General features: G+C 44.5%; 53 protein-coding genes and 1 riboswitch. Of the genes, 33 read left to right on the top strand and 20 right to left on the bottom strand.

All coding sequences use genetic code 11. The features are described from left to right. Positions 1–99: 99 nt before the first annotated feature. Positions 100–522, bottom strand: a complete 423-nt coding sequence (locus JC606_RS13525; protein ID WP_198778757.1) for an organic hydroperoxide resistance protein — start codon at positions 520–522, stop codon at positions 100–102. A 127-nt stretch (positions 523–649) separates the two neighbouring features. On the opposite strand from JC606_RS13525, the gene JC606_RS13520 reads away from it, so the two are divergent. After that, positions 650–1,087 carry a MarR family winged helix-turn-helix transcriptional regulator gene (locus JC606_RS13520; RefSeq protein WP_102425014.1) on the top strand — a complete coding sequence of 146 codons (438 nt, stop codon included), beginning with the start codon at positions 650–652 and terminating at the stop codon, positions 1,085–1,087. A 179-nt stretch (positions 1,088–1,266) separates the two neighbouring features. Here the strand turns inward: JC606_RS13520 and JC606_RS13515 are convergent, their stop codons facing one another. Next, positions 1,267–2,430, bottom strand: a complete 1,164-nt coding sequence (locus JC606_RS13515; protein WP_198778759.1) for an amino acid permease — start codon at positions 2,428–2,430, stop codon at positions 1,267–1,269. Positions 2,431–2,866: 436 nt separating this feature from the next. Here JC606_RS13515 and JC606_RS13510 point away from each other — a divergent pair, with 436 nt between their 5' ends. The 5 genes from JC606_RS13510 (at position 2,867) to JC606_RS13490 (ending at position 7,689) form a co-directional block, all read left to right on the top strand. Then, positions 2,867–4,069: an MFS transporter gene (locus JC606_RS13510; protein ID WP_198778756.1), complete on the top strand. Its 1,203-nt coding sequence runs from the start codon at positions 2,867–2,869 to the stop codon at positions 4,067–4,069. Further along, positions 4,044–5,030, top strand: a complete 987-nt coding sequence (gene yidZ, locus JC606_RS13505) for an HTH-type transcriptional regulator YidZ (protein WP_198778755.1) — start codon at positions 4,044–4,046, stop codon at positions 5,028–5,030. Before JC606_RS13510 ends, yidZ begins: the two co-directional genes overlap by 26 nt. Positions 5,031–5,094: 64 nt before the next feature. Beyond that, positions 5,095–6,315: a MerR family transcriptional regulator gene (locus JC606_RS13500; protein WP_198778754.1), complete on the top strand. Its 1,221-nt coding sequence runs from the start codon at positions 5,095–5,097 to the stop codon at positions 6,313–6,315. Beyond that, on the top strand, positions 6,316–6,885 hold the full coding sequence (locus tag JC606_RS13495) for a GNAT family N-acetyltransferase (protein WP_198778753.1): 570 nt from the start codon (positions 6,316–6,318) through the stop codon (positions 6,883–6,885). A gap of 255 nt (positions 6,886–7,140) precedes the next feature. Next, positions 7,141–7,689: a carboxymuconolactone decarboxylase family protein gene (locus tag JC606_RS13490; RefSeq protein WP_198778752.1), complete on the top strand. Its 549-nt coding sequence runs from the start codon at positions 7,141–7,143 to the stop codon at positions 7,687–7,689. A gap of 97 nt (positions 7,690–7,786) precedes the next feature. Here JC606_RS13490 and JC606_RS13485 read toward each other — a convergent pair whose 3' ends face one another. Further along, positions 7,787–9,214 (bottom strand): aminotransferase-like domain-containing protein, encoded by a 1,428-nt coding sequence (locus JC606_RS13485; protein WP_198778751.1) that lies wholly within the window; start codon positions 9,212–9,214, stop codon positions 7,787–7,789. 123 nt (positions 9,215–9,337) lie between these two features. Between JC606_RS13485 and JC606_RS13480 the strand changes: the two genes are divergently transcribed. After that, positions 9,338–10,237 (top strand): DMT family transporter, encoded by a 900-nt coding sequence (locus tag JC606_RS13480; RefSeq protein WP_102425236.1) that lies wholly within the window; start codon positions 9,338–9,340, stop codon positions 10,235–10,237. Between the two features lie 62 nt (positions 10,238–10,299). Here JC606_RS13480 and JC606_RS13475 read toward each other — a convergent pair whose 3' ends face one another. Beyond that, positions 10,300–10,725, bottom strand: coding sequence for a DUF3010 family protein (locus JC606_RS13475; RefSeq protein WP_004741147.1), 426 nt, complete (start codon positions 10,723–10,725; stop codon positions 10,300–10,302). Positions 10,726–10,972: 247 nt separating this feature from the next. Between JC606_RS13475 and JC606_RS13470 the strand changes: the two genes are divergently transcribed. Further along, positions 10,973–11,842 carry a LysR family transcriptional regulator gene (locus tag JC606_RS13470; RefSeq protein WP_137408814.1) on the top strand — a complete coding sequence of 290 codons (870 nt, stop codon included), beginning with the start codon at positions 10,973–10,975 and terminating at the stop codon, positions 11,840–11,842. 95 nt (positions 11,843–11,937) lie between these two features. Here JC606_RS13470 and JC606_RS13465 read toward each other — a convergent pair whose 3' ends face one another. Further along, positions 11,938–13,599: a methyl-accepting chemotaxis protein gene (locus JC606_RS13465; RefSeq protein WP_105024194.1), complete on the bottom strand. Its 1,662-nt coding sequence runs from the start codon at positions 13,597–13,599 to the stop codon at positions 11,938–11,940. A gap of 288 nt (positions 13,600–13,887) precedes the next feature. On the opposite strand from JC606_RS13465, the gene JC606_RS13460 reads away from it, so the two are divergent. Continuing rightward, the gene (locus JC606_RS13460) at positions 13,888–14,403 is read left to right on the top strand and encodes an RNA methyltransferase (protein WP_137408812.1); all 516 of its coding nucleotides are present in this window, start codon (positions 13,888–13,890) and stop codon (positions 14,401–14,403) included. 220 nt (positions 14,404–14,623) lie between these two features. Here the strand turns inward: JC606_RS13460 and JC606_RS13455 are convergent, their stop codons facing one another. Then, the gene (locus JC606_RS13455) at positions 14,624–15,775 is read right to left on the bottom strand and encodes an MFS transporter (RefSeq protein ID WP_198778750.1); all 1,152 of its coding nucleotides are present in this window, start codon (positions 15,773–15,775) and stop codon (positions 14,624–14,626) included. 162 nt (positions 15,776–15,937) lie between these two features. On the opposite strand from JC606_RS13455, the gene JC606_RS13450 reads away from it, so the two are divergent. From JC606_RS13450 to phnE (JC606_RS13400), 11 genes are all read left to right on the top strand, one after another. Continuing rightward, positions 15,938–16,729, top strand: a complete 792-nt coding sequence (locus JC606_RS13450) for an AraC family transcriptional regulator (RefSeq protein WP_198778749.1) — start codon at positions 15,938–15,940, stop codon at positions 16,727–16,729. Positions 16,730–16,812: 83 nt separating this feature from the next. After that, positions 16,813–17,694, top strand: a complete 882-nt coding sequence (locus JC606_RS13445) for a LysR family transcriptional regulator (RefSeq protein ID WP_198778748.1) — start codon at positions 16,813–16,815, stop codon at positions 17,692–17,694. Positions 17,695–17,838: 144 nt separating this feature from the next. Continuing rightward, a complete protein-coding gene (gene dgcN / locus JC606_RS13440; protein ID WP_137408809.1) occupies positions 17,839–18,846 on the top strand; it encodes an N-acetyltransferase DgcN in 1,008 nt (335 codons plus the stop codon). Positions 18,847–18,903: 57 nt separating this feature from the next. Further along, positions 18,904–19,890: an N-acetyl-D-Glu racemase DgcA gene (gene dgcA, locus JC606_RS13435; protein ID WP_137408808.1), complete on the top strand. Its 987-nt coding sequence runs from the start codon at positions 18,904–18,906 to the stop codon at positions 19,888–19,890. A 299-nt stretch (positions 19,891–20,189) separates the two neighbouring features. Beyond that, complete coding sequence (locus tag JC606_RS13430; RefSeq protein ID WP_137408807.1) at positions 20,190–22,163, top strand: ATP-binding protein; 1,974 nt, start codon at positions 20,190–20,192, stop codon at positions 22,161–22,163. Further along, a complete protein-coding gene (locus tag JC606_RS13425; RefSeq protein WP_198778747.1) occupies positions 22,160–23,512 on the top strand; it encodes a sigma-54-dependent transcriptional regulator in 1,353 nt (450 codons plus the stop codon). Before JC606_RS13430 ends, JC606_RS13425 begins: the two co-directional genes overlap by 4 nt. Before the next feature lie 269 nt (positions 23,513–23,781). Beyond that, on the top strand, positions 23,782–25,002 hold the full coding sequence (locus JC606_RS13420) for a glycerophosphodiester phosphodiesterase family protein (RefSeq protein ID WP_137408805.1): 1,221 nt from the start codon (positions 23,782–23,784) through the stop codon (positions 25,000–25,002). Between the two features lie 255 nt (positions 25,003–25,257). After that, positions 25,258–26,298, top strand: coding sequence for a phosphate/phosphite/phosphonate ABC transporter substrate-binding protein (phnD, locus tag JC606_RS13415; protein ID WP_102425933.1), 1,041 nt, complete (start codon positions 25,258–25,260; stop codon positions 26,296–26,298). 121 nt (positions 26,299–26,419) lie between these two features. Beyond that, positions 26,420–27,190 carry a phosphonate ABC transporter ATP-binding protein gene (gene phnC, locus JC606_RS13410; protein ID WP_017631561.1) on the top strand — a complete coding sequence of 257 codons (771 nt, stop codon included), beginning with the start codon at positions 26,420–26,422 and terminating at the stop codon, positions 27,188–27,190. After that, complete coding sequence (gene phnE, locus JC606_RS13405; protein ID WP_061033843.1) at positions 27,178–27,990, top strand: phosphonate ABC transporter, permease protein PhnE; 813 nt, start codon at positions 27,178–27,180, stop codon at positions 27,988–27,990. The genes phnC and phnE (JC606_RS13405) overlap by 13 nt, the downstream gene beginning before the upstream one ends. After that, a complete protein-coding gene (gene phnE, locus JC606_RS13400) occupies positions 27,990–28,793 on the top strand; it encodes a phosphonate ABC transporter, permease protein PhnE (protein ID WP_198778746.1) in 804 nt (267 codons plus the stop codon). Before phnE (JC606_RS13405) ends, phnE (JC606_RS13400) begins: the two co-directional genes overlap by 1 nt. A 183-nt stretch (positions 28,794–28,976) precedes the next feature. Here the strand turns inward: phnE (JC606_RS13400) and JC606_RS13395 are convergent, their stop codons facing one another. Together JC606_RS13395 and hpf are read right to left on the bottom strand one after the other, a co-directional pair. Next, positions 28,977–29,132 (bottom strand): DUF3012 domain-containing protein, encoded by a 156-nt coding sequence (locus JC606_RS13395; RefSeq protein ID WP_081090369.1) that lies wholly within the window; start codon positions 29,130–29,132, stop codon positions 28,977–28,979. Positions 29,133–29,352: 220 nt separating this feature from the next. Then, on the bottom strand, positions 29,353–29,709 hold the full coding sequence (gene hpf / locus JC606_RS13390) for a ribosome hibernation-promoting factor, HPF/YfiA family (protein WP_128163573.1): 357 nt from the start codon (positions 29,707–29,709) through the stop codon (positions 29,353–29,355). 507 nt (positions 29,710–30,216) lie between these two features. On the opposite strand from hpf, the gene JC606_RS13385 reads away from it, so the two are divergent. Both JC606_RS13385 and JC606_RS13380 read left to right on the top strand, forming a co-directional pair. Continuing rightward, positions 30,217–30,801, top strand: coding sequence for a hypothetical protein (locus JC606_RS13385; protein ID WP_198778745.1), 585 nt, complete (start codon positions 30,217–30,219; stop codon positions 30,799–30,801). Positions 30,802–31,211: 410 nt separating this feature from the next. Beyond that, positions 31,212–32,642, top strand: a complete 1,431-nt coding sequence (locus JC606_RS13380; protein WP_198778744.1) for a YfcC family protein — start codon at positions 31,212–31,214, stop codon at positions 32,640–32,642. 107 nt (positions 32,643–32,749) lie between these two features. On the opposite strand, the gene glgC is transcribed toward JC606_RS13380, so the two are convergent. Beyond that, complete coding sequence (glgC, locus tag JC606_RS13375; RefSeq protein WP_198778758.1) at positions 32,750–33,970, bottom strand: glucose-1-phosphate adenylyltransferase; 1,221 nt, start codon at positions 33,968–33,970, stop codon at positions 32,750–32,752. Between the two features lie 397 nt (positions 33,971–34,367). Between glgC and ompW the strand changes: the two genes are divergently transcribed. After that, the gene (gene ompW / locus JC606_RS13370) at positions 34,368–35,009 is read left to right on the top strand and encodes an outer membrane protein OmpW (protein ID WP_198778743.1); all 642 of its coding nucleotides are present in this window, start codon (positions 34,368–34,370) and stop codon (positions 35,007–35,009) included. Between the two features lie 194 nt (positions 35,010–35,203). Then, positions 35,204–37,015: a choice-of-anchor I family protein gene (locus JC606_RS13365; RefSeq protein ID WP_198778742.1), complete on the top strand. Its 1,812-nt coding sequence runs from the start codon at positions 35,204–35,206 to the stop codon at positions 37,013–37,015. A gap of 118 nt (positions 37,016–37,133) precedes the next feature. Here JC606_RS13365 and JC606_RS13360 read toward each other — a convergent pair whose 3' ends face one another. Next, complete coding sequence (locus JC606_RS13360) at positions 37,134–37,853, bottom strand: SDR family oxidoreductase (protein ID WP_008216572.1); 720 nt, start codon at positions 37,851–37,853, stop codon at positions 37,134–37,136. A gap of 209 nt (positions 37,854–38,062) precedes the next feature. On the opposite strand from JC606_RS13360, the gene JC606_RS13355 reads away from it, so the two are divergent. Continuing rightward, on the top strand, positions 38,063–38,968 hold the full coding sequence (locus JC606_RS13355) for a LysR family transcriptional regulator (RefSeq protein WP_137408973.1): 906 nt from the start codon (positions 38,063–38,065) through the stop codon (positions 38,966–38,968). Between the two features lie 56 nt (positions 38,969–39,024). Here the strand turns inward: JC606_RS13355 and JC606_RS13350 are convergent, their stop codons facing one another. Continuing rightward, complete coding sequence (locus JC606_RS13350) at positions 39,025–39,363, bottom strand: winged helix-turn-helix transcriptional regulator (protein ID WP_004741127.1); 339 nt, start codon at positions 39,361–39,363, stop codon at positions 39,025–39,027. A gap of 105 nt (positions 39,364–39,468) precedes the next feature. Here JC606_RS13350 and JC606_RS13345 point away from each other — a divergent pair, with 105 nt between their 5' ends. Next, positions 39,469–40,236 carry an SDR family NAD(P)-dependent oxidoreductase gene (locus JC606_RS13345; RefSeq protein ID WP_198778741.1) on the top strand — a complete coding sequence of 256 codons (768 nt, stop codon included), beginning with the start codon at positions 39,469–39,471 and terminating at the stop codon, positions 40,234–40,236. A 164-nt stretch (positions 40,237–40,400) separates the two neighbouring features. Then, positions 40,401–41,054, top strand: a complete 654-nt coding sequence (locus JC606_RS13340; RefSeq protein WP_137408971.1) for a cupin domain-containing protein — start codon at positions 40,401–40,403, stop codon at positions 41,052–41,054. 98 nt (positions 41,055–41,152) lie between these two features. Here the strand turns inward: JC606_RS13340 and JC606_RS13335 are convergent, their stop codons facing one another. Next, the gene (locus JC606_RS13335; protein WP_137408970.1) at positions 41,153–41,791 is read right to left on the bottom strand and encodes an NAD(P)-dependent oxidoreductase; all 639 of its coding nucleotides are present in this window, start codon (positions 41,789–41,791) and stop codon (positions 41,153–41,155) included. Positions 41,792–41,953: 162 nt separating this feature from the next. Between JC606_RS13335 and JC606_RS13330 the strand changes: the two genes are divergently transcribed. Further along, a complete protein-coding gene (locus JC606_RS13330) occupies positions 41,954–42,850 on the top strand; it encodes a LysR family transcriptional regulator (protein WP_105057930.1) in 897 nt (298 codons plus the stop codon). 131 nt (positions 42,851–42,981) lie between these two features. Here the strand turns inward: JC606_RS13330 and JC606_RS13325 are convergent, their stop codons facing one another. Beyond that, positions 42,982–43,845, bottom strand: a complete 864-nt coding sequence (locus JC606_RS13325; RefSeq protein WP_137408969.1) for a hypothetical protein — start codon at positions 43,843–43,845, stop codon at positions 42,982–42,984. Between the two features lie 355 nt (positions 43,846–44,200). Continuing rightward, positions 44,201–44,857 carry a 3,4-dihydroxy-2-butanone-4-phosphate synthase gene (gene ribB / locus JC606_RS13320; protein WP_063521737.1) on the bottom strand — a complete coding sequence of 219 codons (657 nt, stop codon included), beginning with the start codon at positions 44,855–44,857 and terminating at the stop codon, positions 44,201–44,203. Positions 44,858–45,036: 179 nt separating this feature from the next. Next, positions 45,037–45,187: riboswitch (FMN riboswitch) on the bottom strand. Between the two features lie 371 nt (positions 45,188–45,558). Between ribB and JC606_RS13315 the strand changes: the two genes are divergently transcribed. Continuing rightward, complete coding sequence (locus JC606_RS13315) at positions 45,559–46,302, top strand: phosphatase PAP2 family protein (protein ID WP_137408968.1); 744 nt, start codon at positions 45,559–45,561, stop codon at positions 46,300–46,302. A gap of 119 nt (positions 46,303–46,421) precedes the next feature. Here JC606_RS13315 and JC606_RS13310 read toward each other — a convergent pair whose 3' ends face one another. The 3 genes from JC606_RS13310 to JC606_RS13300 form a co-directional block, all read right to left on the bottom strand. Next, complete coding sequence (locus tag JC606_RS13310) at positions 46,422–46,784, bottom strand: MmcQ/YjbR family DNA-binding protein (protein WP_137408967.1); 363 nt, start codon at positions 46,782–46,784, stop codon at positions 46,422–46,424. Positions 46,785–46,844: 60 nt separating this feature from the next. Then, entirely contained in the window at positions 46,845–47,570 is a 726-nt protein-coding gene (locus tag JC606_RS13305; protein ID WP_137408966.1) for a sulfite exporter TauE/SafE family protein, read from the bottom strand. Positions 47,571–47,794: 224 nt separating this feature from the next. Further along, positions 47,795–49,006 carry an MFS transporter gene (locus JC606_RS13300; protein ID WP_137408965.1) on the bottom strand — a complete coding sequence of 404 codons (1,212 nt, stop codon included), beginning with the start codon at positions 49,004–49,006 and terminating at the stop codon, positions 47,795–47,797. Positions 49,007–49,035: 29 nt separating this feature from the next. Here JC606_RS13300 and JC606_RS23675 point away from each other — a divergent pair, with 29 nt between their 5' ends. Further along, positions 49,036–49,185, top strand: a complete 150-nt coding sequence (locus tag JC606_RS23675) for a hypothetical protein (RefSeq protein ID WP_198778740.1) — start codon at positions 49,036–49,038, stop codon at positions 49,183–49,185. A gap of 461 nt (positions 49,186–49,646) precedes the next feature. After that, positions 49,647–50,261: a YitT family protein gene (locus tag JC606_RS13290; protein ID WP_198778739.1), complete on the top strand. Its 615-nt coding sequence runs from the start codon at positions 49,647–49,649 to the stop codon at positions 50,259–50,261. 94 nt (positions 50,262–50,355) lie between these two features. On the opposite strand, the gene sigZ is transcribed toward JC606_RS13290, so the two are convergent. Both sigZ and JC606_RS13280 read right to left on the bottom strand, forming a co-directional pair. Continuing rightward, positions 50,356–50,940, bottom strand: coding sequence for an RNA polymerase sigma factor SigZ (sigZ, locus tag JC606_RS13285; RefSeq protein ID WP_137408963.1), 585 nt, complete (start codon positions 50,938–50,940; stop codon positions 50,356–50,358). Then, a complete protein-coding gene (locus JC606_RS13280) occupies positions 50,924–51,220 on the bottom strand; it encodes an ArsR/SmtB family transcription factor (RefSeq protein ID WP_004741113.1) in 297 nt (98 codons plus the stop codon). The genes sigZ and JC606_RS13280 overlap by 17 nt, the downstream gene beginning before the upstream one ends. 233 nt (positions 51,221–51,453) lie before the next feature. On the opposite strand from JC606_RS13280, the gene JC606_RS13275 reads away from it, so the two are divergent. Continuing rightward, a complete protein-coding gene (locus JC606_RS13275; protein WP_198778738.1) occupies positions 51,454–52,554 on the top strand; it encodes a permease in 1,101 nt (366 codons plus the stop codon). 96 nt (positions 52,555–52,650) lie between these two features. Here JC606_RS13275 and JC606_RS13270 read toward each other — a convergent pair whose 3' ends face one another. Next, a complete protein-coding gene (locus JC606_RS13270) occupies positions 52,651–53,853 on the bottom strand; it encodes a hypothetical protein (protein WP_198778737.1) in 1,203 nt (400 codons plus the stop codon). A 381-nt stretch (positions 53,854–54,234) separates the two neighbouring features. Here JC606_RS13270 and JC606_RS13265 point away from each other — a divergent pair, with 381 nt between their 5' ends. Next, the gene (locus JC606_RS13265; protein WP_198778736.1) at positions 54,235–54,525 is read left to right on the top strand and encodes a hypothetical protein; all 291 of its coding nucleotides are present in this window, start codon (positions 54,235–54,237) and stop codon (positions 54,523–54,525) included. Positions 54,526–54,656 lie beyond the last annotated feature (131 nt).

Here is a 54,656-nt window from a genome sequence, read left to right as displayed (position 1 = left end):
TTATCTCTCAGAAGAAGGATCGGTCAACCGATCCTTATCTGATCTACATTGCGCCTAATGCGGGACATTTTTTTAGTGGGACATTTTTGGGTAAAGCGACTAAAGCGCTTGCCCGTTAACCGACAATTTCACATCAATGTTGCCACGAACCGCATTTGAATATGGGCAAACTTGGTGAGCGGTTTTTACAAGCGTAACAGCCTCTTCTTGAGCCAAGTCGAGCTCAATCGCTAATGAAACGGTTAAAGCAAAACCACCATTTTCATTTGGGCCGATACCAACCGTTGCAGTTGTTGGCGCCGGTGCAATCTTGATTTTCATTTCTTTCGCTACGTGAAGTAGATCATTTGAGAAACACGCAGAGTAGCCCGCAGCAAACAGTTGCTCAGGGTTCGTTGCTTCACCTGAACCGCCCATTTCCTTCGGGTAGCTTAATGCAACAGAAAGCAAATTATCGTCAGTAGAAACTTGGCCGTTACGACCAGCAATTGCAGTAGCAGAAGTAGTGTAGAGTGTTGTCATTGTCTTAATTCTTAAAATGGTTGTGTAAAATTAAATTGCGCGCAACTTTATTTTGAGGTGAGCTTAATTGATAAAACTTATGTGTGCAAGTATATTTTGTGCAATTTAATTTATTGATGAGGTTATCGTGAGCGACCAAGATGAATATCTAAAGTTAGATAATCAGGTGTGCTTTGCACTTTACAGTGCTTCAAATGCAATGAGTCGAGCTTATCAACCTCTGCTGAAAGCACTTGATCTGACTTATTTACAGTACATTGTGATGATGGTGCTTTGGGAGCAACAAGAGATAAATGTCAAAGCGTTAGGCGCTAAAACACATTTAGATTCAGGAACCTTGACTCCATTACTTAAGCGTTTAGAAGCAAAAGGTTATGTGCTTCGTCAACGTAGTGCTGAAGATGAACGAGTGCGAGTAATTACGCTAACTCTTGTAGGGACTGAACTCAAAGAGCGCGCGCAAACTGTCCCAGAAGAGATATTTTGTTTGTCTAAGATGAATGAAAACGAACTTAAATCGCTCAAAGCGCAATGTGAGCAGTTACTTGACAACTTAACTCAATAAGAACGTCTCTTTAATTCTCAGTAATAACGTTCAAATACTGAAAAAGCCAGTGAGTATCTACTGTTAATAGCAGAGACTCCTGGCTTTTTGTGTTTTGATGTGAGTGTGAGGTACTTGTTTAATCTTCACTCACAAAAACATACATATCACCACGGCAGCGGTTGATACTGTGCTTCTATCTAACCCATAAACCAAGACACGAAAATCAACGCGCCAAAACCGAATGTCGCCATTAGTGCGGTGTCGCCACCCGCAGCTGTGTAGCTGCCCTCGGTTTGTAGGTGAGGGAAGTCAGGTCTACGAACTTTAACTACCATTGCGAGTGGTCCCCAGATAGCTAGGAATACTAATACCATACCTGCATAGTCGAGCATGCTGACGAATTGGCTAGCAAACAATTCAGCCAATACCAAAGGCAGTACAAAGGTCAGAACGTAAGCCATTAGCTTATTGTTGGTTACCGCGTCTTTGTTTTGGTCATACAGCGCCATGGACACGCCGAGGAAAGAAGTCACCAATGCCAGTGCAGAGAACAGAGCAATCACTACTTTTAACCAAGCAGATTGTCCGCTAAACGCAGAGATCAGTTCTGAAATGTTGTGGAACTGGCTGATCGCGTCTGTACCAAGGTTACCGATAATCGCGAACAACCAAGTGAGGTAGCACACGAGCGGAATCACTGAACCTAACAGAATCATATTTCGGATCTGCTTTTGAGTCGCTTCACGGTTGTAGATAACCAGTGACGGGATCACCACCATAGAGGCAAAGCTGGTAAAGATAACCGCGCTGTATTGCACCACATCATTGGCCGTGTATTGGCTAGTTTGAGTGAGGTAATCAAGACGGATATTGCTAAACAGAGAAGCGATAACAATAAATAGCATCACCACCATCATGATGAATAGGCCACGGTTCAACTTATCGATATAAGACTTACCCGCTACCACAATCACACCCATAAATAGGCTGAAAACGGTATAAGCAGCAGATGCAGAGATGTTTACGCCAACATCGAGCAGTAGCTTATGGATGATGTCACCCACGCCCAAGATATAAGCGATCAGCATGCATACTAGCAGTAGGTAAAAGAGTGCATTGATAAAGTGTTTTCCTTTGCTGCCCAGAGTGAGGTAAGCAACACTGCTCATGCCACTGTTGTCTTTAGTTTTAGTACACGCTTCTGCCAATAGGAGAGCTGAGTATGTGGTGCCGATAAAGATAAGTAGCATCAGCACTGAGCTGATCATGAAGCCAAATTGAGCCAACACCATGGGAATAGCAAGCATGCCAGCCCCTAATGCAGTTCCTGAAAGAATCAAAGAACTGCCGAATAATTTCATATTCAAAAAAGCAACCTCTAAGTATCCAATTAGTTTTTAGTTGGATTGTAAATATTTGTTGCCAAGCCTAACAAATTACTCAGTAAAGTTAGGGGTTAAATTCTAATTATTTTTGAATTTTTCTAAAAAATTTAAGCAGGAATTTATGGTGGGTATGAGTGGTTGATTTAAGTATTCATTCGGTGATTTTATTTATCGTTCTGATAACTTTTGTAAATTGATTACCGAGTAATAGGCAGCGGTTTATAGCTAAAAAATCGGTGTTTTAAGTTCAGCTGAATTGAGTCAAAACCTTGCTTATTGCCTGAATTCTTGTCTGGCGCCTTTTCTACATACTGAGGGTTTGTCGTAAATGGAAAGATCCGTTGTCGTAGATGCCACTCGGTAGTTTGACGTTTCGCTCTTATTATCCTCGCACCAATTATGTGGGGGTGTTATGTATCGTTTTCTGTATTGTAGTTTCGCGCTTGTTCTTTTGTATCCAACGGCGATTGATTTGTATTTGGTTGGCTTGCCTCAAATCGCCGCTGACCTAAATGCCTCAGAGGCGCAGCTCCATATTGCGTTTTCTATCTACTTGGCTGGAATGGCAACCACCATGTTGTTCGCCGGTAAATTTGCCGACAAAGTAGGAAGAAGGCCTGTCGCGATTTTCGGTGCGATTGTGTTTGCTACTTCTTCAATGCTAGGTGGAGTGGTGACCAGCGCAGAACCGTTTCTAGCGGTACGCTTTTTCCAAGGCGTTGGTGCGGGTTCATGTTATGTGGTGGCATTCGCCATTTTACGAGATGTACTAGATGACCAGAAGCGAGCGAAGGTGCTCTCGATGATGAATGGCATTACCTGCATAGTGCCAGTGCTTGCACCGGTGATCGGTCATCTAATCATGACGGTATACCCTTGGCCCAGTTTGTTCACGACTATGGCAAGTATGGGCGTAGTGGTGTGTTTGCTGTCGGTTCTAGTTCTAAGAGAAACCAAGCCGAGTGGTAAAGGTTCGGAAACAGCACGGACTTCTGTGTCTCAAATATCTTCCAACGAAACTTTTAAGGAGCCCTTGTTTATCGGCCGAGTGATCATGACCAGCTTAGGAGTAACGGCGATTCTGACTTACGTGAATGTTTCTCCGATGTTGATCATGGCAGAGCTTGGCTTCAACCGAGGTCAATATTCTTATACCATGGCTCTCACTGCATTAGTCAGTATGTTGGTTTCTTTCTCTGCACCATTTGCACTGAATGTATTTAGGCAGAAAAGCCTTATGCTGGCATCTCAAATATGTTTCGTGATTGCGGCTATCTTGCTGCTCGCATCGATTGATGGCGGCTTGGGACATTACGTAACGCTTATCGGTTTTGCCTTCGTGTGTGGTGGCTTCTCGTTAGGTTTTGGCGTCGCAATGAGCCAAGCATTGAGCTGTTATTCACAACGAGCAGGCGTGGCGAGCTCGATACTTGGTGTTTCTCAGGTGTGTACATCAGCACTGTTCATTTGGCTTATGGGCGTGATCGGGCTAAGTGCATTGAATATGTTGGTATTTATACTGGCTGCTGGTGGAGTTATCAGTATTGCTCTAATACTATGGGTAAGTCCTTCCCAAGTGAAAAGTGATTATGAAGAAGCCACTAGCCCGTCTTGATCTCAACCTGCTGTTCACTCTGCAATTGCTGCTGCAAGAGCAGAGTGTTTCGAAAGCTGCCAAAAAGCTTAACGTGACGCCTTCAACTGTGAGTAAATCACTGACTAAGCTTCGAGATTGGTTTGATGATCCTCTGTTTGTAAAAACACCAAGAGGGTTAACACCGACTCCACTCGCGTTAAGTATGGTCAAAGATCTTCAAGATTGGCTGCAGATTGGCAGTCAAATTCTCACGACTCGTGGTGATGACGCGCCCAAAGATGTGCGATTGAATCTAGAGGCGGAATCACCGCTGTCACTGATCATGCTTAACGAGCTGACGCAAAGCGTGTATCAACGCTATCCCAACGCGAAGATAAAAATGCGCAACTGGGATTACGATTCAATAGATTCCATCGTGCGTGGTGAGTCTGATATCGGCTTTTCAGGGCGAGAAAGTCATCCGCGCTCAAAAGAGTCTCTAGACGCGCTGCCTTACTTTATCGATTTCGAGGTCCTGTTCCACGATATGCCAGTGGTGTATCTCAGAAAAGATCATCCGGCCTTACAGGAAGAGTGGAACCTTGAGGCTTTTCTCAAATACCCTCATATCAATATCGTGTGGGAAAAAAGCGAAACGTGGGCGCTGGATGAAGTGTTAACCGATCTACAACTAGACCGAAACATTGCTCTAACTCTTGCAGGCTTTGAGCAGTCTCTGTTTATGGCGGCTCAATCAAATCACTCTATGACGACGGTTGCGCCCAACTACTGTCGACATTACGCAGAGCAACTTCACCCTAACCTAACCTGCTTACCTATTCCGTTAAACGAAGAACATGCCAATAAATTGCTAATTCCTTTCACTATGATTTGGCATAAACGCAATGCCTATAATCCGCTCGTTTTATGGCTAAAAGACACACTCAGATCGCTTTACCAGTTTGAAGGAAAACAGGTAAAAGACGTGAAAAGTGTCTAAAATTCTGTTGACCTGACTACAACTTCATAGTTTATCTTTGCTACCGAAATGAGAGGGGAAGTGCATGTATCGTATCTCTGAACTGGCCGAATTAGTTGGGCTGAGTCGTTCTACATTGTTGTATTACGGCAAGCTAGGTTTGATTGAAGCTCAGCGTCAGAGCAATGGCTATCGTCTTTATTCTGAAAAGGATCTACAACGTGTTCGCTTGTTACAGCAATTGCAAGCGGGTGGGTTGACGCTTAAAGAGTGCCAAGCCTGTTTAGATGCAAAAATCGAACGCAGTTTGTTGGAAAATAGACTCAAGCAGTTGGATGAAGAGTTACTGCAAAAGCAGCGTTCACGAGATCTATTAGCAGCAATGCTAGGCGAAAGCGGATTAGAAGAGTGGCATGAGTCGATGGATAAGCTTGCGCCAGATGCACACCTCGATTGGTTAATTAAGCAGGGCTTTGATGAGAAACAGGCTCTGCGATTGAAGTGGTTATCGAAAGACATGAATGAACATGAACAATATATGGCGGATTTCGGCGCCATCTTTGAAGGATTAGAACGTTTAGGTCCCGGAACAAATGAGGATACGCTTACTGCGCTTTCCCATGTTCCGGAAGCACCGAAGCGCGTCCTTGAAATTGGTTGTGGTAAAGGCATTGCAACCTCCGTATTAACGAACGCGATGAAAAAACATCAGGCTGAAGTGCAGGTCACTGCGGTAGATAATGATCAACCGTGTTTGGATATTCTAAATCAGCAAGCACTAGAACTTGGTCTGGAAAGCAACATCAAAACGGTATGTGCAAGCATGATGGATTTACCGTTTGAAGCTAAGTCATTCGACTTAATCTGGTCAGAGGGTAGTGCTTACATCATGGGTGTCCAGAAGGCACTTAAGCAGTGGCGAAAGTTACTCGCCGATGATGGCATATTAGTCGTGAATGACTTGGTCTGGAACACCGAGAACCCTAGCGAATCGGCCGAAGTGTTCTGGCAGAAAGAGTACCCAGATATGACGACGGTTTCTGAGCGCATTAAACAGGCAAAAGCAGCGGGCTATCAAGTCCTGAATGACTTTGCGATGAGTGATGCCGGTTGGCTTGCCTACTATCAGCCCTTGCAAAAGCAAGTTGAAGCTCTGAAAGCGATGATGCCAAACTCAAAAGCGCTAGCAGATTGCGACAATGAAATTAAACAATTCTTCAATAACAGCAAACTTGTGGAAGGCTCTCAAGGCTCTGTGAAGCGTGATTTTGATTATCACTTTTTTGTGTTGAAGAAAGTACAGTAAGTGAAGAGTACTATGAAATTTAGACAACACGATTCAAGCGAGATCGAAACGATCACTCAACTTTTTACTCAAACCTTTACCGATTCAGAAGGCGAAAATGAAGGTAAAACAGTGGGTAAGCTTGCCAATGATCTTTTAACGACCACGGCTCCAGCAGAGCTACTTTGCTTTGTTGCGGAAGACGATTCTAGTGAGTCGGATACGGATAGTACGATCGTTGGTGCGATTATCTTTACTCCGCTTTCATTTGACGATGAAACCAAGGCGTATTTACTTTCACCAGTAGCGGTGAGCACACAGGTTCAAAAGCGTGGTATCGGCCAACAACTGATTAACTTCGGCTTAGAGACTCTAAAAGAGCAGGGTGTCGAGCTTGCGGTGACGTATGGTGATCCTAGTTATTATTCAAGGGTGGGCTTTGAGCAAATCACTGTTGAACAAATCCCTGCGCCATTTGAGTTGAGCTACTCTCACGGTTGGATCGCTCAATCGCTGACTGGCGGTGAAATCAAAGTGGCGAGCGAACAGTCTAGCTGTGTTGAAGCTTTGGCTCACGCTGAGTACTGGTAGTAATTCAAAAATAAAATCTTAAATGAATGAAAGCCTATCAGGTTCACTTGATGGGCTTTTTTTATTTTTAATCAAAAGGATAAGTTAACAATGACTCGATTTTTAATCGTCTATTCTTCCTTTTAATTTCTTATTAGATATTTATTTTGAACGACTGTTCTATTTTGGTTTATATTGTTTTCACACCAACGGAGAGCAGTCACTAAATCTCCGTAAATGACCAAATTTAGAATCAGAATTGATAGGAATAGAACGATGAGCAATTTCAAAATTCACTCAGTAGAATCAGCACCAAAACAAAGCCAACCTATTCTTGATGGCGCTAAAAAGCAGATGGGTCGAGTTCCAGGCTTGTTTGGTGTGTTAGCGGAATCACCGAATACACTCAAGGCTTATACTCCGCTTCATCAAGCGTTTAGCGATTCATCTTTCGATGCAGAAGAACTGACAGTGGTTTGGCAAACCATTAACGTTGAGCACGAATGTCACTACTGCGTCCCAGCTCATACTGGCATTGCACACTCAATGAAGGTTGACCCGGCAATTACTGAAGCACTGCGTAATCGCACGGCACTTCCAACAGAAAAGCTGCAAGCTCTACACGACTTCACGCTAAGTATGGTTCGTAACCGTGGCAATGTGCCAGCAAACGAAATGGAAGCATTCTTCGCTGCGGGTTACGGCCAACAGCAAGTTTTAGAAGTGATTCTTGGCCTGTCACAGAAAGTGATCAGTAATTACGTAAACCACGTTGCTGAAACGCCAGTAGACAAAGTATTTGAGCAGTTCGCTTGGCAAGGTTAATCGCTTTTAATTAAGTCAGGAATGATAATGATGAAAGCCCCGCTCAGTTGAGCGGGGCTTTGTTATGTTCAGGGTCTAGCCTGTTTTAGTGGAGCAGTTAACGTGTATGTTTGGCGATCAACTTCGCCAGCGTTGCGACTCCTTCTTTCCAGTCCTTGTTCTCTTCAATGTTCGCGACAGTAAAGCGCAGGCAATGTTTGTATTGGTCGTGGGTGCCAAACACAGTGCCGGGTAAGATACCTAACTTATGCTTCAAACAATCTTGGTAGACGGCATAGCTGTCGAGTGATTCGGGGAGCGTTATCCAGTTTATAAATGCTCCCTCAGGTTTGGAAAGATGGTAGCGTCCTACAAGATGAGGGTAGCTATCTAAGGCTTGAATCAAAAGGCTTTGAAATTGCTTTTGGTTGGTTTGATAGAGTCGCTTCATCTTAGATAAATGACTGCGATATTTGCCAGTGGTGAGAAACTGGCCGACCGCTGATTGCATCAGGTTGGAGCTACCCATGTTGTCACACAGTAGGTACTTTTCGATTAAAGGTTGATAGCGACCGGAAAGCAGCCAGCCAACACGCAAGCGAGAGTCCAAAGTCTTGGATAGAGAGTTCACGTAGATCACTCGTTCTTGGTCATCCAGTTCTTTCAAGCTCGCAATCGGAGCATCAAACGCCAAACTCCCGAACACATCATCTTCAATAATCGGCAAAGATCCGGTTATCTCTAATAATGCTTTTCGGTTGGCAAGTGGCATTCTAGATCCTGTCGGGTTGGTAAAGTTTGGTGTCAGCAGCAGCGTTTTCACTTCCCATTTATCTAAGGCATTTTGTAGTGCTTGAATATCGATTCCATGGCTCACACTGCTTGGTATTTCAAGTGCTTGTAAGCCTAGTGATTCCAATAGGAGTAAGTTACCAAAGTAGCATGGAGACTCAACTACAACGATATCGCCCGGTTTGGTTAACGCGCGAAGTGCTAAACTGATCGCTTGCTGCGCGCCGTGAGTGATCGCAATCTCTTTCGATCCTGCAGGTACGCCCAGATCGTGGGTGATCTTTAACAATTGTTTTACTAATTGTTCGTCGCCGGGCGGCAGTTGGTAATAGCCAGGAAGTTGAGTCTGCAAGCGGCTGTGGCGACCAATTTCAGCGTACAGACTACGAATGGCGGGGTTGTTAATGTTTGGGTGAGCAGAGCCTGCTTGTAACTTTAAACGCCCACTGGGGCGGGAGAGTACAGATTTAGTGACAGATAAAAGGTCAACTTTTTGCGGCTGGCTCGGTGCATCCCAACTTGTGATGTTGGGGGCTTTAACGCGATAACCCGACTTGGGAACGGAATATACCCAGCCCGTCGCTTCCAACTCTTGATAGGCACGAATCACGGTGTTTTTGCTTACACCCAGTTGCTCGCTTAGTTGTCGGATTGAGGGTAAGCGATCGTCAGGGTGAAAGAGCCCTTTATCGATTTGAGCCTTAATATGTTGCTCGGTGGCGAGATATTTATTACCGCTGACTTCTACTTCCACACTGTTCTCCTTTCTACCGATTCTCAACCTGTAACCATTTAAAGTATTATATCTGTATCTTTATTAGTTATCTGTACCCAACTAAGGTAACAGCATTGATGAAGAGTTGACCAGAGGTTTGTAATGCTGATTAAAATGATTCCGTTTGTGTTTGTAATATTGTGGTCGTCAGGCTTTGTTGGCGCTCGTCTTGGTGTTGAATACGCTGAACCCGCGACGTTACTTTCACTTAGGATGGTAGCTAACGTGGCGCTGTTCTTGGTTTTGATTGCAATCCTTAAACGTCGTATCCCTCGTGGTCGAGCATTTTTTCATGCGTGTGTAGTTGGGATATTGATTCATGGTTTTTACCTCGGTGGTACCTATCTAGCGATTGATATGGGGATGCCTGCAGGTTTGAGCTCTTTATTGGTGGGTCTGCAACCTATTCTTACCGCGCTGATCATGGTTAGCTGCACCTCACAGCGTTTTAACTTTGCGCAATGGCTTGGTTTAGCGCTTGGCTTTGCGGGTATTAGCTTGGTGTTAATGGGTAATATTGAATGGCAATCGGATGACCAAAAAGGCTTGGCGACACTGTTATGCTTAGTGTCACTGGTAGGTATTACTTGCGGCACTTTATATCAAAAGCGTTTCTGTAAGGGGACAGACATGGTGGGCGGTGCAATGGTGCAATACTTGGCTTCTGCAGCGTTGTTCCTGCCTTTTGCGATGCGCTACGAAACCATGCAAGTGAACTGGACGGTAGAATTTACGTTAACGCTGATTTGGCTGGTGGTCGTTCTATCTTGTGTCGCAATATTGTTGTTACTTTACATGGTGGAGAATGGGGCGTCTTCAAGTGTCGCATCGGTGTTTTATCTCGTACCGCCGACAACCGCAATTCAAGCGTGGCTTATCTTCGGCGAGTCGTTCGACATCTATGGCGCAATGGGTTTTGCGTTGTCAGCCACTGCGGTTTATCTGGTGGTGAAGAAGCCCGAATTGATTAGGTTCCGAAGACAAGCAGCTTTAAACCGTTAAAAATAAAAAGAGCCTGAATATTCAGGCTCTTTCTCTATCAATAACTTTCTAGCGACTATCGATTAGCGCTTCATCAAGCATGCGTAAGCCGTTGTAAACGGTGCTTCTTGGTATTGTTTTAGGCCAGTCTCTTTGAACTTCATCATTAGAGGGTTACGCTTCAGGCTTTCTTTGATGTCTGCTGGAGAAACTACTTCAACGTTTAGGCCGTCGATCAATTGGATCGCTGCTTCTAGTTTGAAGCCGAAGCCACCGCCAGCAAATTTGCCTTTAGTTTGGCGTTGGCGAATCACTACTTTTTCTACTTGGTAATCTTCCATTAACTTTGCAAAAGAGAATTGAAAGTCTTTCATATTCTGTGTGTCGTTAGCGTCGCTGATAGAAACCTTAGAAACTCGGCAATCAGGAATGTTAAATACACCATCTGACAGAGAAAGAAGACAGATGACTGCATCGTTACCTTTGATTTCAACACCACAAATTTTCATGTTCTTACCTACTTATTTTAGAGCCCTATATTATGGTGTTATTTCTAACACTTCTCCACTATTTGAGAGGATTCGTCACAAATAATTCTAAATTAGTCGATATTTGAACCCAAAACAAAGCTGCTTGAAAAAGTCCGATAGCCAAAGGTAACTGATATTTATGGGTAAAGTCTTCTGATTAAGGTGACAGAGATCAGTAACTTCAATACACTGCATTGGTATCCGTAGTTCAGCACAAGGTAAAGGCATGGCCAATTGGGAAGGAGTTAGTGAGTTTGTTGCAGTTGCAGAGCGTGAAAGCTTTACTGGTGCAGCGCAGAAGCTTACTACATCGGTCGCTCAAATTAGTCGCAGAGTAGCAAACCTCGAGGAGCGTCTCGCGGTGAAACTGCTTAACCGAACGACTCGAAAGGTTTCATTAACTGAAGCCGGGCAGCTATATTATCAGCAATGTAAATTGTTAGTCGAGGGATTAGAAATTGCGGAGTTAGCAGTTACTCAAATGCAATCGACACCGAAAGGATTACTGAAGGTGACAGCTCCTGTGACTTATGGCGAGCGCCAGCTTGCACCATTACTCCATCAGTTTTTAAAGCTTCACCCTCAAGTTGAGTTAGAGCTAATGCTGACTAACCAAAAGCTTGACTTGATCGACTCTGGCGTAGATGTTGCGATTCGCCTGGGTCGATTAGAAGATTCAAGTCTTGTGGCGAAGAGGCTTTCGCAACGACAGCTCTACGTATGTGCAAGCCCTGACTATATCGAACGTTACGGTGAGCCTCACACAATCTCCGAATTGAGCAATCATCAATGTTTGGTTGGTGGTTTTGAGCATTGGCGCTTTAAAGAAAATGGTCGTCCTCGCTCGGTGCGTGTTAATGGGCGTATTAAGTGCAATAGTGGTTTGGCTTTGTTAGAAGCAGCAAAGCAAAGCATAGGTTTGGTACAGTTACCAGAATATTATGTGAGTGAAGATCTAGACTCTGGAGAGTTAGTTGAGGTGCTTTCTGATTATCGAGACGATAAAGAGGGTATTTGGGCGCTTTATCCTCAAAATCGTAATCTGTCTTCAAAGGTACGTCTACTGGTGGACTTCCTTTCTGAACAATTAGATTAGTTTTGAACAGTCTGTTCATAGACGTAAAAAAGAGCTGAAGAAACTAAACTCTGAAGCTCTTTTGTTAAGGTTATTTTTTTATTGAACGCTTCACATCAGACCGTGAAACGGTCGACCAAGTGGTAAAGTTCATTCGCGCGGTTATTGAGGTTTTGGCTACCAGCGCGGTTTTGGTTGGCTAGCGATGCCGATTGAGAGCTTTGGTCTGATATGACGACAATACGTTGAGATATCTCTTGGCCGACAATGTTTTGCTGTTCGGTTGCTGTCGCAATAAGCGAGTTCATATCCATGATGGTATCGATCGATTCTTGGATCTTCGCCAGTGCAGTTGCGGCAGCGTTCGCCTCTTCGACGGTTTGAGTACTTCTATTCTGACTTGAATCCATCGCTTTCACTGCGGCATCTGAAGCGGCTTTTAGCTGCTCAATCATTTCATGTATGTCACCTGTACTTTCCTGAGTTCGGCTCGCCAGCTTACGAACCTCATCGGCGACTACTGCAAACCCACGGCCTTGTTCACCTGCTCGAGCGGCTTCAATTGCAGCATTCAGTGCCAATAGATTGGTTTGCTCGGCAATGTCTTGAATGACAGCTAACGAAGAGGAGATGTTCTGAACATCGTCTTCTAAACGAGACACGACAGCGTTAGCTTCCGACACCTCACTGGCTAAAACAGCTACTGAATCAGCCGCCGCGTTTACGATTTGCTGGGCTTCTTTGGCATTGCCCTCTGCAAGCTTCGCTGAATCCGCGGCTTGGCTAGCGTTGCTTGATATCTCCTGAGCCGTTGTTGTCATCTCTGTCATAGCGGTAGCGACTTGTTCAGTTTCTTCCCGTTGCCCTGTCGCGAGTTCATCAACTTGAGCTGCGCGAGAAGACATGCTGGATGTTTCAGACACAACTTGTTGACCTACCTCGCTTACACTGCGAATAATGGTTTGCAGGTTAGTAACAAAAGCATTGAAGTTCTCGCTAAGCTTCGCGAATTCCGGTACTTTGAATGTTTCCATTCGAGCTGTTAAGTCGGCTTCACCAGTTGCGAAAGCCTTAATTGACAGGTCGAACTGTTCTATGGGCTTCATAATAGTACGGTTTACAACAACGGCAAATAGAGTAACCAATAGAGCGATCAAACCACAAAAAAGTGTAATCGCGGTGAGTGAGCTTTGTAGTGCAACGTTTGAACTCTCTTTCATCTCGGCGATGACTGCATCAATGTCGTCTGTGTAAAAGCCAGTACCAAGCATCAAGTCCCATTGCGGAATAAATATTGAGTAGCTGAGTTTTGGTAGTGCTTCCGACTGGCCAAGTTTTGGAAAATAGTAGGTAGTGAATTTGCCAAGCTTTGAGTTCTTAATAAGATCACGAATCAGGTAATGGCCTTTTTTATCTTGCAAGTCATAATAATTTTTTCCAATACCATCGGTATTTTGCCCTGCGAATATTCTCACTCCTTTAGAGTCGTAACCAAAGATATAGCCCGACTCGCCATACTCTAGTGTTCTTAAGGTTGGCAAGGCATCTTCTAAAGTTGCACCTCGTTCTAAGAGCGGGCTGATAGAAGACTGGGCCATTTGTAGATAAGCTTTAAGTTCCTTTTCTTTCATGGCCATCATTTTGCTGCGTGTGGATTCGACTTGTTGCGCGGTCAGCGCTGCACTCTTCATATATGTTACGCTCATCATTCCGATGGCCATCAGTAGCAGAGGAATGAAAGAGAGAATATAAAGACGTTTTTTGATGGTTAGGGTCATGTCTACTTCCTGTTTGATCGTCTTGTGCAATTTTAAAAACACAATATGAATGCAGTTGCTATTTGTAAATGAGCTTATTGATGAATTGTTACCCCAGAGCGATTTTGTTTTATAAATATGATGGCTGTTAGATGTTTGTTGTGACATTTGTTCCAATCAGGCTAGATGGTGAAAAAGTCCTTTTTGTTCGGGCCTTTTGTTTCGATGCTTTTGAATTCGACGTTGCTTTGTTAGAATGCGGCGCTTTGTAGCACCCTGCTATGTCTATTCGTTAAGTGAGAAAGATTCATGAACAAAAGCCATGTGACTATTGGTTTAACTAACCCTAAAAGCCCGACAAACGTGGGTGCTGTCATGCGTGCGGCTGGTTGTTATCAGGTCGACGAAGTTAAATATACAGGGCAACGCTACGAAAAAGCCGCTAAATTTCACACTGATACCAAGAGTGCTACGCGTACTATTCCGCTGACGGGCGTTGAGTCGTTTTTAGACAACCTTGACCCTGAAACCAAGATTGTTTGTGTGGAACTTGCGGAAGGTGCTACGCCACTGCCACGTTTTAAACACCCAGAAAACGCGATTTACATTTTTGGCCCAGAAGACGGTTCTATTGCTCAAAACGTGGCCGATCGAGCTGATCACGTGGTTTACGTTCCAACGGTTGGGTGCATGAACTTGGCTGCAACCGTGAATGTGCTACTTTATGACCGCCTTGCTAAGTCAGATGAAATGGACGAGAGTAACGAGCTGATTAAAAAAAGCCGCGATAACCGCAACCACTTGGTTATCAAGGAGAAGTGCTAATCTGACGCTCGTTGTTAGATGTTTTTAAAATTCAATATCGCTAAAATCGAAGGTAAACAGATTTAAAATATATTTGACGATGGCAAATATAAAGAAGATGCTCGCAATAGATAACGCGGCATAAATTAACGTTGTCATTTTAGTTACCTTTATATTAGTTAATGTATTTCAGTAATAAAAAACCACCTAACAAGGTGGTTTTTTATTTTAAGAGTTAAGGCTATTGACGTTTCATCTGATGCAGAGAGTGCATGATAACCAATACAATGGCGGCAACAGCGCAAGCCAAAAGCGTCAATGCTAAGTCGGCGAACTCGGCTGCTCTATGTAAGCCAAAACCAATAATTAAGTAATAGAACAGGCCTAATAGAGCTCCAGCACTGCCTAGGTGGTCGTGATATTTAGTCAAGGCACCACTAAGCAAATTAGGTAACGCAAGCCCGAATGATAGCGATACAAATACCATCGGGATGAAGAACCAAACGGATTCCTGCATGATAAACACACCAATGCCTGCAACTAGTAATAGGCAAGACGCAAATGCTACAATTTTGTCATGACTTAAATGCATGCGAATTAGCTTCATATTAATGACAGAACCTAGTACTGAACCCATCGCAAGAATAAAACCGGTATTACCAAAAAAGTTCACACTTGCCCCTAATTGCTCAAACATAAACGGGGCAATACTGTAGTACGAGAATAGTGCTATATTGAATAGTCCAACCATTAACGTTACGTACCAGATGTGTGCATCAGTTAGCATTTTTAAAGCAACAGAAATTAGGCTGTCTCGTTTTGTATTGGTTGGCTTTGTTTCTGGCAGCTTACTTAATGACCAAATCAGTAAGGCAGCCACAAGTAACACCATAGCCATGAATACCCATTTATAGCCACCCACAGATGTCAACCAACTACCGGCTAGCATCCCAACAACAGGGCTTATACCGATAGATGTACCCACAATCGAGAATACGTGGCTGAGTTCTTTACCTTGGTAGCCATCACGAATAATAGTTTGGGTGCAAACAGAGCCAACAGCAGCACCAAAGGCACAGCAACCAAACCCTGTGAGCATCAAAGTAAAAGTCGGTGCTAACATGGTAAACAGCGCTGCAATGATAAAGACGGTCAAACCCAGTAAGGTTGAAACTCGTCTCCCTATAACATCACACATGCGACCCCAGAATACGACTCCGAACGCAAAAGCAATAAAGAATATAGACATCGCTTGTGCCGCTTCACTACCGCTAACCCCAAAGTGATTTTTTACAGAAGTCAGAGCTGGGCTATACATGGTTTCTACTATTTGTGGAAACATTAGCAACACAACCGCCAATGGGATCGAAATTTTTCCAATAATCTTGTTCATTTTTTTGTTTTCAAATACCTCTAATTAAAATCGCAATGATTTAGTTATTTCCTGGACCTTTTAATAAGGGGGTAACAGAACAGGTACTATTCTAGGCATTATGTGCTAATGTCTTATAATGAGATTTGGACATAAAATATCGAAATAAGGACAAGCTGCTCAATGGCATTGATTTCAGAACAAGATGACTTTTGTGCTGACGACCATAACGGGTTAGTCGTTGGTGTTGCAGCTGAGGTTTCTAATCACGCTTCCGGCATACATTTTCATGACAAAGACCAGTTAATGTTTTCGAAGCACGGATGCATGACAATTACATTGGAAGATGTGAAGTATGTATTACCCCCAATGAGGGCTGCATGGATCCCGAAAGGCGTCCAACATGATGCTCAGATGACCAACATTACCCAATATCGCTCACTATATTTTGATCAATCCTTGTCAGAGCGCTTACCTAGAGGTGTGATGATTTTCGATATCACTGCGTTAATGAGAGTCTTGATAGAACGAATGGCGTTTTGGGCATTTGATAAGCCGAATAATGAGCAAATTAATACGTTGAATTTGTTTATCGAAGAGTTGAACGACTCGCAAGAGGTGTATTTGTCGTTGCCGTTACCTCAAGATCACCGTCTCAAATCTTGGTTATCTGATATTGATAACAAAGATTTTATGGCACCGTCGTTGGCACAATTGAGTGAGGTTGTTGGAGCGAGCGAAAAGACGATCACTCGGATCTTTAATAAAGAAACCGGGATGCCATATCAAAACTGGCGTCAGCAGTGGCGCTTGTTGGGCGCGATTGAATTGCTGTCGAGTGGCATGCGCATATCGGATGTCGCCTATAGGTTGGAGTTCTCTAGTGACAGTGCATTTATTCATTTCTTTCGTCAGAAAACAGGGATGACACCAATGAATTACATGACCAAGACATCCAACGCGGAGGCTATGTAACCTTCGTTAATGTCAGCCTCTAATCGCAATGTATATGTTAGTCTAGTGGCTTAATTACGCTCGCGAATCACAAGGACATCGATTTGAACCTAAGACAATTGGAAGTCTTTTACGCCATTATGCAGACCGGAACCGTATCTGGAGCAGCACGTAGCTTGCATGTGTCCCAGCCTAATGTGACGCGTATTTTGGCGCACACTGAGCAGCAGTTGGGGTTTGGCTTGTTCGAGCGTGTCAAAGGTCGATTGGTACCAACGGTTGAAGCGAAAACCTTGTTACCAGAAGCGGAGAAGGTCTACCAACAATTAGGCCAATTTCGCTCTTTGACCAACAAAGTGAAGCAAGGCCATCAGCACTTACGTATTGGTGCGCCGCCGATTCTAGCGACCAAATTGCTGACTCCGGTAGTCGCCCAAATGTCTCGCGAGCAAGAGCTCTCTTTTGAGTTGTTAACTGCCAATCGCGACGAACTGTGTTCAGGGTTATTGAAGCATGAGCTTGATATTGCTATCGCATTTGGAGACGAAGCACCGCCAGCGATACTGTCAGAAACGCTATTAACCAAATCCCTTCAGGTTCTAGTTCCATCTAACACCGTAGAGCATCTACCGACAGAGTTAACCCTTGATGACTTAATCAATTATCCGTTACCAATTATCGGGCTTGATAGTCGTGACCCCTTGGGTTTGCTGCTCCATCAAAGCTTGATTGCGCGAGATGAGCATTATCATCACCCAATATCGGTACGCGGATATAGCGCTGCGGCGGAGCTGGTTAAGCACCAAGCAGGGTTTGCGATTGTTGATCCGTGGACGGCAGAACAGTATCAAAATGACGATGCAGTCTGTGTGTTGCCACTTCAACCAGCTATTACTTTCTCAGTATCGACTCTATGCGCTGAGCATACGCCACAGTCGATTGCAGCTAAACAGTTCATTTCAGCACTGCAGCGCTCATGTTATTAGCTAAGTGCTGTTAGCTGATTAGTTTACCGTCTCCAATTACTACCCATAACATCATGTTATAGGCACGCGATAAATAGGCATTCGGCAGGGCTCAACTTCTTAATTAAGGTAAATCCATACAAGGACTCTTAATTAGGAATACACATGTCTATCGCTCAACCTTACCTTCTTTTTCTTGGGGATGTTACTGACCCTCTGGCTGCAAAAACAGCTCGTGGTATTCATCAGTGGCGACCAGAAATCTGCCTTGGTCAATTACGTTTAACAGAACAGACCGTTTCTCTTGGCTTGACGGATCTGACCTTGCAACAGGCACAAGCGCAGGGAGCGAAAACGCTCGTGATTGGCACTGCAAACCCGGGCGGCGTTATCCCTGACTCATGGCAACCTACGATATTAGCCGCTGCAGAAATGGGATTTGAGATTGCATCCGGCATGCACCAGCGCTTGAGTGAATTCTCACCGCTTGCTGACATGCAACAGCGAGGATTGATTAAGCTTCATGATGTACGCCATTTTGATGGTGTCCTCAACGTGGGTAATGGTAAACCTCGTCAAGGTAAGCGCCTGCTCACTGTCGGAACTGATTGCTCGGTAGGCAAGATGTTTTCTGCACTGGCGATTGAAAAATCGCTTAAAGAAGCGGGAATATCTGCTCAGTTTAAAGCGACAGGGCAGACTGGCATCTTGATTGAAGGCTGCGGTATTTCGATTGATGCTGTGGTTGCAGATTTCATTTCTGGCGCGGTCGAAGCGATTAGCCCTGAATTTACCGACCACGAGTGGGACATCATTGAAGGACAAGGTTCGTTGTTCAATCCATCTTTTGCTGGCGTGAGTTTGGGTTTGTTGCATGGCGCTCAAGCTGATGCGTTGGTTTTATGTCATGAAGTAGGGCGACCACATATTCGCAACCTTCCGCATGCTAAATTACCAACGATAGAACAGACGATTGACGTTAATTTGCAAGCGGCGCGACTGACAAATCCAGATGTGAAGCTGGTGGGTATATGCCTGAATACATCTGCGATTAGCATTGAAGAGGCTGAGACATTGTGCCAAGAATGGACCACACTTTATCAAGTGCCCGTGACGGATCCAGTGCGATTTGGTGTACAACATATTACTGATCATTTGCGACATTCACTTTAACGATTTCATCATTTCTACGTTTCCATTTGTTAAAGCGAACATCAACCGAGTGAAATTATGAAGATTACTGCAGAACCTATTACTATCGCGATGCAAACGCCTTTTCGCATCTCTCGAGGCAGCCGAACAGAGTGTCATGTTGTTCGCGTTTACATCGAACATAATGGTAAACAAGCGCAAGGCGAGTGCACGCCTTATCCACGTTATGGTGAGTCATCCGAGTCTGTGTTGGCGCAAATTCAACAAGCTGCTAGCTCTCTTGAAACGGCTTTTGAGCGTGGTATGACCGATCCTGAAGAATTACGAGATCATCTTCAGTCTTTATTGACTGGAGGGGCTGCACGTAATGCTATCGATTGTGCGCTTTGGGATTATCAAGCGCAGCAGAACGACCAGATCTTTCCGAATCGCTTGTTCGAGTTACCAACGCAGATTGTTACCGCAATGACAGTCTCGATTGGCACACCAGAAGCGATGGCAATACAAGCTCGAGATTATGTGGCGAACGGTGCGAAACTCTTAAAAGTGAAGCTTGATGGTGAGCAAGTAGTAGAGCGTGTGCGCGCTGTCCGAGAAGCGGCTCCTGGGGTTAAAATTGTACTGGACGCCAATGAAGCGTGGGCAGGGCTGAATCTTGAAGAACTGTTTAACCAATTGGCTGAGTTTGATATCGCGATGATCGAGCAACCTTTACCACAACAGCATGATGCCTCGCTGGCACACATCAAGCATCCTATCCCACTGTGTGCTGATGAAAGCTGCCACACCACGTCGCAGCTTTCGTCGCTATTGGGCAAGTATGAAATGGTCAACATCAAGCTGGATAAAACTGGTGGTCTGACAGAAGCATTAGCACTTGCCGAAGAAGCGCAAAGGCTTGGGTTTACTCTTATGTCTGGCTGTATGCTTGGCACTTCATTGGCCATGCGTGCAGCGCTGCCTATTGCTGTGCAGTCTGAAATTGTCGACCTCGACGGCCCTGTATTACTTGGTCAAGACGTGTCGCCAGCACTGATTTATCAAGATGGGATGATCATTCTTTAACTCGTTGAGTCTCGGCTATTAAATTGACGTGATATTGATGAAATCGCATAGGTGAAAGCCTATGCGATTTTTTATATTGATAGAGTAATCACGTTTCTGTCGGTGAAGTCACTTTCTTCTCTCTCAAAACAGACAGTCCGGGGTTTATAAAATAATTGTTATGGTGTTTTATGTGAAATGTTAATGATTGCTCTTGTTTTCATAGTTTCACTAAAACTATTTGAAGTGGCTTTAAGTCGGGCTAACCACCTAACTGATTGAATCATTGACCTTTACTGTTGGTTTTTGATTAGAAGAAGGTGGGGCGAGTGAGTAGTCGTGTCTCAGAGGTGATAGACAACAAGGACCGTTTTGAACGTCCATTTCCGATAAAGATTCCGCGTCGTAAGTGGTTTGGCTGGAAAGGCATAGAGCTACGTTTGGTGCTGGCGTTAGCCATGTTATCGATGACTACCATCTTCCTCTCGGTAGTCTCCAGTTTCACCTTTGATAACCTAAATCAACGCCTTGTTGAGCTAAAAGAGAGTGAAATCCCCGCTTTAGATAACGCAGCCCGCTTAAATGACATGGTGCGTGTCATTATCACAACCTCATCTCAACTCAGTGATGCGGAATCCAATTTAGAGCGTAAACAAGCGATGCTTAAAATTGAAGATGCTATTTCAGTTATGAATAGCGTTATGGTGCAATTTCCGGATTATCACTCCTATTTTAAAGATCTTATTGCTCAAGTTAACAATAGCCTCAGTCTGTTGTACCAAAGTGAGATTGAATCTGAACAGCTCAACCAAGAACTTCGAAATCTACTCGAAGGCTTTTACCCGCTATTGCAGCAAGCCAGTGATTTACTCGATAGCTTGCCTGATTCAGCCAAAGAGCAGGTTCAATTCACGCAATTAAAGTCCCTGCTGTACTACCAATTAGGCTTGGTAGAAAAACTGTATAACGACGCCAGTTTTAATGAGCTGGATTACACCAGTTTACGACTTGAGCAGGTTGGAGAAGAATGGTGGCAGCTATGGGTAAGTGGCGATCTAAGAAGTGATTTTCCAACATTGGACAATCAACTTACCGTGATTTACAACCTAGCCTCAAGTGATAGCAGCTTGTATGGGCTGAAAAACAAAGCGCTCGACCATCTCTATCAAGAGCAATATTTCTTACAAAACAGCCGTGAGCATTTGAATCAGTTAACGGTACAAATCGAACGTAACACTAGCCAAGTGAACCGCAATATTGATCAGTCGATTCAGCAGGCGCAACACTCTTTGCAATCGAACCAACGTTTGTCACTTTTTCTCTCTCTTTTTAGTGTGTTAGCTGCCGCGGCTATCTCATGGTTCTATGTGCGCAAGAGTATTTTGGAAAGGCTATTACAGCTTAAAGACAACATGTTCGCGATTTCTACGGGCCATTTAGATACCGAAGTCGCGATTCGTGGCAAAGACGAAGTGACGCAAATGGCTAAGTACTTAAAGGTATTTCAAACCACCGCCAAAGTCGTCAAGCAAACCAACCGAAAATTGGAGGCAGAGGTAGAAGAGCGCACCTTAGCCGAGGCCAAGCTGCGTGTTACTCAGGATGAGCTCATTCAAGCTGGAAAACTGGCCGCGTTGGGGCAGTTAAGTGTCGGCATTACTCACGAGATCAATCAACCTCTGACCGCAGCAAACAGTCACGTTCGAAGTGCTCAATTATGGTTAGGTAAGCAAAGGCCAGACAGAGCAGAAGAGAACCTGAAAAAGATCGAGATCTTATTAGACAAAGTGGCTGCGATTACACGTCACTTGAAAGCCTTCTCACGCAAGAGTGACGGCAAAATTGATAACGTCGAGGTGGAGAAGGTGATTGGCGATGCGATCGACCTCTTTGAAACTCGGCAGAGTAGGGTGTCAATTCAGTATTCCCTACAAAGCGATCAAATGGTGCGAGCCAACAGCATTCGCTTAGAGCAGGTGCTGGTGAATTTAATCAGCAATGCGTTGGATGCCGTTGAACACAGGGAGCGGCCCCAGCTCAGCATCTCCACTCAAGAGTATCTGAACACTATTCAAATTGCAGTTAAGGACAATGGATTAGGAATACCCGAAGAGGACATTCCTTATCTGTTCGACCCATTTTATACCCGTAAGATAACCGGTAAGGGGCTCGGGCTCGGTTTGTCTATCGCATACAACATAATTAAAGACTTTGGCGGCTCGATTCACGTCGAATCGATTGAACACCAAGGCACCACCTTTATCGTCACTCTACCAAAAGGCACAAACTCATGACTTCAGAAAAACACATAGTTCTTATCGACGATGAAACCGACGTTGTTGAAGCCGTGAGTGAAATGTTGGAACTCGAGGGTTTCCGTGTCACTAGCTTTACCGACCCAAACCTTGGCCTAAAATCCCTCAAAGCAAATAGTCAGTTGGTGGTGCTGTGTGATGTGCGAATGCCACAAGTTGACGGGCTTACGTTGTTGAGCTCAATCCAACATCGCGCAGCCAATGTTCCGGTATTACTGATGAGCGGGCATGGTGATATTCCGATGGCGATAGAGGCGATGAAGTTGGGTGCGTTCGACTTTCTGGAGAAACCTCTCAATGCCAGTGAGTTGGTAGAAAAGCTCGACTTGGCGTTGGCACAGTGTCAGCACAACAGCCCTGCAACGTTAGACGACGAACGGGATACAGAACTACCGATTGAATCTGTGGTTATCGGGCAATCCAAAGCGATGGACACCATACGTAAGCAAGTGCTTGCGCTCTCTCATACTGGCGTCGACACCATCATTAACGGCGAGACTGGAACGGGCAAAGAGGTGATTGCTCGCGCCTTACATCAGTTTAGCCGTCGTAAGGCAAAGCCGTTTGTCGCAATAAACTGTGGTGGCATGACAGAGAGCATTATTGAGAGTGAGCTGTTTGGTCATGAAGCGGGCTCGTTTACCAGCGCCAATAAGAAACGCATCGGCAAAATAGAACAAGCCAATGGTGGCACTCTTTTCCTGGATGAAATTGAAAGCATGCCGATTGCAGTGCAGATTAAGTTGCTACGTGTGATTCAAGAACGAGTGATCGAGCGTGTTGGTGGCAATGAATTGATACCTGTCGATATTGTAGTCGTCGCTGCCAGTAAAGCTGACCTCGCAAGCCTCAGTGAATCAGGTGAATTTAGAGCCGACCTCTTCTATCGCTTAAATATTGCCAGCCTTAATCTCCCGCCACTGCGCCAACGCAAAGAGGACATTCAGGTATTGTTCCGCCACTTTGTGATTCAAGCAAGCCACAAATACAAGACGCGTCCTTCGACGATTTATCCCGAACAGATACAACAGTTGTGCCGACATGAATGGCCCGGAAACGTACGTGAGTTACGTAATGTTGCCGACCGATTTGTACTCGGCATTGTCGGCGATGGCTTTGGTCTGCAATCGCCAATTTGTGAATCGACTGGGGAAGATTTCGCCTTTGAAAAGCAGATGGAGCAGTACGAGAGAAATGTATTAACCGAAGCCTTGATAGAGAGCGCAGGCAATATCAATGAGGTATCAAGCAAGCTGAATCTGCCCCGAAAAACGCTTTATCGAAAAATGAAGAAACACCAGTTGGATAAAGAGAGCTTTAAAGCCTAACTCATTAACTTGGTTCTTGAGGAGCAAAGAGCAAACATAAACCAAAAGACAAAGCGGAAGAAAAAGCACAAGACAACAATGACCCATTTATCATTTAGTCGAATGATTAACTGTTTCAAGTAATTGTAATAAAAGAGTTTTAACATTTGGCACAAAGCGTGCAATCCCAACATTGTGGCATCAGACCACATGAGGTCATATCAGAAAAATAGAAATGACCGGATTAAGGAAATTAGAAAAATAATTGCTTGTTGCAAGGAGATACAAACATGAAGCAAATACTGAAAGGTTCGATTGCTCTGATACTCGGCGTTAGCTCAATGACAGCATGGGCGGCGACAGAGTCAGCAAACCTAGGACCTCGTCCCCTCTTTTTAGTCAACAATATGGACGAGAGCCCTTTGAAAACCAAGCTGCTCAGCTGTAGCGAAGGGCCTTTTCATCGTAGTGATTTTTCTATTGGGCATCGTGGAGCTGCAATGCAGTTTCCCGAGCACACTAAAGAATCTTACTTAGCGGCGATTCAGATGGGAGCCGGTGTCGTAGAGTGTGATGTTACTTTCACTAAAGATAAGGAATTGGTGTGTCGACATTCTCAAAGTGACCTGCACACCACAACCGATGTATTGGCTCACCCAGAGCTTGCTAAGAAGTGTTCAGTTCCATTTAAACCGGCGAACCCTGCGACAGGCGAAGATGCTCAGGTTGAGTGTCGTACTTCCGATTTCACGCTGGCGGAGTTTAAGACGTTAAAAGGAAAAATGGATGGGGCGAACCCGAAAGCAACCACAGTCGAAGAGTACATGAACGGCACTCCGGGTTGGCGAACGGATCTATACAGCCAGAGCGGGACGTTGATGACACACGCAGAAAGTGCGGCGCTGTTTAAAGAACACGGTGTGAAGGTGACACCTGAATTGAAATCGGCAGCGGTTGAGATGCCTTTCAATGGCTTCAGCCAAGAGATGTACGCGCAAAAGCTGGTGGATGAACTAAAAGATGCGGGCTTTGCACCTTCAGAGACTTACTTGCAATCGTTCAACCTAGATGATGTGAAGTACTGGATCAAAGCAGCACCAAAATTCGGTAAACAAGCCGTTTATCTTGATGACCGTGTTTACGAGCAAGCGGACTTTGTCGCTTCTGTTGAGAACATGAAAGAGCTGCACGATGCGGGTGTAAACATCATCGCGCCACCCCTGTTTGCTCTGGTTGATCTAGATGAGAATAACGAACTGGTTGCATCTAATTACGCTAAGCTCGCTAAAGATGCAGACCTCGACATTATCGCATGGACTCTGGAGCGTTCAGGCCCACTAGCGCAAGGCGGCGGTTGGTACTACAAGAGCGTGAAAGATGGTATCAACAATGATGGCGACATGATGAAAATGCTCGATGTGTTAGCACAAGATGTGGGTGTGATGGGCGTATTCAGTGACTGGCCTGCAACGGTCACTTACTACGCAAACTGCATGGACAGCGACGCCTAAGTTATCTGGATTATTGAAGAATAATAAGAGAAAAAGCAGTGAACCAAAGAGCCTTCGGGCTCTTTTTTTACCATCAAGGTTGATGGGACAGAAATGACCCAAATGATTGGTTTTGAGTTGGACATCAATGACTCAAAAGATCTTGGTTAGTTTGATTTTTGTTGTAAGTCATTGAAATTTAGCAAATAAAAATATGGCACGAAGGCTGCAATAGCGAAGGTGACTTTCAACAATAAGTAAAAGTAAGGTTTGAATATGAAAATCAGTGTTAAAGGACTGTTAATCGCTAGCTCATTACTACTTCCTTCAATGGCTATGGCAAGCGACTGCTCTAGCCGTGGTGTGTTAGACGATCGATACTGTGATGAAAACCAAGATTTGGTGGCAGATTCACCAAAGAATCCAGACGAGTGGAATGATCCAAGTACGCTTGTGTTTACCTACACACCAGTAGAAGACCCAGCGCTATACAAAGATGCGTTTGCCGACTTCCAAGCTCACCTAAGTAAAATCACAGGTAAGCGAGTGATCTACTACACGGTGCACTCGAACTCTGCACAAGTAGAAGCGATGCGTTCTGGTCGTTTGCACGTTGCTGGTTTCTCTACGGGTCCAACTGGTTACGCGGTTAACCTAGCGGGTTACGTTCCAATTGCAGTGAAAGGCGATGAGTCTGGTTTCCAAGGTTACAATCTGATCACCATTGTGCGCAAAGACAGTGGCATCAACACAATGGCTGATCTAAAAGGTAAAAAGGTTGCACACACTTCTGCATCATCAAACTCTGGCAACCTAGCTCCTCGTGCGTTATTCCCAGCTAAAGGGTTAGTGCCAGATGAAGACTACAAAGTGCTGTACTCAGGTAAACACGACCAATCTATCCTAGGTGTCTTCAATGGAGACTATGATGCAGCACCTGTGGCATCTGACGTGTACGATCGTATGGTAGCAGCAGGTCGTGTTGATGATTCTGAGCTTAAGATCATCTACCGCAGCCCACGATTCCCAACGTCTGCTTTCGGTTACGCTTACAACCTAAAACCAGAGCTAGTTGAGAAGATCAACGAAGCCTTCTTCAGCTACCGCTTCACACCAGAGATGAGTGCATCATTCAAAGGTGCAGACCGTTTCTCGCCAATCAGCTATAAGGAAGAGTGGGGCGTAATTCGTGATATTGCTCATGCGACAGGCACGGCTTACACCAAAGCAGGTTTGAAAAAACTGGCTGAAAAAGACGCTGCTAAACGCGCAAAGAAAAAAGCCGCTGAGTTAGCGAAACAAGCAAACAACGGCTAACCCTTAGTTCTCAGAACACTTACCTCAACCAATACCAGTTACTTACTACGATTGGTACCAGTATCTATGCCCTCGCGGGTAGGGCATAGATCATTCTAAAATTCGCACAAGGAAATGCAGTATGGCCGTAGCAAGCTATGACGGAATAAAGATCAACAACCTATTTCATGAATATGTGGCAGGCAAGCCAATCCTTAAAGGCATTAATATTGATATCGACGAGCCTGGTATCATCGCGATTATCGGACCGTCAGGTACCGGTAAAAGTACGCTTCTACGTTGTATTAACCGTCTTAATGACCCTAGCCAAGGGGAGATCATTTTCGATGGTGCCGACCTGACTCAACTAAAAGGCCAAGCACTTCGTAAACAGCGCCGCCATATCGGCATGGTCTTTCAAGAGTACAACTTGGTAGAGCGTTTAACGGTTATCGAAAACGTGTTGAGTGGGCGTTTAGGTTACATGACCGCTTGGAATGCGTGGCGCCGTAACTACTCAGCACAAGACTTAGCAAAAGCGTTTGAGTTACTGGAATTTGTTGGTCTGCAAGATTTTGCAAACCAACGTGCCGACAGCTTATCTGGCGGTCAAAGGCAGCGTGTTGGTATTGCTCGTGCAGTAATGCAAGACCCTTATATCCTTCTTGCTGATGAACCAACCTCATCACTTGACCCGAAAACCGCGGTTGAGATCATGGAGTTGATGGAAACCTTTGCCGAACAGAAAAACATCCCGGTGTTGGTGAATATCCACGATGTGAACTTAGCCAAGCGTTATGCCAAACGTATCATTGGTATGTGTAATGGCAAGGTGCATTACGATGGCAGCCCAGAAGGCATCTCAGAGGAAGATCTGAAAATCATCTACGGAGGTGAGTCATGGCTGGATTAAACCCAAGTTCGTCGCCAAGTCTTTCGCAAGCTAACCGTGAAAACCCGTTTAAAGCGTCGTGGACGAACCGTGCGATCATCGCTGGTGTTATCGCTTATTTGTTCTATAGCTTTTCGACATTGGGGCTGACGTTTGAGCGTTTGATCATCGGCTTTGGTGAAAGTGAACGATTACTATCTCGAATGTTCCCGCCGGACTTTTCACGTACCAGTTTGCTATTGAGTGGTCTCGCAGAGAGCTTGCAGATTGCGATTATTTCGAGCTTCTTTGGCATTGTGATTTCATTATTCCTTGGTCTACTTGCTGCAAGAAATATGATGCCAGCGATCGTCTCAACGCCGGTCCGTGCTTTTATCGCCTTATGTCGCTCTTTTCATCCAGTGATCATCGCCATCTTATTTGTAAAAGCGGTGGGCTTTGGGGCGCTAGCTGGCATCTTGACCTTGGTGTTTGCGTCGATAGGCTTCATCGCTAAGCTTTTCGCTGAAGCGATTGAAGAGATCTCTTTTAAACCGGTTGAAGCAATTAAAGCGACTGGCGCTAGCTTTGTAAGTGTCATTCTGTATGCCGTGATGCCGCAGGTTTTCACGCGATTTATTGGCTTTGCAAGCTATCAGTTGGATTCTAATCTGCGTAATTCGACTATGGTGGGCATTGTGGGGGCTGGCGGCCTTGGCGGAACACTTTTCTCTGCATTCCAACGTTTCGACTATGACTTCGTTGCCGCTATCTTGCTCACCATTATCGCACTGATTCTTGTCGGTGAATTCCTTTCCAACATTGTTAGGAGAATCTTCTAATGACAACTGCATCTATCGATAGAGAGTGGCAGCGTTTTACACCTAATGAACGTTTGGCTCGATTCGCCGTTTACCTTAGCCTAGTGTGTGCCATTGTTTGGTCTTGGCAGACGGTGGAAGTGATTCCTGAATTTCTTTTTGACGCGCCTGCTCAGTTCGCTGATATGTTTCAGCGTATGGTGCCAATGGATTACGCTTTTTACCCACAAACGATCCACGCTGCGATGATTGAAACGTTGCACATCGCGACCTTAGGTACGCTGTTTACTTTGGTGTTCGCGATTCCTTTGGCGTTGTTGAATGCACCAAACATTACTCCCAATAAAGCGTTGAACTGGTTTGCTCAATTTTTCCTTGTGTCTTCACGTTCGGTGAACTCACTGGTGTGGGCATTACTGTTTATCGCACTGTTTGGCCCCGGTGTTCTCGCCGGCATCATGGCAATTGCAATTCGCAGTATCGGCTTTGTAGGGAAGCTGTTAGCGGAAGCCATTGCCGAAGTGAACATGGGGCCTATTGAAGCCTTACGCGCAACGGGTGCTTCGTGGATGAGTATCTTGTTGAAAGGGTATTGGCCACAAGTGATGCCAGCGTTCTACTCAATCGTGTTATTCCGTTGGGACATCAACGTTCGTGAATCTGCGGTATTGGGTTTGGTGGGCGCTGGTGGTATTGGCGTGGTGCTTAACGATGCGCAAAACCTTTTTGAATGGCAAAAAGTTTCGATGGTATTAGTGAGTATTTTTGCGGTGGTTATCGTTGCAGAAGCGGTGGTTATCCACATCCGTAACAAACTGATTTAATCGGTGTGTTGTGTTCACTATGTTTTTTATGACATGTGTTTCGTGTGAAAGTTGAGAGCTTGCCTATCTAGCATTTTAAAGCTCAAACGACCCTAGGTAATTCGGTCTACCTAGCGGTCGTTTTTTTATGCGGTGTGTTCTGTATTAAACTGTATTAAACTGTATTTAACGGAGAGCGAGCGCTTAGAAAATACAGTGTTTCGCAAAGTCACCCGCTTCATTCGCCGTCCAGTCACCTTTTGGTTTCTCTTTCATATCTTCACACCAAGCTTCACTGCCAACTTCTGTACAAGCCATTAATTGAGTGGCTAGGAAAAGGATCAACGTGACTTTCTTCATAACAATTATTCCGTTTGGGCTAGATTTCGGATAACTCTATCAAATACTACTGATGATTGTCATAGCTATCAGGGGCCGGCGATATAGATTTGAGCTGAAGTCGCGATTTGGTAACGAGAAGGGATGACGGAGTCTCAAGATCGAAAAAGCCAGCAACATGTGCTGGCTTTGACATTCTTAATAAGCTTCTTTTATCGGTAAGCTTTGACTACTTGAGGAGTTATACCAGTTTCATCTCTTGGATGATGTCCGAAGCAATCTCTGGCTTGGTACTTGTTGGTTTCTCGTGTAGATCTGCTTTCAATTGTCCCTTACGGTTGCTTAGGCCAGCTTCTAGCTTTTTGATAGCTGATGAAATAGCTGGGTACATAACGTCATCTGTCGCTTTTGCTGTTACACGTACACCTTCGTAGTTGGTGAACACTTCAACCTGATGTTGACCATGTTCTTTGGTAATGATGATGTCGCAGCTGATCAGTGATGGAAAATGGTTAGATATCTTTTCGAACTTACCTTCGATGTCTTTACGTGAGTCGTCGTTAATTGATACGTGATGTGTTTGAACGTTTATTTTCATAAATCATACCTTTCCAATGACTGTATCATTTAAACGTAGCAAACATCGGATAGATTAACCAATAGAGAAAGTACACATGTGTGATTGACTTCAGTGTTATCAAATAATCTCTACTTACTCCCTTGAAAGTCCGAATAACTGATCGCATATTATGTTTTGTGTTTTCGAGACATGTTCAAAAATACTCCATCCTTGATGATTTGCTCTAATTATGAGCGCCACTCTAGTGAATATCTCTTCATCGGTTTTATAATTCCGAATTTGTCACTTGGCTAACTTCTTTTGTTTTTGATAAATAAGTTACCACTAGACTCTAATTTATAGACACTCAACTGCCCACTCCATATTGAAATTTGCTTCAAAGCTTCGACAGGTCTGAGTAACGCACTAACTATTTATGCATTCGTCACTCAATATCACAATTACCATCAAGGACTGCGGTAGTTTATTGAGATACCTGTTAGTACGGAATACCATAACACCGTCGTTAAATTTGGATCCGTTACCATGAAAATGCCTGTTAAATTGGCTGCTGTTGCAGCTTCACTTTCTTTCGCTTTTAATGCTTTTGCTGCGCCTGTTGAGTTTCAGAAAATTCCAGAGATCATGCAGCAATTTGAAACTGCAGAGCTGTACGTTAAAAAGTCTGTGACGCTAGGCCGTTTGCCTGCTGAATCTGAAATAGGCACTGAATTCCCGACCTACGTTTCTGACGGAAAAGGTGGTTACAGCTTAGAAACGAACAACGAGATGACGGACGATGTGGTTATTGCAAGTATGCCTAAGGCGATTGTTGATGATGTTTTCAACCAATGGTTGGTGCCAAAAGAGACGTGGATCAGCAGCTATGGTTCACTGCCAACGTCGACCACTGAGTTCAAGCCGTTTAACCGAATTAAAACCATCAAAGCGATTAAGATTGATGCTGAAATGCTTGAACTAATGGGCAGCGAAGATGGCAAAACAGCCGTGATTAAAGTGAGCTGGGATGAAAAAGGGATGAAGGTTTATAAGGAAGGTTACTTAGCGGATTATGAGTACGGTATTGCTCCTCATGAGATGCAAGAGAACTACGAGCTAGCTCCTAAGTAGTTTTATTCAATTCCGAAAAGCGCTCTGGTTTGCAGGGCGCTTTTTTATTGCTCTACCAAAATATGACTTAACTCACACTTTTCTGACATTTTACTGCTCGTTATGCTAGTATGCGCCGCTTGTCTTTGTAATTGATAAAAAACGCATTACCAAAACAGTCTTTTTCTGTTTATCTGCTTGTAATGACCTCATTCAGTTTGGCCTGACTTGGCCGAACATCTGCATTTTGCTCGGACGCAAAGAGAGTAGTTCTCACTACTTCACTATGTACATTTGAGAGCACCATCTATCAAAGGCCTTTTAGAAACAGCCTAGTTAGCGCGAACTATGTTCTGCGTGAAGGGTTTCGTTTTTCCAAAAATCCCCCTGGCGCCAAGTATTGCTTGGTTGCTGAAAAGTAAGGAGTCTATATGACGTCTACGGTATCTACATCCGTACCTACATCTCCAGCTGGTAATACAGCTTCGACAGAGAAAGAAGTAAACCATCCATTTCTTTCTTTGGTCATCATGGTAATCGTTGCAGCAATCGCAACCTACTTTATCCCTGCAGGCGAGTTTGAACGAGTGGTTATGAATGGCCGCACGGTGATCGACCCAGACAGCTATACACTATTGGCAAGCAACCCAACAACATTAGCCTCTTTTTTCGAATCATTTTTTAAAGGCTTCAAATCCGCTTCTGGCGTGATGGGTGTTGTGGTGTTTGTTGGTGGTGCTTTCGGTATCATCAAACACATGGGGCTGCTAGACGCTTCGGTCGTCGCGCTTACCACTAAGCTTAAAAAGCAAGGCTTGTATGTGATCGCACCAGTGATCATGACGGCGATCTTCTTCAACGTAACCTTCACTGGTATGCGTGAATTGGATGTTATTTTCATCTCGTTGATGATTCCGATCTGTATCAAGCTTGGATACGATGCGATCACAGCGTTAGGTGTTGTGCTACTGGCAAGTTGTGCGGGTTTTGCTGCGGCGTTGGCGAATCCATTCTTCACGGGGATTGCACATACTATCGCTGAGCTGCCTTTGTATTCAGGCATGTGGTATCGCTTTATTGTCGGCATGTTTATGCTGCTGACCGGTGCTTGGTATGTGTTGAATTACGCAAGAAAAGTAAAACAAGATCCAACTAAGGGTTTGTTACACGGCACGGGTTACCACTACGAATCAAACGTTGAAGCTAAATCTCTGACGGTTCGTGAGAAGCTAGCAGGTATCGCATTCTTAGGCGTGTTCGCATACATGATCTTAGGTACTCTGACGATGGGCTTTGGCTTTACTGAGATCGCAGGTGCGTTTGTGGCAATGGCGATCATTCCTGGCTTGGTGGCAGGATTGTCTCCTAACAAGATTTGTGAATATTGGACTAAAGGTGTCAGCGATGTATTAGTTGCGGTGTTGATCATCTTCTTTGCGCGTTCGGTGTTGACCATCATGGAAGACGCGAAGATTGTCGACTCGATTATCTACTACCTTGCGCAGATCATTTCAGGCAGCTCTAAGCTTGTTGCGGCGGCAGGTATCTACTTCTCACAAGCTGCGATTAACCTGTTTATCCCGTCGGGAAGTGGTCAAGCGGTGATCACCATGCCAATTATCATTCCACTGGCAGATATTGGTGAAGTGACTCGTCAAGTTGCTGCGTTGGCGTCTCAATTGGGTGATGGTATTTCGAATTACATTTATCCAACCAACGGTGGCTTGCTGGCGGTACTGGCGATTGCGAAAGTCCCTTATGGTAAGTGGGTGCGTTTCTTCTTACCGCTATTCTTGTTCTGGTCGGTGGGCGCTCTGATTTCAGTCGTGATTGCTCAAATGATTGAGTTAGGTCCATTCTAAGGCTCGGGCTTTAGTCGGATAAGTTTTGCTTGAAACAATCCAATAACTATAAAGGCAGCGAAATCGCTGCCTTTATAATTTGAGGTGAAGCTACCCGAGGTAGAGCATTACTCTTCAAACTGATAAGAGGAGGGTACGACGATGACACCTTGTTTCGAAATGTGGAAACGCTTGGCGTCCGCAAGGCTATCAAGACCAATTTGGGTTCCATCTGGTACTTTCACGTTCTTATCTATGATGCAGTTTTGAATGTGGCAGTTTCGTCCAATCTCAACATCTTCAAACAAGATACTATCAATCACGATTGCCGCGTTGCTCACTTTTACCTTCGGGAAGAAGATAGAGTTTTGCGCTGAACCACCTTCAATCACTACGCCATTCGCGATCATCGAGTTGATGAAAATCCCTTGATTCCCCTCTACCGAAGCGATGGTGCGTGCGGGCGGCAGTTGCGGCTCATATGTACGAATTGCCCAATCTGGCTGATACAAATCGATTGGCGAAGTTGGCTTTAACAAATCCATGTTCGATTGATAATAAGAGTCGATCGTACCCACATCTCTCCAGTAAGCATCTTGGGTTACGCGCCCTTCTTCGTCACCAAACTTATACGCATAAACACTGTTGTTGCCGACTAACTTGGGAATGATGTCTTTACCAAAATCATGGCTTGAATCTGGGTCTTCTGCGTCTGCCAATAACGCCTGGGTCAGTACTTCTTTGTCGAAGATGTAAATTCCCATAGAAGCCATACTTCGTGTTGGCCTGCCGGGTACGCTCGCGGGGTAACGCGGTTTTTCGGTAAAGTTATTGATTTGTAGAGACTCATCTATCTCCATCACACCAAATTCCTTGGCCTCATCAATCGAAACCTCCATGCAGGCTACCGTTAAGTCAGCTTCATTCTGCTTATGTTGCTTGAGCATTGGGGCGTAATCCATCCGGTAGATATGATCGCCGGATAAGACCACTACATGTTTGGCTTCACTACGCGACAGCAAATATAAGTTTTGATAAATCGCATCGGCTGTGCCGCTATACCAGCTGTCACCTGTACGCATTTGCGGGGGAACATTAGTGATGTATTCGCCGAGCTCGGGGTTAAGCACCGACCAACCATCACGTAAGTGTTTTTGCAAAGAGTGAGATTTGTACTGAGTCAGTACCAGTATTTGGCGAAGCCCGGAGTGCAGGCAGTTCGCGAGCGTGAAATCGATGATTCGATATTTGCCACCAAAAGGCACCGCAGGTTTTGCGCGGTTATCGGTGAGAGGGGAAAGCCGAGAGCCAACACCGCCGGCCAGAACGATTGTTAGAGTGTCTTGCATAGTCAGAACCTCAATGTATTTATGATTATGCATATGGTCCTGCAAGCACTAAGCCAAATGTAACCCATTGAATATTAAAAGAGGGAATGAAGATTTCTATCCTGTTGCACCACATTGATGCATTTAGAATATTAGCTTGCTCTATTTTGATCCAAAGAGATCCGAGCAAAGTGAAAAGGTAGAGTTAACAAAGTGATGTGCGGAAAAGTCGCATTACAAAACTGTCAATAAAATGAAGGGATAAAGTGATCGGGTTGATATAATTTTACATAAGTAGTCACAACCTTTCACAAATTGATTTCCATCAATAAAGTAGGGGTATTCTGTGATAACTTGCACGCAAAATAAGAAATGATTACTCATTCACCAATAAAATGAAGCCCTCAAGGAAATAATAATGAAAAAAACAGTATGTGGTATTGCGGTTATTGCGGCTCTTATGTCAACGAATGTTCTTGCTCATAAAGAAGGTGATTTCATCATCCGTGCAGGTGCAGCAACAGTATCTCCAAACGACAGCAGCGGCGCAGTTTTAAATGACCCGAATACAGAATTTTCTGAAGACTCAAACACTCAACTTGGCCTGACTTTCGGTTACATGTTCACTGACAACATCAGCTTTGAAGTATTAGCTGCGAGTCCTTTCTCCCACAATATTTCAGCTACTGGTCTAGGTGAAATCGCTGACACGAAACACTTGCCGCCAACTTTCATGGTTCAATACTACTTTGGTGAAGCGAACAGCGACTTCCGTCCATACGTGGGTGCTGGTATCAACTACACTGTATTCTTCGATGAGTCACTAAACCAAGGAGCAAAAGATCTAGGTTTAAGCGATCTGTCTCTTGATGATTCTTGGGGTTTGGCAGCAAACATTGGTATGGATTACATGATCAATGAAGATTGGTTCCTGAACGCATCGGTTTGGTATGCAGATATCGGTACTACTGCAAAATATAAGTTTAACGGCCAACAGTTCTCAACAGACGTTGATATCGACCCATGGGTATTCATGATCGGTGGTGGTTACAACTTCTAACCTACGATTCAGTTTACTAAGGCGCTCAAGCACCAGCCAGCTTGTGCGCCTTTTTTATTGTTAATGAATTAGTCACTGTAACGCTTTGTTGTTATGGGTAAAGTAGACCTATTGTCGTCATCTATTATTCATAAAACAGAAAGATAGCTGTCATAACCACCTCATAAAATCGCGATTAAAATTATGGAGGATATATGAATCGCAAAATCAATAAGCTGACTTTATTACTACCTATCGCAGTGAGTTCTGCTCTCGCTGGGTGTTCTCAGTCAACATCATCTACGACTAGTACACTCTCTCAAACCTCACTTGATTCTTTGAGCCTCCAATGCCAATCCAGCCAACAGCCAATTACAAGCGATGCTGAGGTTACCGGGCTTACTCTGGTGGGCAGTTCCCTTGCTGACGCTCCTTTCGCAACTTCCGCAGCAGAAATTGTCAGCTACGATTCATGTACCGATAAGCTTTATGTGGTTAACGCTCAAGCTCAGAAAGTCGATGTGTTGTCGATGAACGCTGATAGCGCCCCGACATCTGAGGGTTCTATCGACCTTCAATCAGCCGCTACGGCTTCGGGTATTAATATCGGAGCTGCGAACAGCGTGTCGACTCATCAAGGATTAGTTGCGGTCGCGATTGAAAATGCGGACAAGCAACAAAATGGCATTATTGCTCTGTATCGCTCAGACACACTAGAGCTGATCACCACTTACACAGCTGGCGCACTGCCAGACATGGTGAGCTTCTCGAAAGACGGTCGTTACATTGCTTCAGCCAATGAAGGTGAGCCGAATGCGGATTACAGCATTGATCCTGAAGGTTCGGTGACATTGGTGGATTTAGCGAATGGACCGATGCAAGCGAAGGTCACTCAGATTAATTTCAAGGCATTTAACCAAGGTCAGCCTCGTCACCAGGAATTAACCGATAAGGTTCGAATTTCAGGGCCTAGTGCGACCGTTGCTCAAGACCTAGAGCCTGAATACCTAACGTTTGCTGACAACGGCAAACTCTACGTTGCCCTGCAAGAGAACAACGCACTAGCAGCGATTGATGTCGCAACGGCAGAGGTGGATGCGATTCTTGGTTTAGGCGGCAAACCTTGGGATAGCGCGCAATTGGATGCGTCGAATAAAGACAAAAATATCGGCAACCTACAAAACTACGCGATGTTAGAAGGACTTTACATGCCAGACAGCATCACTAGCTACAGTGTCGATGGCAATACCTACATCGTGACGGCGAACGAAGGTGACGGCCGCGAGTATGGCATCAAGACAACGCAAAAAGAGTGTGACGATAAAGGCTTTGAGTGGGATGGCGATGACTATAAAGGCACCGAAAACTACACCACAGAGAAAGACTTTTGTATCGCTTATGTTGATGAAGTACGTGGCAAGAAGCTAGATGTTGACGCTAACCATCCATTGGCTGGAGCGTTGAAAGATAACAAGCAACTGGCTCGCCTAAAGGTGATTAAGCCACAAGGAACACTTGCTGCTGACCAAAAGGTTCAAGCATTCGGTAGCCGCTCTTTCTCTATTTGGGATGAGTCTGGCGAGTTAGTGTTTGATAGCGGTGATGATTTCGCTCGAATCGTTCTTGAACAAGATCCTGCAAACTTCAACAGCACCAATGATAACAACCAAAGTGGTGACGATCGTAGCGATGATAAAGGGGTAGAACCTGAAGCTATCGAAGTGGCTGAGATCAACGGTAAGCACTATGCCTTTATCGGTCTTGAGCGCCAAGGTGGCATCATGGTTTACGATGTAACGCAGCCTAAGAACGCAAGTTTCATCAGCTACGTGAGCAACCGAGACTTCACACAACCAGTGTGCACTAAGGTTGATGAAGACGGTGATTGCGACAACGATACTTACAACTTTAAAGCGGGTGACCTAGGTCCAGAGTCAATTAAGTATTTCACTCGTTCTGGTAACCACTTTATTGCGGTTGGCAATGAAGTGAGTGGTAGCACATCAGTTTATCGCGTTGAGTTCTAACCTGGCTTATTACTAGGTATTTGATTGAATCAAAACAAAAGCGCCACGACTTGTTAAGTCGTGGCGCTTTTTAGTTCATAGCTTATTGAATCGCTGATTTAGTCGCGATAACAAAAGCCTATGGCTGTTGCTTAGTCGGCGCTAGAGCGATTTCACGGATACATACGTTCTGTGGTTGTTGGTAAGCGAATGATACAGCGCGAGCAATGTCGTCAGCTGCCAATACGCCGCCCATGTCTTCTTTCCAAGAATCGTAACCGTCTTTGATCTCTTGAGATGTTGTGTGAGACAGAAGCTCAGTCTCTACCGCACCCGGTGCGATAGTAGTAACACGAACATTTGAAGCGGCAACTTCTTCACGAACGTTCTCAGAGATAGCGTGTACCGCGAACTTAGTACCACAGTAAGCTGCGTGGCTTGGGAATGTTTTCTTACCCGCGATTGAGCTGATGTTGATGATAGTACCTGTGTTGCGTTCCATCATTGGAGCAAGTACAGATTGCATGCCGTTTAGAAGACCAATTACGTTCACATCGAACATTGTCTTCCACTCTTGTGCGTCTTGAGTATCGATTTGACCAAGAAGCATTGCGCCAGCGTTGTTGATAAGTGCATCTACAGGACCAAACTTCTCTTCACCTTGTGCGATTGCTGCATCAAAAGACGCTTTGTCTGTTACGTCTACTTTCACTGACAGTGAATTTGGTAGGTTCAGTGCTTCAAGGCGGTCAATACGGCGAGCTAAAAGTAGCAGAGGGTGACCTTCATCGCTTAGACGACGAGCGATTGCTTCACCAATACCAGAGCTTGCACCTGTAATTACGATTAGTTTTTTCATTTTATTTCCTCTGTACTTTTATTGCGTCGGTTGGCTACGACGTATTGTTTAAGTGCATTCGAATCAAGTGTTTGTTGTCTTGCTTCGTTGCGATGGAGGTATATTAAGGAAAATAGTATTGTTGATATATAGCGCTTTACTTGAAACACTGTTGCTGTGGTGCGACAATAAAGCGTCTATCTCATAACTCCATTAGTAAGCTGGCGACTATGCTTAATCAAATTAACCTGTCTGATATTCGTTCTTTCGTGCTGATCGCTCGTTTAGGTAATTTCACCAAAGCGGCGGAGGAGTTGGATGTGTCGCGCTCCCACGTATCACGCCAAGTAAGTAGCCTAGAAAAGCAGATGGGTGTAACGCTGTTTATCCGCACTACTCGAACCTTGAGGCTGACTCACGCAGGGCAAGATTTGTACACGAGATGTGAACAAGCCTTAGATAATATAGACCAAGCGCTGATTGCTGCGGTTGATGATGTCGAAGAGGTACGCGGTGACATAAAAGTCAACTGTGTTGGCGGTTATTTGGGGGAGGTGATCATCGCGGATCTGGTCAATGAGTTCATGCAGCTCTACCCAGATATCAGCATCAGCCTTGATTTCAGTAGTAACCGAGTCGACTTGATTGAAGACGCTTTCGATATCGCTTTTCGTATGGGGAGCCTTGAAGATGCGGGCTTTATTGCCAGGAAGCTATTGGACATAGAGATGGGAACACTGGCGAGCTCTGAGTATTTTGCTCGCAAAGGAAAGCCTAACCACCCTAAAGAGTTGATCCATCACGACTGCTTAACCGGCTCGGTGCGTAAATGGAGTTTTCAAGCGCTTGATGACACCAAGAAAACACTCGATGTGCATGTGACAGGTAGGCTGCAATGTAAAAATGGCCGAGTGTTGGTGCAGGGTGCGAAGTCTGGGAACGGGATTATTCGTGTACCGACTATCTATTGCTTACAAGAACTTAATGATGGGCAATTAGTTCAGGTGTTTGACGACTGGGTGGTACCTAAAGTGGACTTTTCAGCGATCTACCACCGAGACCGCTATCAACCAAGCCGTATTAGAACCTTTATTGATTTTGTGAAAAGTCGCTTTGAACAAATGCCAGTGAGCTAGGCATGTTATAGATTAGCTGTCTTCCGTCTTTTGACAATAGTTAGACTGGCTTGGACTTACATTTCGTCGATTTCGTTTTGTAGGCTTTCTAGCTGATCCAGAATCAGTAGGAACTTCTCGCCAAATGGAGTGACTTGGTACTCAACTCTTGGCGGCAGTTCGTTGAACATTTGCTTGTCTAAAATCCCGAACTCTACATTTCGCTTTAAACATTCATTCAAGACCTTGGTCGATAACCCTTCGACCGAGCGTACCATTTCACCGGGACGATTGATGCCATTTGCCAGTAATTGGTAAACCGTGAGTGACCATTTACAACCGTAGATGGTCTCTACCATGCGAGCTGAGCGCTCTGGTGCTGATTTTCTTGAAAAAAAGTTTTCCTGATTTTTCATAAAGATGTACCAATAAGTACCTACCTAACCGATTTGTACTTACTATTCACAGTGTTAGTTCAAAGCCTAAGATTACCACGTTCACATGACTTAGGAGATAACAAAATGAACTTCACTAAAAATGGTATTGCAGTAGTAATCGGTGGCACAAGTGGTATGGGCTTTGAAACAGCGAAGCAGCTAGTCGCTCAAAATATCCATGTGTTGGTTGTCGGCAATAACCCAACTAAGTTAGATAAAGCAGTATCAGAACTTCAGTCGTTAGGCCACGCGACTGGCTGGCAAGCTAATCTTTATGATGATGAGAGTGTAGCTAATCTTATTGCGCATTTAGAGTCTATTGAAGAGGGTATTGGTTACCTTGTTAATGCGGCTGGCTACTTTAACCCTAAAGCGTTTATCGAGCATCAAGAGGCGGACTACGAGCAATACATGCAGCTCAACAAAGCGACTTTCTTCATCACTCAAGCTGTCAGCAAGTTGATGATAAAAAACGGTGGTGGAAACGTGGTAAATGTAGGCTCTATGTGGGCGAAACAAGCGATCAAAGCGACGCCATCTTCTGCGTATTCAATGGCAAAAGCTGGACTACACGCCTTAACACAGCACATGGCGATGGAGCTTGCGGACCACAATATTCGTGTGAACGCGGTTTCTCCAGCAGTCGTTAAAACGCCGATCTACGAATCATTCATTAAGCCAGAAGAGGTGGATCAAGCGCTAGAAGGCTTCAATGCTTTCCACCCAATTGGCCGAGTGGGTCAACCGAAAGACATCGCAAACAGCATCTCTTTCTTGCTATCAGACAGTGCCGATTGGGTAACGGGTGCAATCTGGGATGTTGATGGTGGTGTGATCGCGGGCCGCAATTAATCAAGCCGAGCTTTCAATATGGGGGATGCTTTGTTAGCAATTATCAATTAGCAATTAAGAATTAGCAGCTAACAGCGAAGTCTCCCCCTCGTTCGTTATTCGCGTAGAATAGACATTAGCAAGACAATAATAATTAAAACAATACTTAGAGTAAGGTCGTCATTATGTTCAACATGGACTTTTCAAAGAGACTGGTTATCGAAACCGATAAACTAGATTGGGTTGCAAGCCCTGCCAAAGGGGTATGGCGTAAGCCTCTAGAAAGAGAAGAGAGAGAATCGGGTCACACGACTAGCGTGGTGAAATACGATCCTCAATCTTCATTCTCCGAACACCCACACCCTCAAGGAGAAGAGATCTTCGTATTAGATGGTGTGTTCTCTGATGAAACTGGCGATTTCCCAGCAGGCACATACATTCGCAACCCACCTGGCAGTGCGCACTCTCCATCGAGTAAAGAGGGTTGCACGATCTTAGTTAAGCTAAATCAGTTTGATGCGAGAGACTTAACTCAAGTTCGAGTCAATACGCTCGAAACGGAATGGCTACCTGGTATTGGCGGGTTACAAGTCATGCCATTACATGAGTTTGAGCACGAGCATGTCGCTTTAGTGAAGTGGCCTGTTGGCGAACGTTTTCAGCCGCACCGTCACTTTGGTGGAGAAGAGATCTTTGTGTTGTCGGGCACCTTTAAAGATGAACATGGCGTGTACCCGAAACATACTTGGATGCGTAGCCCTCACATGAGCGAGCATTTCCCTTATGTGGAAGAAGAGACGATCATCCTAGTGAAAACAGGTCATTTGCCACTGATATGATGATTATCTCGACAAGTAAAATAGAAAACCGCTTACTAAAAGTCAGCGGCTTTCTGCTTTCTAGTGCCTATTGAGCTTACCTAATACACATTTGAGCATTAGTAAGCAACACCAATACGTTGGCGCGGGAACTTGCCAGCTTCGAGCTCATCAATCATCGCAATAGCGTAATCGCTGACTGAAATTTTGCTGTTACCATCTTCGTCGGTGAGCAGTTGATCGCCACTAGTGCGGTAGGTCGATAGTTTCTCGCCCGGGAATATTTCTGCGGCAGGGCTAACGAACGTCCAGTTAACTTCGCTATTAGATTGCTTGAACACTTCAAGAGCTTCGCCCTGTGCTAGCGCTTCGTTTTTGTAATCCGCAGGGAAGTCAGGAATAGTCACTAGCGGTACGTTTGGCGCTACTTCTAATGAGCCAGCTCCGCCAACCCAAAGTAGGCGATCGATACCGATGCTCGGTAATGTTGCCAGCAATTTAGTCGCAGTGTTTTTTACGATGTCGTGATTACCCAGAGCACGTCCGCCAATCGAAGTAATGACTGCATCAACGCCGGATAGTGCGTTTGCTAGACTTGCGGCTTCATCTTGTAAATCAAATGAACGAACTTCAATGCCTGTGGTTTCCACGCGGCTTGCATCTCTTACAACAGCAACGACCTCGTGACCACGAGATTGAGCTTCTTGAGCGATGTGACTACCAATCCAACCTGATGCACCTAATACTGCAATTTTCATAATGCCTCTCCAATTATCTAATTTATTGAGTCGTTTTCTCGACAGCCATTGCAGTCTAATAGCTCACTAGATTGCGATAAATATCGTAAAATGATGTAGATTGTATCTATATAGTGATCTAATAAGATTCGATTAGCTGCGATATAGTTCAAGGAGAGTGTGATGGATAGGTTGACGGCAATGCGTAGCTTTGTCGAAGTTGCGAATTGTGCCAGCTTCACCCAAGCAGCTGAGCATTTGGACATGAGTCGGTTGCAGGTTTCACGTCATGTTCAAGAGATAGAAGGGTGGCTGAAGCAGAGGCTATTACATAGGACGACTCGAAAGGTGAGCTTAACCGCGGCTGGGGAAATCGCTCTGCAGCGCTGTGAGAAGATCCTCCATGAGACCGCTGAGCTAGAAGTTACTTCACTCAATCAAACCGATGATCTTTCTGGAACCATTCGAATTGCAGCCCCCATCGGGTTAACTCAGCATATGTTGTTGGACGTGGTCGAGCAGTTCACCGAGCGCCACCCTAATATAACGGTCGAACTGTTTGCCTCAGACCGCTTTACTCAGCTGGTGGATGAGAGGATCGATATTGCACTTCGTTATACCGATCAACCTGACGATAGCTTGATTGCACGAAAGCTAATGGTCATTGATTCCGTGGTGTGTGCCTCGCAAGCTTACTTGGACAAACATGGTGAACCTGAAACGGTCGAGGCGCTTCGACAACACAATTGTTTTCGTCACTTGAATGTTTCTAAGTGGGATTTTGTTAAGGACAATCAACACTATTCGGTTGAGGTGTCTGGCACTATCAAGGCTAACGATGTTGGAGTGCTAACTCGCGCCGCACAGCACGGGAAAGGGGTAGTTCGTTTACCTTGTGACTTAGCCAACCCACTGATTGCGAATGGTAAATTGATACGAATATTGGATGAGTTTGTTTCGCCAAGCAGCGTGCTTTGGGCGGTGTATCTGTCTCGCAGTTATCAGCTTCCAGTTGTTCGTCAGTTCATTGATTTTGCGGCACAAGCTTGGGCTAGCGATATCAAGTCCGGTGATGTTTGAAACTTCATAGGCAATGATACATAGCGATAGAAATTTAAAAGCCCATAAATACAAAAATCCGATATCAATGGTGATATCGGATTTGAACTCAATAATTCAGAGTTCCAGCACGCTCTCCTCTCACGAAGTCTTTACATGTAATGGTGTACGGATAATCGGGTATTTATCACCTTTTCGTTGATGTCTGGTAAAGGCTGATACAAGCTTCTCGTAATGTCGGATAATACTTGGTCGTAAACTTGCGACACGACGCTAGAGATATCACTGGTTAATTCGTACATGCTATCTGCCGGTTGGGTCGCTTCGTTACTCGATGCGATCTCTGAGAGTGCATGCATCGCTCGCGTACAAACCGGTGACCCACTACTAAGAGGGCAGATAATCGATAACTGGTTGAGTTTTCTGTGTGTCTGAGAGGCGTAGAATTTGAATCTCAAATACTCCTCAGGCTTCTCCATATCCGCCTTCTCTATTCCAGGGATAGACATTCGTAATTTGGTCAGGATCTCCATGCAATCTAAGATCTGTTGCCAATTCATGTGGTACTCACGGCTCATGTCTTCACGCTCAGACTGAATTAGCCAGATGATCATTACTTCATCCATCAAGAACATGCTATGGCGAATTGTTTTGCCATGAATCGATTGGTTACGCACCAAGCTACGGTTTTGCCAATCACTGTGCATTGCGATGAGCTTGAGGTGGTAGATGCGATACATAGGGCGGCTATCAAACGACACATGCGATTGAAGCAGTTCAGATACCTCAAGTATGTTGTCGTAAATTTCATTCACTTTGCGAATTGAGTTGCTAGATAATTTACAAGCCAAAGCGTAATGCGTTGCTGCGCGGTGTTTGCGTGATAACAACAATAATTCTCTAAGCAGAACTAAGGTTTCAAACCTGTGTGATAGTGCAGTTTGTCTCTTTCTGGAGAAATAGAACAGAGTGGCAAGCACTGCTATGGATAAACCCACTGAAATAACTACAAACATATTCAACTCCCAATATCTGAATACCTATTTAGTGGTAGTGCAGACACTGTGCCAGAGTTGATAAGTGTTATATTTCAATGGCCTATATTTGTTTGTTATTTTTGAATGATCAACGTTGGTGCATGACTTCACCATTTGAGTGAGTTTTTCTCATATTTTGCAGGATTTTTTGAGAGGTAATCCGTCAGAAGTGGAACGTATCTTTGATTTCAGAGCTGACTTTTCTTGCCATAAGGGAAATTAAAAAGGCCTCACTCTTTAATGCTGCTCACTAGAAACAGCATTAAAGAATGAGGCCTTTCGATATTTATCTGACGCTCAATGACTTACAAAGGGAGTCATTAAACACTAAGCCTTATGCAAGCTTAAGATCGAACTCGTTGCGGTACATCACCATATCTTCGATGGTCAGTACTGGCATGTTGTGTAGTTTACCGAAAGCAACGATCTCTGGCGCTTTTGCCATTGTGCCATCTGGGTTAGTGACTTCACACAATACACCTGCTGGTTGAAGACCTGCCATTTGCATTAGGTCAACAGTACCTTCTGTGTGACCGCGGCGAGCAAGTACGCCACCTTTACGAGCACGTAATGGGAATACGTGACCAGGGCGAGCAAGGTCAGTAGGTTTAGCTGTCGGGTTTGCAGCTGTTTTGATCGTAGTAACACGGTCAGCGGCAGAAACACCTGTTGTAACGCCAACTTTTGCTTCAATAGTCACAGTAAACGCAGTTTGGTTTGCGCTGTTGTTATCAACAACCATAGGTGGAAGGTCAAGTTGGTTAGCTTGATCATCAGTTAGACACAGACACACGATACCGCTGCATTCACGGATCATAAGTGCCATTTGAGCATTAGTTAGGTGTTCTACTGAGTAGATGATGTCGCCTTCGTTCTCACGATCTTCATCGTCAAGTAAAAGTACGCCACGACCTTCGCGCAGAGCTTGCAGTGCGTTTTCAACGCGAGTGATTGGTTCGCCAAATTCGGCAAGTAGTGAAGACTGATTCATGGTTAAACTCCTAAAATATCACCAGAATCAGGGCTGTATGAGGGATCTCAACGAACACAACAAAGCCAACTCATTACAAGTCGGTTCATCGTGGTTTTATCCAAAACGAAATGCACACGTCTGAGTTGGAGGCATGAACCTAATAAACAGGTACGCCTTTCCAACTTAAACGAGTGTGTTTCCATTCTCTCTCATCCGGACTATAACCGTCGGCTCTGGCATCTCACCAGATCTGCTGACCTCGACGAATCGAGCGCTCGCGGGCTTATCTTTAGATTTTGCTAAGGACATACCGCCGGTGGGGAATTTCGCCCCGCCCTGAGAATAAAAATTAATAATTTGTTTTGCTATGAAAGCAGACCAGATGGTAATCCTTTCAATACTGGATTTAAAGGACTCACAGCAAAGTTTTTTAGATTCATCGCTTTTAAACCGGTAAGTGTTCACTTTATCAGCAGAACGCAGGCAGGGTGCTTTATTATGGGCTAGCTTGGTTCCCGCCATTTGCTATTGGAATGTGAAATAAGGGTGTTGCTGCTGATGGGTTACAGTGCGGTGTTTCACGTAACCAATAATAAAGCGACTCGAATAAATGAAGTTTATTGCGCTACGACGTCTTACTGAGCGTTTTTACAAAAAATTGATATTGGCGGTGCTAAGCTGCGATAGCATCCGACCACTTTATCCAAAAGATCTTAGCCATGACTTCTCTGTTCTCCAATAAATCCAAAGGCTTATTACTGCTTGTTTTAAGCTTGTATTCTCTTGTTCCCTTTTTGATCTTTGGATCTCATTTCGACCTTGGAAGTGCTGTATTGCCTTTTTATGGCACTGTGATGACATTCGTGACTTATTCAGCGGGTAATCAAGGGTTCCTAATCACACTCGCGGTTCTCTCTTTGTTGGTGCTGACATTAAAGTTTTCAAAAGCAAAGTTGGTGAGCCTTTGCTTGCAGCTCGGTGTTTTATTGGTGTTGAGCTTTGCAGCGAAGACATTCCTTAAATCATCAACTGAGAGCCCACGTCCATATACTGAGTATTTAGTTACTCAAGAAGTGGTTGATATGCCGGAGTTGTTTTATGAGCTGCCACTAGAAGAAAAGAACGTGGCCATTGAATCAGTAGAAGATAAGGTCAGCGAATGGCGAACGCGTCATTGGCTTGGCGAAACGGACTATTCATTCCCATCAGGACACATGATTTTCGTGGGTGTCTGCTTAGCATTCTTTGGTGGGTTGTTCTTAGAAGCGAAACGTTTTTACCTTGTAGGTAGCATGCTAGCTTGGGCTGGTGGTGTAGCTTATAGCCGCGTTTGGCTTGGTATGCATCGTCCTGAAGACTTAGCAGCATCTATCGCTTTTGCAGGCTTAATCTACCTATTAGTACCACTGGTGCCAACGCAAAAAATAGAACCTTTGTTGCCTAAATTCCTCAGAACGGCTTAACCATGCAAGAAGCGCTTCGTTGTTTAAAGTAAATAAGTTCTTAAAAGCAAACAAGTTCTTTAAAACAAGTTAGCTCCCCCAAAGCATTTGGGCATTAGCTTAACAAGCGGAATCTCTGGCTATTGATTGAGCCCGAGTTCTGCTTGTTTCTTTTTGGCTAGTCCCAAAGAGACAATTCGGTGAGACCCCGTCAGGTAGTATCTCAACTCGTCATCCCTTTCTGGTGTGCTCTCAAACAGCTGAATCCACTTCATTCCGCGCGAAGCAAAGTAGGGGGCGGGTTTATACCCTGGCTCTTCTTTGAGAAAATCGAAATTCTGATCAGATGCCTTAAAGATAAATGCAGGCTCGTCGTTCGGTCCCCAACCTCCAATCGCAAACACCTTACCACCCACTTTCCAAACATGAGAATTGTTCCATTGCATGACATAGCTGGTAGCAACTTGTGACTCGCAAAAAGCATTGAATTCATCGTATGTCATAGAGCGCCCTCTCAATAGTTTGGTGTTGGATGGGGTGTTTATTTACGATACCGCTAGAAGTTAACCAGCTAAGCCTTGCCAAATAGCCGTCAAGCCGCTGATAGAACATAGCAGTAAAGAAGCGATACGTATCTTCTCTTTCGAAATGGTTTGAGTGGTCATCATAGCCACTTTGTAGCCTAACCAAGCAGCGGGCAGCAAAGGTATTGTGATGATCAAATGGTGGAGCGTGAAGAAGCCAATCGGGATCTGCACGACTAATGAAATGATCGAGCTAAACACAAAGAAAGCAGAAAGGTTGCCACGAAGCTGGTTAGCATCTTGGTGTTGAAGCAGTAGCGCCATCGGTGGCCCTCCGATCCCCGAACTTGTCCCAAAGAACCCTGAGAAAAATCCTGCAATCCCCATCTTGGCAGGCGTTGGCTCCAATCTAAATGTTAGTAGGCTTACAATCACAGCAAACACAACCAGTAACCCTAGCCACAGAGACAATACGCTCGTTGACACCATCACCAACAAAGCTCCTCCTGCCAATGAGCCTGGGATTCGGCCCAACAGTGCGACTTTGAGTCCGCCAATAGAAATATTTGCGCGGTGTTTTAATGCATTAAATACCGAGATAAATAGTCCAATGAGGCAGATAGGCGCAGGGACATAGTCTGGCGAGACCAAAAACAGCAGTGGTGCGGCGACAACAGCCAAGCCAAAGCCGATGGCAGTTTGTACAAACGAACCCACAAAAATGAGTGCCATTGCGATAAGGGCGGTTTGATTTAGGTATTCCATAGGCCTGCGAGTAAGTTCTAAAGGAGCGAATGGATACTATAAATTAAAACGGTAGAAATAGTCTTAATATTCAGTGAGGTTTATGCAAGTTTCTCTAGTTATAATTTCGATTTTCACGCCCAATAAAAAAGAGAGCGGATATCTCAGGAACTAGTCCATTCGATATCCACTCTCTCATTGGATTGCTTATCGCTGTAACTGATTGGGGGAGTCAGTATTAAACGTTAAGCCATTGCCAATTTCAGACGCTCAATTGGTTTGTCATTGATCGGTAAATGGATAAGCGCAGCGGCAAATGCCAGTACTACCGTCGACCACCAGATTGGTTCGTAAGATCCGTAGTAATCGTAAATACGACCACCAACCCAAGCACCTAAGAAGCTACCTACTTGGTGAGTGAAGAATACCAAGCCGTAAAGAGTCGATAGGTAGCGAGCTCCAAAGATCTGACGAACTAAACCAGAAGTGAGTGGAACCGTACCAAGCCAACAGAAGCCAATTGCAGCACCGAAGATTGCTGCGGTCGATTCTGTTACTGGCAGAGTGACAAACGCACCGATAACCACTGTGCGAACTAAGTAAAGTGCAGACATCACATGACGCTTGCTGAACTTGTCACCCATCACACCCCAGAAGTAAGAACCGAAGATGTTGAAGATACCAACGTAAGCCAATGCCATTGCTGCGCTACTCGCTGGTAGGTTTTTGTCAGCTAGATAGCTTGGTAAATGCGTTGCAATGAACATTACGTGGAAGCCACACACGAAGAAACCAGCATGAATTAACCAGTAACCTCTGTGAGAGAAGGCTTCAGATAGCGCTTCTTTCAATGTTTGATTGTCTTCAATTTGCGTTTGTTTACTCGTTACGACTTTTGGCGCTCGCATGAAAAGTGCAAATGAGATCATCACACAGCACAGTACAGCAAACACTTGCATCGCACTCTGCCAATCAAATTCGTTCAACATGTATTGCGCGCCTGGAATCACAGCAAACATGCCAAATGACCCCGCAGCCGTAGTTAAACCAAATGCTTTAGCGGCGTGTTCTGCAGGTACCACTTTCGCTACTGCACCTAATACGATCACATAGCTTGTTGCACTCAGTCCAAGGCCAACCAATGCGCCCAATGAAATGTAAAGCATGCTTGATTCGGTAGAAATTGAGGTAAGAAGTAAACCCAAACCGTAAGCACATGCGCCTGCAATAATGATGCGTCTTGCTCCCCATTTGTCAGCGGCCATACCAACAAAAGGTTGGAACACACCGAACAATAGGTTTTGTAGAGCAATAGCGAAGCTGAAAAACTCTCGACCCGTGCCGAAATGCTCTGAAATTGGCATCATGAAAATGCCGAATGATTGTCTGATACCTAGACTGATAATAAGTGTGCCGATCCCAAGCCATACCAGTAAAGGAAAACGGAAAATGCTCATTCTAATACTCTTAAATTAATGGTGGTGATGTGAGTGGTCTTGCGCAGACATGTTTTGTTCAGTCATTTCGTGATGGTGTTCGTGCCCAGAATGACCATGCTCTGACTGCTGGTGGCAACCACTGCTTACGGCATGCTCAGCCAAGAGATCAATCAATGGCTGACTGTGATGCACAATAACCAAACTAATGACGAGGAATAACGTCATTCTGGCCAGTTGGGCAAAAAGAGATTGTGAAAACATAAGGTGTTTACATGCGCTCTATGTTGTAAGAAGTCGCGCATCATAATGATGGGTGGGATATGTATCAAATGACTATTTGTGATTTAGTCTATGCGTTTTATGCATAGACTTATACGTTGCTGGGCTGAGGGTAAAACGTGACAAAAATATGAGAAAACTCGGCACTCATTAATTCCGACGTAAAAGCCTGCAATTCAATATGGATACTTAGTATCGTGTCTGTAACTGTCTGCTTTAGTGAGCTTTTTCACAAAACTGTAAAAACTAATATACAAACTAGTCACCTAAGAAGATCGGCTGTTCGCTCGACTTATCTGTTAAACATCGTAAATTTGGGCCTAAATCGTTTCAACATGACTGAAACACGATGTAAAAAGATTCAGGGAGAGTCATTCACATGGATAAAGATCATAACTTTCGCGAAAACTTGCTCGCACTGATCTTAGGAAGCGCACTGGTTTCACTTGGCGTTATCTTTTTCAATCAAGTCGGTTTGCTCACCGGAGGAACCGCTGGTCTAGCGATCTTCATCACCAAAGTGACAGATCTAAGCTTTGGCCAAGTGTTCTTTGCACTTAACTTACCTTTCTATATTTTATCGGTCGCTCGTATGGGCTGGCGTTTCACTATTAACACCTTTATTGCCGTTTCGATAGTTTCGTTCGCAGTGGACCACTTATATCACGTGATTCAAATTGCGGAGATTCATGTACTGTATGCAGCATTACTGGGCGGCGGATTAATTGGTACCGGTATGTTGGTGATTTTCCGTCACAAGATGAGCTTGGGCGGCTTTAATATTCTGGCGCTGTTTTTACAGGAGCGTTTTGGGATTCGAGCAGGCAAGGTTCAGATGGCATTGGACTGTACTATTGTGGTGCTTTCACTGTTTATCGTTGACGCGCCACTAATACTCTTGTCTGTGTTGGGTGCAGTAGTCACCAACCTGATTCTCGCAATGAATCATAAACCGGGGCGCTACCAACCGGATGTAAAAGCGGAAGCGGCTTAGCGAACTTGATTTTAAGCCTATATTACAAGCAATAGAAAACAATAAAGCCAGCATCAATAGCTGGCTTTATTCTATGAAAATAGTCATTCAACACTTAGCAGTTGCCACAACCGGATTCCGGTTTGAGCTCGCAATCAATCACATTACCTTGTTTGTCTAGCGACAAGCTGCAGCACTGTTCAAATAGATTCTTAAGATCGCCACGGCTTTTCTGAACGCGAGATTTAATGGTCGAATAACTGACATTTTGCTCTTCTGCGAGTGCTTTCTGGCTCTGGCCCTTGATATCAACGGCAAGCAATAGCGAGGCACTTTGCTCAGGCAACGCTTGGATGAAGGGTTCAATACACAAAGACAACTTCTGTTTGAACTCTGCATTGTGGTCTAAATCTGCAAACCACAAATCGTCCGCATCAATTTTGCTATCACGTTGTTGGCGAGCGTGTTTACGGTAGAAGTCGATAATTGTGTTATTGGCTAATTGAAATAGCCACGATTTAACACTGCTCGCATCTTGCACCTTGTGCAGGTTCTGAAAAGTCTTAATTAAGATCTCTTGCAGCAAATCTTCTACATCGGCGGTAGTGCTGACTTTAGAGTGGAGGAATGCTTTTAATGTTTGCTGATACTCAGCCCACACCTGCTCTAAGTTTAAAGGTGTGCTATTTGCACTGTTCATTTACGCAACACTCGTCTTGTAAGAAACCAATAACTCCCTCTAGACATTCATACTCTGCGACACAAAAGAGAGTTCTGCCTTCACGTCTTTGGCTTATAAGGCCTGCTGATGCAAGGCTTGATATGTGGTGAGATAAAGTAGAACCGGGGATACCGAGTTCTTCTTGTAGGCCGCCAACCGCGATGCCTTGGTAACCAGCTTTTACAACACTCTTATAGATACTAAGGCGAATTGGGTGGCCTAGCTCTTTCAGTGCTTTTGCTACGACTTCTAAGTTCATATTAACTCCTCAAGATTTAATTTCGATAATAGTCGAAATGATGCTCGAATTCAAATCTAAAAACAATGAATACGTAAATCATTGAAAGTACTTCGTTTTGAAAGTTAGTTCGATTTTTGTCGAAATAAAACTTGATCTGTAACTATTTATTTCTATAATTCGAGAATATTCGAAATTAAGGGTCGGGTACTTTCCTCATAGAGTTCGACCTTAAATCCTGTTTGGAGTTAATTATGAGCAATGAAATGTTAACAATGCTAAAAGACGCGCTGGATATGTTCGCTTTCTTAGCAGTAGAACTCATCATCCTTTTCTTGGCGATTAGCTACATAGTTGGGATTCTTCAAGAGTTCCTTACGCCCGAGAAGATTCAATCTATCTTGAGCTCACGTAACGGTAAGGGCTATGTGATTGCCGCACTACTGGGTGCGATTACACCTTTCTGTTCATGCTCGACGATTCCTTTCCTAAAAGGTTTGCTGCGTGCACGAGCAGGTTTTGGTCCAATGATGGTGTTCCTATTTGGTAGTCCACTATTGAACCCAGTGATCATTGGTTTGTTTGTGATTACCTTCGGCTGGCAAGTTGCAGCGTTCTACTTCTTATTGGCAATGACGGTATCAGTAGTTGCAGGTTACACACTGGAAAAGCTAGGTTTTGAGCGTTATGTGAAAGCAGAAGCGTATGAATCAACAGGTTCATCTTCAAGCTGCGGTACTAGCTGTGGCGACTCTGCACCTAAAAAAGCAGCACCAGCAAAAGCGGAATCTTCTTGTGGTACAAGCGCATGTGGTGAACCTGCACCAGTAATGGCAAAAGAAAGTGCATGCTGTGGTACTAAGAAAGAAGAGCCGAAAGTAGAAGTATCATGCTGCTCAGCTGATGGCACAGTGGCAGCAACAGTCGTTGAGAAGAAAGAGCCTAGCCGTTGGATGAGAATCTGGTTTTCGACTTGGAAAGACTTCAAACAAGTTTTCCCTTACTTGATGATGGGTATTGCAATTGGTTCATTCATCTATGGCTTCATTCCAACTGACTTGATTGCTGAATATGCAGGTGAAGGCAAGTGGTACGCGATTCCAATCGCAGCAGTAATTGGTATTCCACTGTACATCCGTGCTGAAGCTGTGATTCCACTGAGTGCAGCCCTAGTGCAAAAAGGTATGGCCTTGGGTTCAGTAATGGCATTGATCATTGGTAGTGCGGGCGCAAGTTTGACGGAAGTGATTTTGCTTAAGTCTATCTTCAAAAATCAGATGATTGCGGCTTTCCTATTCGTAATACTAAGTATGGCGATTGGTGCAGGTTACCTATACACCTTCATCTTTGGTTAATCTTAGATAACACCATCGATACGAAAATATAGCTAATAAAAAAGAGCTCACCTTGTTGAGCTCTTTTTGTTTTTAAAGGAAAGTAGCAGCGAAATATCACACGGGGTTTGGCAGTACAGAAGAGGTGCCTTGAGTCGCTAAAGCATTGGTTGCCAACACATCGCAGTGGTGACGATTAATTGCATCGCCATAGTTGTTGGTGATACCGGGAAATTGAAAACGATACATTGGAATACCAAAGCGACGCTCTCTCTGCTGCCCGATTCGGTCTTTGCTTGTCCAAAGCAGTCGATTCTTGGCAGTGTAAGTCATGCCGTGCATTTTATTGAAGTATTCTTCGTGGCTACGTATCTGTTCGTACAACTCAATAATACGCTGTCTAGAAAAGTTCAGTGTTGAGCTGCCTTTAAGCTTGGTTCCCCATCCTGTTAATACCTTTTCCATAAAGTCTCGTGTGACGAGGCTAGGGCCTGTGAGTAACCCTGCACCTTTGCTTCCACCAGAGGTATTGGCATTACCAACTAAGGTACCGTGTCGACCTGGCATATAGGTGGTGTAATATTGGGTTGAGCGAGATAGGCGGGGCATTCTTGCTTTGAACGCTAGAGAACGTTCGTCTTCCGCAAATACACAAACGATCTGTTTTACGTTTTTACCAAGTGACTTGTAATCCTTGAAAGCGTTCATTCCACCTGGCACAGGATCGCAAGCAAAAATGTTGACTGGGATATGGCTAAGTTCCGGGTCTTTGAGCATACGGTTTGCCAATTCAAAGCAACTGACACCACCCCGACTCCATCCAACAATGTTCACTTGGCTGATCGGTTTACTCTGGCGCTCGATCGCTATGTTTTGTTGACGAGCGGCAATACCGTGTTTTAGATCTGCGGCTAACTCTTTTGAATCTTTGAGCCAATCTTGATATTTGCGGTTGGTTGCAAAAGGCCAAGCAGATTTCACTGGGCGAGATTCACTGAGCAATCCCTTAGCTCGTTTGAGGTAATCATTCTTGTCTTGTTGGTTACCGCGTATGATGTTCAATACATGGCACATGTTGCTATCGATACCTTTGCCTTGCAGAGTCCCTCTAATCGCAGAGTATGTATCGTCCTTGCCTTGCTTTAACCATTCGTTTTGGTTTCCGCTGCCAACGCCGTCTACCTGGATATAGTCAATCATGTCTCGCCCAGTAGTATTCTTCGCCAATGTTGATATCAGCTCGCCAGACACATAGTTCTTATGGTTATTATCTTCTGAGTTGGATCCTGTTCCACAGAAGAATACGGTAAAAATCGACATGTATTCCCTTAAATAAATTCACCGAAATTATTTAAAGTATAACTATCGAATCAGAAGCTTGGAGCTCAACGACTTAATATTCTCAAAGGTCAGGCCAACAGATGAAATAAATGGAACGAAGCGCAAGTTTTATAAATTCGTTGTTTGGTCAGTTCTATTGAGCTCTGGCTCTCGGTTATACCCGTCAAGAAAGATCAATCGAAGTGTCATAATACTCAACCCTATTTTGTCTAGTATCAAACAGCAGGCTGATTTTGCTCTAGTACCGAAATCTGAGTCCTACACTTTGTATAGATACTTGCTGTTTAGGAGCCACCTATGAATAGCGGGTAATTTATAGCGATCGCTTACGAGCTTAGATTGAGGTTTATAGGAGGGAGTATGTTTGCAATACATAGGGAATATGAGTTACAGAATCAGCAACATTTTCATGCCCACATTCAAGTAAAGCCAACCGGAAATTTAGAGTTTGAGATTTTAGAGTCGCATGAACATCATGATACCGACTTTAATCACTTGTCTTTTGAAACTGACAAAGGGAAGACTAAAGTGCTTGGGCGGGATGAAAGTGGTCAACAGACAGATTGGCAACTCTTATTGGTAGAGGAAGATGCAAAAGAGCTAAATCATCTGGTGGTATTGGCATCGGAGCAATACGAGACATTAATGTGAGATCTCATGTGACGGGGCAAGCTAACGATAAACCGTAGCTGTTATCTCACACCAAAAATAAAAAAGCCCAGCGAATATGAACTGACCCCCAATAGTTGGACACCAATTATTGGGGGTCTTTTTATGTCCAA

Source organism: Vibrio sp. IB15, from assembly GCF_016406055.1.
GTDB classification, from domain to species: Bacteria; Pseudomonadota; Gammaproteobacteria; order Enterobacterales; family Vibrionaceae; genus Vibrio; species Vibrio chagasii.
Note: the sequence above shows the minus strand (reverse complement) of the source record. Positions and strands in the feature narration are given on the sequence as shown.

Bases quoted from the DNA above. Each gene is read 5' to 3' on its own strand.
- phnC (WP_017631561.1), top strand. From the start codon at position 26,420: ATGGCCGTAGCAAGCTATGACGGAATAAAGATCAACAACCTATTTCAT.
- JC606_RS13425 (WP_198778747.1), top strand. From the start codon at position 22,160: ATGACTTCAGAAAAACACATAGTTCTTATCGACGATGAAACCGACGTT.
- JC606_RS13300 (WP_137408965.1), bottom strand. From the start codon at position 49,006: ATGAGCATTTTCCGTTTTCCTTTACTGGTATGGCTTGGGATCGGCACA.
- JC606_RS13500 (WP_198778754.1), top strand. From the start codon at position 5,095: ATGTATCGTATCTCTGAACTGGCCGAATTAGTTGGGCTGAGTCGTTCT.
- JC606_RS13490 (WP_198778752.1), top strand. From the start codon at position 7,141: ATGAGCAATTTCAAAATTCACTCAGTAGAATCAGCACCAAAACAAAGC.
- glgC (WP_198778758.1), bottom strand. From the start codon at position 33,970: ATGCAAGACACTCTAACAATCGTTCTGGCCGGCGGTGTTGGCTCTCGG.
- JC606_RS13305 (WP_137408966.1), bottom strand. From the start codon at position 47,570: ATGGAATACCTAAATCAAACCGCCCTTATCGCAATGGCACTCATTTTT.
- JC606_RS13325 (WP_137408969.1), bottom strand. From the start codon at position 43,845: ATGTTTGTAGTTATTTCAGTGGGTTTATCCATAGCAGTGCTTGCCACT.
- phnE (WP_198778746.1), top strand. From the start codon at position 27,990: ATGACAACTGCATCTATCGATAGAGAGTGGCAGCGTTTTACACCTAAT.
- JC606_RS13460 (WP_137408812.1), top strand. From the start codon at position 13,888: ATGAACAAAAGCCATGTGACTATTGGTTTAACTAACCCTAAAAGCCCG.
- JC606_RS13345 (WP_198778741.1), top strand. From the start codon at position 39,469: ATGAACTTCACTAAAAATGGTATTGCAGTAGTAATCGGTGGCACAAGT.
- JC606_RS13480 (WP_102425236.1), top strand. From the start codon at position 9,338: ATGCTGATTAAAATGATTCCGTTTGTGTTTGTAATATTGTGGTCGTCA.
- dgcN (WP_137408809.1), top strand. From the start codon at position 17,839: ATGTCTATCGCTCAACCTTACCTTCTTTTTCTTGGGGATGTTACTGAC.
- ribB (WP_063521737.1), bottom strand. From the start codon at position 44,857: ATGAATCAGTCTTCACTACTTGCCGAATTTGGCGAACCAATCACTCGC.
- hpf (WP_128163573.1), bottom strand. From the start codon at position 29,709: ATGAAAATAAACGTTCAAACACATCACGTATCAATTAACGACGACTCA.
- JC606_RS13290 (WP_198778739.1), top strand. From the start codon at position 49,647: ATGGATAAAGATCATAACTTTCGCGAAAACTTGCTCGCACTGATCTTA.
- sigZ (WP_137408963.1), bottom strand. From the start codon at position 50,940: ATGAACAGTGCAAATAGCACACCTTTAAACTTAGAGCAGGTGTGGGCT.
- JC606_RS13355 (WP_137408973.1), top strand. From the start codon at position 38,063: ATGCTTAATCAAATTAACCTGTCTGATATTCGTTCTTTCGTGCTGATC.
- JC606_RS13525 (WP_198778757.1), bottom strand. From the start codon at position 522: ATGACAACACTCTACACTACTTCTGCTACTGCAATTGCTGGTCGTAAC.
- JC606_RS13470 (WP_137408814.1), top strand. From the start codon at position 10,973: ATGGCCAATTGGGAAGGAGTTAGTGAGTTTGTTGCAGTTGCAGAGCGT.
- JC606_RS13365 (WP_198778742.1), top strand. From the start codon at position 35,204: ATGAATCGCAAAATCAATAAGCTGACTTTATTACTACCTATCGCAGTG.
- JC606_RS13385 (WP_198778745.1), top strand. From the start codon at position 30,217: ATGAAAATGCCTGTTAAATTGGCTGCTGTTGCAGCTTCACTTTCTTTC.
- ompW (WP_198778743.1), top strand. From the start codon at position 34,368: ATGAAAAAAACAGTATGTGGTATTGCGGTTATTGCGGCTCTTATGTCA.
- dgcA (WP_137408808.1), top strand. From the start codon at position 18,904: ATGAAGATTACTGCAGAACCTATTACTATCGCGATGCAAACGCCTTTT.
- JC606_RS13465 (WP_105024194.1), bottom strand. From the start codon at position 13,599: ATGACCCTAACCATCAAAAAACGTCTTTATATTCTCTCTTTCATTCCT.
- JC606_RS13475 (WP_004741147.1), bottom strand. From the start codon at position 10,725: ATGAAAATTTGTGGTGTTGAAATCAAAGGTAACGATGCAGTCATCTGT.
- JC606_RS13450 (WP_198778749.1), top strand. From the start codon at position 15,938: ATGGCATTGATTTCAGAACAAGATGACTTTTGTGCTGACGACCATAAC.
- JC606_RS13515 (WP_198778759.1), bottom strand. From the start codon at position 2,430: ATGAAATTATTCGGCAGTTCTTTGATTCTTTCAGGAACTGCATTAGGG.
- JC606_RS13455 (WP_198778750.1), bottom strand. From the start codon at position 15,775: ATGAACAAGATTATTGGAAAAATTTCGATCCCATTGGCGGTTGTGTTG.
- JC606_RS13360 (WP_008216572.1), bottom strand. From the start codon at position 37,853: ATGAAAAAACTAATCGTAATTACAGGTGCAAGCTCTGGTATTGGTGAA.
- JC606_RS13380 (WP_198778744.1), top strand. From the start codon at position 31,212: ATGACGTCTACGGTATCTACATCCGTACCTACATCTCCAGCTGGTAAT.
- phnD (WP_102425933.1), top strand. From the start codon at position 25,258: ATGAAAATCAGTGTTAAAGGACTGTTAATCGCTAGCTCATTACTACTT.
- JC606_RS13395 (WP_081090369.1), bottom strand. From the start codon at position 29,132: ATGAAGAAAGTCACGTTGATCCTTTTCCTAGCCACTCAATTAATGGCT.
- yidZ (WP_198778755.1), top strand. From the start codon at position 4,044: ATGAAGAAGCCACTAGCCCGTCTTGATCTCAACCTGCTGTTCACTCTG.
- phnE (WP_061033843.1), top strand. From the start codon at position 27,178: ATGGCTGGATTAAACCCAAGTTCGTCGCCAAGTCTTTCGCAAGCTAAC.
- JC606_RS13265 (WP_198778736.1), top strand. From the start codon at position 54,235: ATGTTTGCAATACATAGGGAATATGAGTTACAGAATCAGCAACATTTT.
- JC606_RS13340 (WP_137408971.1), top strand. From the start codon at position 40,401: ATGTTCAACATGGACTTTTCAAAGAGACTGGTTATCGAAACCGATAAA.
- JC606_RS13280 (WP_004741113.1), bottom strand. From the start codon at position 51,220: ATGAACTTAGAAGTCGTAGCAAAAGCACTGAAAGAGCTAGGCCACCCA.
- JC606_RS13310 (WP_137408967.1), bottom strand. From the start codon at position 46,784: ATGACATACGATGAATTCAATGCTTTTTGCGAGTCACAAGTTGCTACC.
- JC606_RS13350 (WP_004741127.1), bottom strand. From the start codon at position 39,363: ATGAAAAATCAGGAAAACTTTTTTTCAAGAAAATCAGCACCAGAGCGC.
- JC606_RS13315 (WP_137408968.1), top strand. From the start codon at position 45,559: ATGACTTCTCTGTTCTCCAATAAATCCAAAGGCTTATTACTGCTTGTT.
- JC606_RS13275 (WP_198778738.1), top strand. From the start codon at position 51,454: ATGAGCAATGAAATGTTAACAATGCTAAAAGACGCGCTGGATATGTTC.
- JC606_RS13420 (WP_137408805.1), top strand. From the start codon at position 23,782: ATGAAGCAAATACTGAAAGGTTCGATTGCTCTGATACTCGGCGTTAGC.
- JC606_RS13335 (WP_137408970.1), bottom strand. From the start codon at position 41,791: ATGAAAATTGCAGTATTAGGTGCATCAGGTTGGATTGGTAGTCACATC.
- JC606_RS13330 (WP_105057930.1), top strand. From the start codon at position 41,954: ATGGATAGGTTGACGGCAATGCGTAGCTTTGTCGAAGTTGCGAATTGT.
- JC606_RS13510 (WP_198778756.1), top strand. From the start codon at position 2,867: ATGTATCGTTTTCTGTATTGTAGTTTCGCGCTTGTTCTTTTGTATCCA.
- JC606_RS13270 (WP_198778737.1), bottom strand. From the start codon at position 53,853: ATGTCGATTTTTACCGTATTCTTCTGTGGAACAGGATCCAACTCAGAA.